Source organism: Polyangiaceae bacterium (genome assembly GCA_015075635.1).
Lineage (GTDB): Bacteria > Myxococcota_A > Polyangia > Polyangiales > Polyangiaceae > JADJKB01.
The window spans coordinates 1-56,144 of the sequence record JABTUA010000004.1 but is presented as its reverse complement, the minus strand read 5'-3'; the positions used below and the strand labels follow the sequence as shown (position 1 = coordinate 56,144).

At 70.1% G+C, this 56,144-nt stretch carries 52 protein-coding genes; 25 read left to right on the top strand and 27 right to left on the bottom strand.

Annotated features, from left to right (window positions below; all coding sequences use genetic code 11):
- Positions 1 to 1,330: 1,330 nt before the first annotated feature.
- Positions 1,331 to 1,711 carry a hypothetical protein gene (locus HS104_42245; GenBank protein ID MBE7486583.1) on the bottom strand — a complete coding sequence of 127 codons (381 nt, stop codon included), beginning with the start codon at positions 1,709 to 1,711 and terminating at the stop codon, positions 1,331 to 1,333.
- A gap of 2 nt (positions 1,712 to 1,713) precedes the next feature.
- A complete protein-coding gene (locus HS104_42240; GenBank protein ID MBE7486582.1) occupies positions 1,714 to 4,320 on the bottom strand; it encodes an AAA family ATPase in 2,607 nt (868 codons plus the stop codon).
- Between the two features lie 63 nt (positions 4,321 to 4,383).
- On the opposite strand from HS104_42240, the gene grxC reads away from it, so the two are divergent.
- The 5 genes from grxC to prmC are packed head-to-tail and all read left to right on the top strand — an operon-like array spanning position 4,384 to position 8,396.
- Positions 4,384 to 4,644: a glutaredoxin 3 gene (grxC, locus tag HS104_42235; GenBank protein MBE7486581.1), complete on the top strand. Its 261-nt coding sequence runs from the start codon at positions 4,384 to 4,386 to the stop codon at positions 4,642 to 4,644.
- Positions 4,645 to 4,673: 29 nt separating this feature from the next.
- A complete protein-coding gene (locus HS104_42230; protein ID MBE7486580.1) occupies positions 4,674 to 5,627 on the top strand; it encodes a prepilin peptidase in 954 nt (317 codons plus the stop codon).
- The gene (locus HS104_42225) at positions 5,627 to 6,070 is read left to right on the top strand and encodes a YXWGXW repeat-containing protein (protein ID MBE7486579.1); all 444 of its coding nucleotides are present in this window, start codon (positions 5,627 to 5,629) and stop codon (positions 6,068 to 6,070) included. Before HS104_42230 ends, HS104_42225 begins: the two co-directional genes overlap by 1 nt.
- Before the next feature lie 56 nt (positions 6,071 to 6,126).
- Complete coding sequence (locus tag HS104_42220) at positions 6,127 to 7,509, top strand: phosphomannomutase/phosphoglucomutase (GenBank protein MBE7486578.1); 1,383 nt, start codon at positions 6,127 to 6,129, stop codon at positions 7,507 to 7,509.
- Positions 7,506 to 8,396, top strand: a complete 891-nt coding sequence (gene prmC, locus HS104_42215) for a peptide chain release factor N(5)-glutamine methyltransferase (GenBank protein MBE7486577.1) — start codon at positions 7,506 to 7,508, stop codon at positions 8,394 to 8,396. The genes HS104_42220 and prmC overlap by 4 nt, the downstream gene beginning before the upstream one ends.
- A 24-nt stretch (positions 8,397 to 8,420) precedes the next feature.
- On the opposite strand, the gene HS104_42210 is transcribed toward prmC, so the two are convergent.
- From HS104_42210 to HS104_42175, 8 genes are all read right to left on the bottom strand, one after another.
- The gene (locus HS104_42210) at positions 8,421 to 9,449 is read right to left on the bottom strand and encodes a collagen-like protein (protein MBE7486576.1); all 1,029 of its coding nucleotides are present in this window, start codon (positions 9,447 to 9,449) and stop codon (positions 8,421 to 8,423) included.
- A gap of 133 nt (positions 9,450 to 9,582) precedes the next feature.
- Entirely contained in the window at positions 9,583 to 10,347 is a 765-nt protein-coding gene (locus tag HS104_42205) for a 4Fe-4S binding protein (protein ID MBE7486575.1), read from the bottom strand.
- A 19-nt stretch (positions 10,348 to 10,366) separates the two neighbouring features.
- Positions 10,367 to 11,869, bottom strand: coding sequence for an NADH-quinone oxidoreductase subunit C (locus HS104_42200; protein MBE7486574.1), 1,503 nt, complete (start codon positions 11,867 to 11,869; stop codon positions 10,367 to 10,369).
- Positions 11,866 to 13,296 (bottom strand): hydrogenase, encoded by a 1,431-nt coding sequence (locus HS104_42195; GenBank protein ID MBE7486573.1) that lies wholly within the window; start codon positions 13,294 to 13,296, stop codon positions 11,866 to 11,868. Before HS104_42195 ends, HS104_42200 begins: the two co-directional genes overlap by 4 nt.
- Before the next feature lie 3 nt (positions 13,297 to 13,299).
- Positions 13,300 to 13,941: a hydrogenase gene (locus HS104_42190; protein ID MBE7486572.1), complete on the bottom strand. Its 642-nt coding sequence runs from the start codon at positions 13,939 to 13,941 to the stop codon at positions 13,300 to 13,302.
- A 1-nt stretch (position 13,942) separates the two neighbouring features.
- On the bottom strand, positions 13,943 to 14,863 hold the full coding sequence (locus HS104_42185; GenBank protein MBE7486571.1) for an NADH-quinone oxidoreductase subunit H: 921 nt from the start codon (positions 14,861 to 14,863) through the stop codon (positions 13,943 to 13,945).
- 3 nt (positions 14,864 to 14,866) lie between these two features.
- On the bottom strand, positions 14,867 to 16,858 hold the full coding sequence (locus tag HS104_42180) for a hydrogenase (protein ID MBE7486570.1): 1,992 nt from the start codon (positions 16,856 to 16,858) through the stop codon (positions 14,867 to 14,869).
- 1 nt (position 16,859) lies between these two features.
- Positions 16,860 to 17,510: a PTS sugar transporter subunit IIA gene (locus tag HS104_42175; protein MBE7486569.1), complete on the bottom strand. Its 651-nt coding sequence runs from the start codon at positions 17,508 to 17,510 to the stop codon at positions 16,860 to 16,862.
- 250 nt (positions 17,511 to 17,760) lie between these two features.
- On the opposite strand from HS104_42175, the gene HS104_42170 reads away from it, so the two are divergent.
- From HS104_42170 to HS104_42155, 4 genes are all read left to right on the top strand, one after another.
- Positions 17,761 to 18,177, top strand: a complete 417-nt coding sequence (locus tag HS104_42170) for a hypothetical protein (protein ID MBE7486568.1) — start codon at positions 17,761 to 17,763, stop codon at positions 18,175 to 18,177.
- Positions 18,174 to 18,341 carry a hypothetical protein gene (locus HS104_42165; GenBank protein ID MBE7486567.1) on the top strand — a complete coding sequence of 56 codons (168 nt, stop codon included), beginning with the start codon at positions 18,174 to 18,176 and terminating at the stop codon, positions 18,339 to 18,341. The genes HS104_42170 and HS104_42165 overlap by 4 nt, the downstream gene beginning before the upstream one ends.
- On the top strand, positions 18,338 to 18,838 hold the full coding sequence (locus HS104_42160; GenBank protein ID MBE7486566.1) for a universal stress protein: 501 nt from the start codon (positions 18,338 to 18,340) through the stop codon (positions 18,836 to 18,838). Before HS104_42165 ends, HS104_42160 begins: the two co-directional genes overlap by 4 nt.
- 269 nt (positions 18,839 to 19,107) lie before the next feature.
- Entirely contained in the window at positions 19,108 to 20,091 is a 984-nt protein-coding gene (locus HS104_42155; protein MBE7486565.1) for a sigma-54-dependent Fis family transcriptional regulator, read from the top strand.
- Positions 20,092 to 20,095: 4 nt separating this feature from the next.
- On the opposite strand, the gene HS104_42150 is transcribed toward HS104_42155, so the two are convergent.
- The gene (locus HS104_42150; GenBank protein ID MBE7486564.1) at positions 20,096 to 20,731 is read right to left on the bottom strand and encodes a hypothetical protein; all 636 of its coding nucleotides are present in this window, start codon (positions 20,729 to 20,731) and stop codon (positions 20,096 to 20,098) included.
- 85 nt (positions 20,732 to 20,816) lie between these two features.
- On the opposite strand from HS104_42150, the gene HS104_42145 reads away from it, so the two are divergent.
- On the top strand, positions 20,817 to 23,093 hold the full coding sequence (locus tag HS104_42145; protein ID MBE7486563.1) for a radical SAM protein: 2,277 nt from the start codon (positions 20,817 to 20,819) through the stop codon (positions 23,091 to 23,093).
- Between the two features lie 394 nt (positions 23,094 to 23,487).
- Here the strand turns inward: HS104_42145 and HS104_42140 are convergent, their stop codons facing one another.
- Positions 23,488 to 24,594, bottom strand: a complete 1,107-nt coding sequence (locus tag HS104_42140; protein MBE7486562.1) for a COX15/CtaA family protein — start codon at positions 24,592 to 24,594, stop codon at positions 23,488 to 23,490.
- Between the two features lie 82 nt (positions 24,595 to 24,676).
- Between HS104_42140 and HS104_42135 the strand changes: the two genes are divergently transcribed.
- The gene (locus tag HS104_42135; protein MBE7486561.1) at positions 24,677 to 25,783 is read left to right on the top strand and encodes an FAD-binding oxidoreductase; all 1,107 of its coding nucleotides are present in this window, start codon (positions 24,677 to 24,679) and stop codon (positions 25,781 to 25,783) included.
- On the opposite strand, the gene HS104_42130 is transcribed toward HS104_42135, so the two are convergent.
- Positions 25,777 to 26,229, bottom strand: coding sequence for a hypothetical protein (locus tag HS104_42130; protein ID MBE7486560.1), 453 nt, complete (start codon positions 26,227 to 26,229; stop codon positions 25,777 to 25,779). The genes HS104_42135 and HS104_42130 overlap by 7 nt on opposite strands.
- 85 nt (positions 26,230 to 26,314) lie before the next feature.
- Here HS104_42130 and HS104_42125 point away from each other — a divergent pair, with 85 nt between their 5' ends.
- Together HS104_42125 and HS104_42120 are read left to right on the top strand one after the other, a co-directional pair.
- The gene (locus tag HS104_42125) at positions 26,315 to 26,506 is read left to right on the top strand and encodes a hypothetical protein (protein ID MBE7486559.1); all 192 of its coding nucleotides are present in this window, start codon (positions 26,315 to 26,317) and stop codon (positions 26,504 to 26,506) included.
- Between the two features lie 12 nt (positions 26,507 to 26,518).
- Positions 26,519 to 28,111 carry a protein kinase gene (locus HS104_42120; protein MBE7486558.1) on the top strand — a complete coding sequence of 531 codons (1,593 nt, stop codon included), beginning with the start codon at positions 26,519 to 26,521 and terminating at the stop codon, positions 28,109 to 28,111.
- 80 nt (positions 28,112 to 28,191) lie between these two features.
- Here the strand turns inward: HS104_42120 and HS104_42115 are convergent, their stop codons facing one another.
- Complete coding sequence (locus HS104_42115) at positions 28,192 to 29,082, bottom strand: hypothetical protein (protein ID MBE7486557.1); 891 nt, start codon at positions 29,080 to 29,082, stop codon at positions 28,192 to 28,194.
- Between the two features lie 87 nt (positions 29,083 to 29,169).
- Between HS104_42115 and HS104_42110 the strand changes: the two genes are divergently transcribed.
- The 4 genes from HS104_42110 (at position 29,170) to HS104_42095 (ending at position 34,478) form a co-directional block, all read left to right on the top strand.
- Positions 29,170 to 30,573 carry a formylglycine-generating enzyme family protein gene (locus tag HS104_42110; protein ID MBE7486556.1) on the top strand — a complete coding sequence of 468 codons (1,404 nt, stop codon included), beginning with the start codon at positions 29,170 to 29,172 and terminating at the stop codon, positions 30,571 to 30,573.
- A gap of 80 nt (positions 30,574 to 30,653) precedes the next feature.
- On the top strand, positions 30,654 to 31,913 hold the full coding sequence (locus HS104_42105; GenBank protein MBE7486555.1) for an SUMF1/EgtB/PvdO family nonheme iron enzyme: 1,260 nt from the start codon (positions 30,654 to 30,656) through the stop codon (positions 31,911 to 31,913).
- Positions 31,914 to 31,947: 34 nt separating this feature from the next.
- Complete coding sequence (locus tag HS104_42100; protein MBE7486554.1) at positions 31,948 to 32,985, top strand: PEGA domain-containing protein; 1,038 nt, start codon at positions 31,948 to 31,950, stop codon at positions 32,983 to 32,985.
- A gap of 35 nt (positions 32,986 to 33,020) precedes the next feature.
- Positions 33,021 to 34,478, top strand: coding sequence for a serine/threonine protein kinase (locus tag HS104_42095; GenBank protein ID MBE7486553.1), 1,458 nt, complete (start codon positions 33,021 to 33,023; stop codon positions 34,476 to 34,478).
- Between the two features lie 96 nt (positions 34,479 to 34,574).
- Here the strand turns inward: HS104_42095 and HS104_42090 are convergent, their stop codons facing one another.
- The 5 genes from HS104_42090 to HS104_42070 all read right to left on the bottom strand — a co-directional run bounded on the left by HS104_42090 (position 34,575) and on the right by HS104_42070 (position 39,645).
- On the bottom strand, positions 34,575 to 35,243 hold the full coding sequence (locus tag HS104_42090) for a hypothetical protein (GenBank protein ID MBE7486552.1): 669 nt from the start codon (positions 35,241 to 35,243) through the stop codon (positions 34,575 to 34,577).
- 468 nt (positions 35,244 to 35,711) lie between these two features.
- Complete coding sequence (locus HS104_42085) at positions 35,712 to 36,356, bottom strand: hypothetical protein (protein ID MBE7486551.1); 645 nt, start codon at positions 36,354 to 36,356, stop codon at positions 35,712 to 35,714.
- A gap of 71 nt (positions 36,357 to 36,427) precedes the next feature.
- Complete coding sequence (locus HS104_42080; GenBank protein ID MBE7486550.1) at positions 36,428 to 38,416, bottom strand: GMC family oxidoreductase; 1,989 nt, start codon at positions 38,414 to 38,416, stop codon at positions 36,428 to 36,430.
- Positions 38,413 to 38,892 carry a hypothetical protein gene (locus HS104_42075; protein MBE7486549.1) on the bottom strand — a complete coding sequence of 160 codons (480 nt, stop codon included), beginning with the start codon at positions 38,890 to 38,892 and terminating at the stop codon, positions 38,413 to 38,415. The genes HS104_42080 and HS104_42075 overlap by 4 nt, the downstream gene beginning before the upstream one ends.
- Before the next feature lie 15 nt (positions 38,893 to 38,907).
- Positions 38,908 to 39,645 (bottom strand): FadR family transcriptional regulator, encoded by a 738-nt coding sequence (locus tag HS104_42070; GenBank protein MBE7486548.1) that lies wholly within the window; start codon positions 39,643 to 39,645, stop codon positions 38,908 to 38,910.
- 81 nt (positions 39,646 to 39,726) lie between these two features.
- Here HS104_42070 and HS104_42065 point away from each other — a divergent pair, with 81 nt between their 5' ends.
- The 3 genes from HS104_42065 to HS104_42055 all read left to right on the top strand — a co-directional run bounded on the left by HS104_42065 (position 39,727) and on the right by HS104_42055 (position 42,541).
- A complete protein-coding gene (locus HS104_42065) occupies positions 39,727 to 41,784 on the top strand; it encodes a hypothetical protein (GenBank protein ID MBE7486547.1) in 2,058 nt (685 codons plus the stop codon).
- A 146-nt stretch (positions 41,785 to 41,930) separates the two neighbouring features.
- The gene (locus HS104_42060; protein ID MBE7486546.1) at positions 41,931 to 42,071 is read left to right on the top strand and encodes a hypothetical protein; all 141 of its coding nucleotides are present in this window, start codon (positions 41,931 to 41,933) and stop codon (positions 42,069 to 42,071) included.
- Positions 42,068 to 42,541 (top strand): hypothetical protein, encoded by a 474-nt coding sequence (locus tag HS104_42055; protein ID MBE7486545.1) that lies wholly within the window; start codon positions 42,068 to 42,070, stop codon positions 42,539 to 42,541. The genes HS104_42060 and HS104_42055 overlap by 4 nt, the downstream gene beginning before the upstream one ends.
- Positions 42,542 to 42,578: 37 nt before the next feature.
- Here the strand turns inward: HS104_42055 and HS104_42050 are convergent, their stop codons facing one another.
- Positions 42,579 to 43,616 carry a serine protease gene (locus tag HS104_42050; protein MBE7486544.1) on the bottom strand — a complete coding sequence of 346 codons (1,038 nt, stop codon included), beginning with the start codon at positions 43,614 to 43,616 and terminating at the stop codon, positions 42,579 to 42,581.
- A gap of 93 nt (positions 43,617 to 43,709) precedes the next feature.
- Positions 43,710 to 44,918: a VCBS repeat-containing protein gene (locus HS104_42045; protein ID MBE7486543.1), complete on the bottom strand. Its 1,209-nt coding sequence runs from the start codon at positions 44,916 to 44,918 to the stop codon at positions 43,710 to 43,712.
- A 170-nt stretch (positions 44,919 to 45,088) separates the two neighbouring features.
- On the opposite strand from HS104_42045, the gene HS104_42040 reads away from it, so the two are divergent.
- Positions 45,089 to 46,954 carry a hypothetical protein gene (locus HS104_42040; protein ID MBE7486542.1) on the top strand — a complete coding sequence of 622 codons (1,866 nt, stop codon included), beginning with the start codon at positions 45,089 to 45,091 and terminating at the stop codon, positions 46,952 to 46,954.
- Position 46,955: 1 nt separating this feature from the next.
- Here HS104_42040 and HS104_42035 read toward each other — a convergent pair whose 3' ends face one another.
- Positions 46,956 to 47,612, bottom strand: coding sequence for an IgGFc-binding protein (locus HS104_42035; protein MBE7486541.1), 657 nt, complete (start codon positions 47,610 to 47,612; stop codon positions 46,956 to 46,958).
- A 48-nt stretch (positions 47,613 to 47,660) separates the two neighbouring features.
- On the opposite strand from HS104_42035, the gene HS104_42030 reads away from it, so the two are divergent.
- The gene (locus tag HS104_42030; protein MBE7486540.1) at positions 47,661 to 48,776 is read left to right on the top strand and encodes a trypsin-like serine protease; all 1,116 of its coding nucleotides are present in this window, start codon (positions 47,661 to 47,663) and stop codon (positions 48,774 to 48,776) included.
- Here the strand turns inward: HS104_42030 and HS104_42025 are convergent.
- Positions 48,694 to 49,674 (bottom strand): 2-isopropylmalate synthase, encoded by a 981-nt coding sequence (locus HS104_42025; protein ID MBE7486539.1) that lies wholly within the window; start codon positions 49,672 to 49,674, stop codon positions 48,694 to 48,696. The genes HS104_42030 and HS104_42025 overlap by 83 nt on opposite strands.
- An 81-nt stretch (positions 49,675 to 49,755) precedes the next feature.
- Here HS104_42025 and HS104_42020 point away from each other — a divergent pair, with 81 nt between their 5' ends.
- Positions 49,756 to 50,244, top strand: coding sequence for a hypothetical protein (locus HS104_42020; GenBank protein MBE7486538.1), 489 nt, complete (start codon positions 49,756 to 49,758; stop codon positions 50,242 to 50,244).
- 102 nt (positions 50,245 to 50,346) lie between these two features.
- On the opposite strand, the gene HS104_42015 is transcribed toward HS104_42020, so the two are convergent.
- Together HS104_42015 and HS104_42010 are read right to left on the bottom strand one after the other, a co-directional pair.
- Positions 50,347 to 51,021: a hypothetical protein gene (locus HS104_42015; protein ID MBE7486537.1), complete on the bottom strand. Its 675-nt coding sequence runs from the start codon at positions 51,019 to 51,021 to the stop codon at positions 50,347 to 50,349.
- A gap of 15 nt (positions 51,022 to 51,036) precedes the next feature.
- On the bottom strand, positions 51,037 to 52,383 hold the full coding sequence (locus HS104_42010) for a sigma 54-interacting transcriptional regulator (protein MBE7486536.1): 1,347 nt from the start codon (positions 52,381 to 52,383) through the stop codon (positions 51,037 to 51,039).
- A 153-nt stretch (positions 52,384 to 52,536) separates the two neighbouring features.
- Here HS104_42010 and HS104_42005 point away from each other — a divergent pair, with 153 nt between their 5' ends.
- Positions 52,537 to 53,373, top strand: coding sequence for a hypothetical protein (locus HS104_42005; GenBank protein MBE7486535.1), 837 nt, complete (start codon positions 52,537 to 52,539; stop codon positions 53,371 to 53,373).
- 19 nt (positions 53,374 to 53,392) lie between these two features.
- Entirely contained in the window at positions 53,393 to 55,057 is a 1,665-nt protein-coding gene (locus tag HS104_42000; protein MBE7486534.1) for a serine/threonine protein kinase, read from the top strand.
- Between the two features lie 6 nt (positions 55,058 to 55,063).
- On the opposite strand, the gene HS104_41995 is transcribed toward HS104_42000, so the two are convergent.
- Both HS104_41995 and HS104_41990 read right to left on the bottom strand, forming a co-directional pair.
- On the bottom strand, positions 55,064 to 55,630 hold the full coding sequence (locus HS104_41995) for a Uma2 family endonuclease (GenBank protein MBE7486533.1): 567 nt from the start codon (positions 55,628 to 55,630) through the stop codon (positions 55,064 to 55,066).
- Between the two features lie 252 nt (positions 55,631 to 55,882).
- Positions 55,883 to 56,144 (bottom strand): hypothetical protein (locus tag HS104_41990; GenBank protein MBE7486532.1); only part of this gene is annotated, 262 nt, incomplete at its 5' end.

The following is a 56,144-nucleotide window of genomic DNA, read 5'->3' as shown; positions in this document are numbered from 1 at the left end:
GTTGCCCCGCCCTCGTCGCCGCTTCGCGGCGCCGGTCCCCCCCTTATGCGGCAGCGCGCGCCGGTTGAAGTTGTGCCAAGACCATGGCGCCCTGCCGGTGGCGCGCGCTGCGCGCATGGAGGGGACGCGTCGCTTCTCGACTGTATCGCCCCCGCAGATGACAGCGCTGGTGATCTGGCGCGGCGAGCGTGCCGCCCGCCGTGGTGCAACCCCTGTGCCCTTGAGGTTTCTGCAGTCCTTCGGGTGCGTTCGCGCTATGCTCAGCCAAGAGGGAACTGCCGTGCGTGATTCCGGCATCTTTGTGGTCAGCGACGCTGCGGCCGCGGTGATGCTGAGTGGACTCCTATCAGCCGTGTCTTGCGGGGGTGACGACAGCGGGCGTGGCATTGGGGGCGCGAACGATAGCGGCGCAAGCACTGGCGGTGTTGCCGCTGGCGGCGGGGGGGGCAACGGCGGCGCAAACACTGGCGGCGCAAGTGCCGGCGGTACCGGTGGCACTAGTCGTGGCACAGGGGGCGACGCCACGGGGGGAAGCGGCAACGCTGGCGACGCGAGCGTCGGCGGCGCTGGCGCCGGGGGGCGGGACCTGCAACCCTGAGTCATGCCCGTTGCCCATCCCCACTCCACCAACCGTCAAGTGTTGCTTCAGTCCCAGCGGTCCATGCGGCTACGACTTCGGCCAGGGCGCTGGCTGCCAGGTTCCCTTTGTCGGAGACATGTAGCTACTTCGTCACCAGAACAACCTTTCTCCAGAAGCTCTGGTGCGTAGCCTGCGCATGCGGCCACGTGATCAGCCCGCGCACACGCGCGGAAGACTGCGGCGGCCCGGCTCTCACGGGGAGACGGCATCCGCCGGCAGTCCAGCAGCCGCGCTTTGAAGCGCGTGCGCGTTCTCGACCGGTACCCCCCGTCCGCCAAAGCCCGCGACCAAGACGTCTCTGGGCAGCTGGTCTCGCTTGCCGACCACGAGCACGCCTAAGTCTATGCAGTCCGGCCAGCGCGTCGGCAAGAGCGGGTCGTTTGCCAGGTGGAGCTTTCGAGACAAGCCGAGAGCCGAGCAACGGCTGTCCAGAGACGGTGAGTGCGGCCCAGCCGCTCCGGGTGAACGGCGTCCGCTGGCCTCGACCCCGCCTGCGCGATTGCACCCCGTCAACCGACCTCCACCTTTGCGCCATCACGAGCGCGGACAGTCGGGCCTTGCAGCCTGCGCAACCTCAAGAACGTCAGGGGCCACGAACACGTGTGCCTTTGACTGAACCGCCCCCTCATAGTCGCATGGGGGTATGCGTCGCTTCTCGCCCGCACCAGCGCGTGGACTTCTCGCGCAGCGCTAATCGCCCTCCCAGACTTGTATGCATCTGCCGTCCACCTCGAGTCCGTCGATGGGGCAGAAGTCCGCGCAGAACGTCACGTCATACCCGGAGTAGAAGAACTGGCCGCAGGGGGTCCAGCCGCCGTACCAGCGATCGATGCACTTCCTCCCTGGACCACAGCTCGCGTGCGCCCCGCAGTGCTTGGGCGTGACACAGCCGGGGCCGACATCGCTCTGCTGACCGAGCCAAACGCATTCGATGCGCGCGCAGCACGGCGCCTTCTCCTCGAAGACGGCGCAGGGGTCTTCCTCGACGGCGGGGTCGCGCTCGGTTTCTCCCCAGCAGCCTGCGAAGACGGCGGAGAGAATGACCGCCAGCGTCAGGGTCCGCGAGCCCACCCTCACCCCGTGAACGTGAACTTCTCCCCGTCGAGCCCCACCTTGATGCTCGTGCCCTCCGCGTACTTGTTGCCGAGCAAGGACTCCGCCAGGGGATCCTGCACCTGCTTCAAGATCGCTCTCCGCAAGGGACGCGCTCCGAGCGCCGGCTCGTAGCCGAGATCGACCAGGCGGAGCTTCGCCTCTTCGCTGAGCTCGAGCTTCACCTGGCGGTCGGAGAGGAGCTTGTCCAGGCGGCGCAGTTGGATGTCCACGATCTTGCGCAGATCGACCTTGGTCAGGGAGCGGAACACGACCACGTCGTCGATGCGGTTCAGGAACTCGGGGCGGAAGAACTCGCCGAGCTGGCCGACCAGCACGTCGCGCAGGGCCTCGCGGCCGTCTTCGGACTCGAACAGCTTGGGATCGGTCTCCAGGATGCGCTGCGAGCCGATGTTGCTGGTCATGATCACGACCGTGTTCGAGAAGTCGGCGCTGCGGCCGCGGCCGTCGGTGAGGCGGCCGTCGTCGAGCACTTGCAGGAGCAGGTTGAACACGTCCTGGTGGGCTTTTTCGACCTCGTCGAAGAGCAGGACGGAGTAGGGGCGGCGGCGCACTGCCTCGGTGAGGAAGCCGCCTTGCTCGCTGTCCGCGTAGCCGGGGGGCGCGCCGATCAGGCGCTGGGCCATGTGGCGCTCCATGAACTCGCTCATGTCCAGGCGGGTGAGGGCGGCCTCGTCGTCGAAGAGGAACTCGGCCAGGGCCTTGCCGAGCTCCGTCTTGCCGACGCCGCTCGGGCCGAGGAAAAGGAAGCTGCCGATGGGCTTGCCCGGATCTCGCAGGCCGACGCGGCCGCGGCGCACCGCGCGGGCGATGGCCTTCACGGCTTCGTCCTGGCCGACGACGCGCTGCTCGAGGCGGGTCTCCATCTTCAAGAGCTTGTCGGCCTCGCCCTCCAGCATCTTCGCCACCGGGATGCCGGTCCAGATGGCGAGCGTCGCGGCCACGTCGCCTTCGGTGACCAGACGCGAGCCCTCTTCGAGCACGCCGGCGCTGCGCGCGGCGTCCTCGGCGGCGCGGTGGCGCTTCTCCAGCTCAGGGAGCGTGACGTGCTCCAGCTCGCCCAGCTTGGCGAACTCCTTCTTGGCGCGGGCTTCTTCCAGCGCGGCGCGCGCCGAGTCGAGCTCGTTCTTCAGCGCGCGCACCGCGGCCACGGCGCCCCGTCGCGACTCGAGCTTGCTCTTCATCTCCGTGACCTTCGGCTCGAGCTGGGCGAGCTCTGCCGCGAGCTTGTCGCGGGTGGCGCGGGTCGCCGCGTCCTCCGTGCGCTCCAGCGAGTGCAGCTGGGCCTTCAGCGACTCCGCGCGGCGCATCGCCGCGTCCACGGGGGCGGGGATGCCGTCGGTCTCGACGCGCTTGGCGGCGGCGGTCTCGTCGAGCAGGTCGATGGCGCTGTCGGGCAGGAAGCGATCCTGGAGGTAACGCTTGGCCAGGCGCACCGCGGAGCCGATGGCGCCTTCGCTGATCTCCACCTGGTGGCGGTCCTCGTAGCGACTGGTGACGCCGCGCAGGATCTCGATGGCGCCGTCCACGCTGGGCTCGTCGATTGGCAGCGTGGTGAACGCTCGGAGGACGGTGGGGTCCTTGTCGGCGATCTTGCGCAGGCCCTCCGGCGTGGTGGTGGCGAGCATGCGGATTTCCCCGCGCGCGAGCGGGGATTTCAGGAAGTCGCCGACGGCGGTGCCGGCGGGCCCTTGGCCGAAGAGCTGGTCCATCCCGCGGGCGACCAGCACCGGCTGTCCGCGTTTGTCGTCGGCCAGCGAGGCGAGCAGGCCGCGCATGCGCTCGTCCACGTCGCTGCGCAGCCGCGTGCCCGCGACCAGGGCGGCCGCGTCGATCTCCAAGAGGCGCACGCCCGCCAGCGTGGTCGGCACGTCGCCGTCCGCGATGCGCTGTGCGAGACCCGAGATCACCGCGCCCTTGCCCACACCGGGCTCGCCGACGAGCAGCGTGTTGTTCTTCTGCCGCCGCTCCAGGATCGTGGTCAGTCGGCGGACCTCGCCGTCGCGGCCGATCACCGGATCCAGACGTCCCGCCCGGGCGTCCTCGACCCAGTCGTGGGTGAACTGCTCGGCGGACGCGGCTCCGGTCGCCGGCTTGCGCGGGCTCGACCTCGGCACCGAGCGCAACGCGGAGAGGTGACCTCGAAGCGAGCCCGGCGCGATGCCCATCGCTCCCAGGATCTCGCCGGCGGGTCCGCGGATCTCCTGCGACAAAGCGTTCAGCAGGTGCTCGAGCGCCACGCTGCCGCTGCGCTCGCGCTCCGCCTCGCGCCCCGCGCGCTCCAAGAGGTCGAGCATCGACGCCGACAGGTAGGCCGGCTCTTTGCTGCTCGGCAGCTGCCCGAGCGCGCGCTCGCACGCGGACTGTAGCTCGACCACGTCCACGTTCGCGGAGCGGAAGACCGCCACCACGCCCGGCTCGCGCTCGAGCATCCGCACGAGCAGGTGCAGGGGCAGCACCTCGGGGTGCTTGCGCTCGTCGGCGATGGCTTGGGCTCCCGCGACGAGCCCCTTGGCGTCGGGCGCGTAGCGTTCCAGGGAGAGAGTGGTCGTTTCCGAGCTCGGCATGGCCGGCCGAACTTATCGCGACCTGGGCAGGACGGGGAGAGCGCCGTAGGCTTGGGGAAGAGAATGGCCGCCCGGGTCGTCATGTACCGCACGAAGTTCTGCGGGTACTGCATGCTGGCCAAGCGCCTCCTGGTGAAGAAGGGTGTCCCGTTCGAGGAGATCGACGTCTCCGGGGACGCCGAACGGCGCGCCTGGCTGTTGCAGGTTACCGGTCTCCAGACGGTGCCCCAGATCTTCATCGGTGAGCGCCCCATCGGCGGGTACCTGGAGCTTCACCTGCTGGAGCGCGCCGGGAAGCTCGACGCCTTGCTCGCGGGGGAGTAACCGGAGAGGACGTGCCCACGCTCGGGGAGCTGCCGTATTGGTTCCAGGCCGCGACGGTCGTCGCGCTGGGGCTCGCCTTCGGCAGCTTCTTGAACGTCGTCATCTACCGGCTGCCGCGCGGAGAGAACCTGGCGTACCCGCCGTCGCGCTGCCCCCACTGCGGCAAGGCGATCCGAGCCTTCGACAACCTGCCCGTCTTCGGCTGGCTGCTGCTCCTGGGGAAGGCGCGCTGCTGCGGCGCGCGCATCTCGCCGCGCTACCCGCTGGTCGAGGCGCTGGGCGGGCTCGCGGCCTGGGCGGTCTTCGAGGTGCGCGTCGCCACGCTGCCGCCGGAGACGCTCTGGTGGAAGGCGCTCGTCTTGTTCCTGCCTTACTTTGCGCTGGCGCTCGGGCTCCTGGCCGCGGCGTTCATCGACCTCGAGTACATGATTCTGCCGGACGAAATCACGCTGGGCGGCACGCTGCTCGGCGTGCTCACCGTCCCGCTCCGGCAGGAGGTCACCTGGACCGAATCGCTGCTCGGCGCTGCCATTGGCTTCGTGATGATCTGGCTGCCGTTCGACGTGCTCTACAAGAAGCTCCGCGGCAGGGCCGGCATGGGCATCGGTGACGCGAAGCTCACCATGCTCGCGGGAGCGTGGTTCGGCTGGCCCGGGGCCGTGTTCGCCCTCCTGGCCGGTGCGGTGCAGGGCACCATCGCAGCCGTCGTCGTGTTCGTCACGCAGGGCAAGATCGAGGAGCCGGCGGCGGTGAAGCTCGAGCGCGAGGAGCTCCTGCGCGCCATCGAGGAGGCCGAGACGGACGAGGAGCGCCGGGAGCTGGAGGAGGAGCTCGCCGCGGATCCGATCGGCGAAGAGGCAGAGGAAGGCCTGGGCCAGTCGCGGCTGCCTTTCGGCCCGTTCTTGGTGCTGGCGACGCTGGAGTTCATGTTGTTCGGCAAGGTCATCGTCGAGACCTACCTGGGGTATTTCTGGGTGATGTGATGGCGCGCCGCTCGCTGACGTTGCTCGGGCTCTTGGGGCTCGCCTGCAGCTCGGGCATTCCGGGACCGCCCACCGGTCCGCACCCTGGCAACGCGGCCCTCATCGTGAGCGTCGAGTACCCACCGCCGCCCGCGGTCGCGGAGGTGGTGCCGGAGCGGCCGGACAACGAGGACTGCGTCTGGCTCGACGGTCACTGGGACTGGGTCGCGGGGCGCTGGGAGTGGCAGAGCGGCGCCTGGGTCGTACCGCCGAAGGGCTGCTACTACCGTCCGGTCAGCATGTCGTGGCCCCAAGCCGGCGCGCTGCAAGTGTTGCGCGCGTACTGGTACCCGAACAACGTGGACGAGCTCACGCCGGAGAAGGCGCAGCGCGCGTGCGCCGAGCCGGTGAGCTGCGGGCGGCCGGCGCAGAAGTACAAGCCGGGCGGCGCCGCGGCTCAGTGAAGCTCGGCGCACGTCGCCTGACTGGCAAGGCTTTTGAGTGTATGGTCCCGCGTCCCATGAGCGCCCACGTGTTTCGCGAGTACGACATTCGCGGGGTCGCCGACCGTGACCTGACCGACGACCTGGTCCGGAAGATCGGCCGCGGTCTCGCCAAGATGCTCCGCCCTGCGACGAAGGCCCACCCGCGTGTCGTGGTGTGCCGCGACTGCCGGCGCTCCGGACCGCGGCTGTTCGAGGCGCTGGTGCACGGCCTCATCGAGGCCGGCGCGGAGGTGGTGGACGTGGGCGTCGGGCCGACGCCGCTGATGTACTTCGGGGTTCACCACCTCGACGCCGACGGCGGCGTGATGATCACGGGGAGCCACAACCCCGGCGACGAGAACGGCTTCAAGATCATGAAGGGCAAGGCGTCGTTCTTCGGCGCCGACCTCCAGAAGCTCGCCGAATACGTCGAGAGCTCGAGCGAGCCGCTCGGGCCTCGGGGCTCGCTCGAGAGCTGCCCCATCGAGGAGGCCTACCTGGACGAGCTGCGCAAGCGCGTCCGCCTGGCGCGGAAAGAGATGACCGTGGTGATCGACGCCGGCAACGGCGCCGCCGGACCGCTCGGGGTTCGGGCGCTGCGCGACACCGGGCTCTCGCCGGTGGCGCTCTACTGCGACATGAACGGCTCGTTCCCCAACCACCACCCGGACCCCACGGTGCCGAAGAACCTGGAGGTTCTGATCGCCACGGTGAAGGAGAAGGGGGCGCGCGTCGGCATCGCCTGGGACGGCGACGGCGACCGCATGGGCGTCGTGGACGCGAGCGGCGAGATCGTCTGGGGCGATCGCCTGCTGGCGCTGTTCGCCCGGGACATCCTGCGCGAGCGCAAGGGCGCGACGGTCATCGGCGAGGTGAAGTGCTCGCAGTCCACCTACGACGACATCGCCAAGCACGGCGGCAAGCCCATCATGTGGAAGACGGGGCACTCGCTGATCAAGACCAAGATGAAGGAGGAGTCGGCCGTGCTGGCCGGCGAGATGAGCGGGCACTTCTTCTTCGCCGATCGCTACTTCGGCTACGACGACGGCATCTACGCCGCGCTCCGGCTGCTCGAGATCCTGTCGCGCGGCGACAAGACCGTGGTCGAGCTGCTCGCCGACTTGCCCCAGGGCGTCAGCACCCCGGAGATCCGTGTGGACTGCCCCGACGCCTTGAAGTTCGACGTCGTCGCCGGCGTCAAGGAGCGCCTGCGCGGCAAGGGTGAGCTCACCGAGATCGACGGCGCGCGCATCACCTACGCGGACGGCTCTTGGGGTCTGGTGCGGGCCTCGAACACGGGTCCCGTCATCGTGGTGCGCTTCGAAGCGCCGAGCGAGGCTCGGCTCGGCGAGGTGCGCGGCGAGGTCGAGGCCGCGCTGGACGAGTCGCGCCGGGAAGCGGAGAGCCGCCGCGCATGAGCGCAGCCACCGAGAGCCCGGCGACCGAAACCTGGACCATCGCCAAGGTGCTGGCCTGGGCCACCGAGGACTTCCGCGGCCGCAACATCGAGAGCGCGCGCCTGGACGCGGAGCTCCTGCTCTCGGAGGCGCTGCGGCTCGACCGCATCCGGCTCATCGTCGAGAGCCAGCGCCCGCTCTCGCCGGGCGAGCTCGGCAGCTTTCGCGAGCTGATCAAGCGGCGCCGGCTGGGCGAGCCCATCGCCTACATCCTCGGGCGTCGGGAGTTCTTCGGGCTGTCGTTCAAGGTGGACCAGCGTGTGCTCATCCCCCGGCCCGACACCGAAGCGCTGGTCGAGGTCGCGCTCGAGCGCACGCGCGCTCGCTACATGTTCGGCAACGCGCTCGACCTGTGTACCGGCTCGGGCTGCGTCGCGGTGAGCTTCGCCAAGCAGCGACCCACCTGGCGCGTCACGGCCACGGACGTGTCGGAGCCGGCGCTCGGGCTGGCGCTCGAAAACGCGCAGCGCCTGGGCGCCGTGTTCGGCATGCGCTTCCTCGCCGGCGATCTGTTCGCGCCGATCCCGGCGAGCGAGCGCTTCGATCTGATCACGGCCAACCCGCCCTACATCCCCGAGGCGGACGTCGCCAAGCTCGACGCCGGCATCCGCGACTTCGAGCCGAAGGTCGCGCTCTCCGCCGGGGCCGATGGCCTGGACGTCATCCGGCGCATCGTCGCGGAGGGAGTCTCGCGCCTGGTCCCCGGCGGCGTGCTCGCGCTGGAGGTCCAGTACGATCAGGCACCCCGCGTCCGGGAGCTGTTCGCGCGAGCCGGGCTCGTCGAGCTCGCGACGCGCCGGGATCTGGGCGGTCACGAGCGCGTGGTCAGCGGGGAGGTAGAGGGCTGACCACGCACTCGGCTCCGCCGGTCTTCACTTGTCGGGGAAGTCCGTCGTGTTGGCCAGGGCCTTGTACAAGTTCTTGAGGTCAGACGTCGCCTTGACGTCGCCGGGAGCCATGGCGGTGCCCTGGCCGAACTTGATCTTGAACCACGCCTCGTGAGGCTTGGCGCGCACGAACTGTCCCAACGTCATCGTGCCGCTCTCCAGCGTCACGGTCGCGCCGGTGGCGCCGTGGCAGTTCTGGCACTTCGTGCCGTACAGGGTCTTGCCGGCGACCGCGTCGCCGTCCTTGCCGATGTTGCTGAAGGTGAGGGTCGGCTTCATCAGGGTCCACACGCCAGCCACCATTTCGTAGTGCATCGGCGGGCCAGAGACCTGCAAGTCGTAGAGCGCGTTCGGCTCCACCCACTCTTCACGCATGAATTTCACGATGTTCCAGATCTGCCCCGCGTCGAGGAACGTGGAGAAGTCCGGGTGACGATTGTCGCTGCCCAGGTTCATGGGGCGACCCCAGCTGGCCTCGATCAGGTCGTACAGCTCTTGATAGGTGTTCGTGGCCACGGTGACGCGCAGGTTCACGTCGGAGACGTCGGGGCGGGTCGCCGTGCCGGTGCTGAGACCGGTTCGGTTCGCGTACGAGCCTGCGTTCCCGAGGCCGTCCCAACCGTGACAGGACTTGCAGCGCACGAACTCGGAACCGACGGTGAGGCTGTACTGGGCGAGGGTGCCCTTGCCGGCGCCGTTCGTGCCGAACCACTCGGAGAAGGCCGCTCCGCCCTTGATCCCGTCTGCGGCTGTGTAGGCCGCGGGCGCGGGTCCCGGCCAATCCTGGCCGGCATCGCCCGTGGCGCCTGGATCCCCGGGATCGCCCTTGGCGCCCGGATCGCCCTGGGCACCCGGATCGCCCGGATCCCCGGGGTCGCCTTTCGCTCCAGGGTTGCCCTGCGCGCCCGGATCTCCCTGTGCTCCTTTTGCCCCGGCGGCGCCGTCTTCACCGCTGCAACCCAGGAAGGCCGCGCCGACGAGGCAAAGCGCAAGCGTGCTCGAATATGTCTTCATGTCATCCACTCCTTCTCCCACCCGGGTCGATGGCCATGCAATGGCCGTTCCCTGCTCGAGGCCTCAACTCGCGCATAGAAAGCGCACATCCGGCGCTGAGGTCGCTTCAGGACGCGACAGTTGCGCGAAATGCTCAGCTCTGGACGCGACCGAGCAGGCGCAGGAGCCCGTCCAAGATGGTGAGCGGGTGCGGCGGGCAGCCCGGCACGTAAAGGTCCACGGGCACCGTGCCGTCCGCGCCGCCGTGCTGCGCGTCGCTCTCCAGGAACGGGCCGCCGCTGATGGCGCAGGCGCCCACGGCGATGACCAGCTTCGGATCCGGGAGCGCGGCGTAGGTCTTCTGGAGCGCCAGGCGCATGTTCTCGGTGACCGGACCGGTGATGAGCAGGCCGTCGGCGTGGCGCGGCGAGGCGACGAACTGGATGCCGAAGCGGCCCATGTCCCAGACGACGGTGCCGAGCACGTTGCAGTCGGCCTCACAGGCATTGCAGCCGCCCGCGCTGACCTGGCGGAGCTTGAGCGAGCGGCCGAAGAGCTGCATGAGCTCCCCCTCGAGCGCGTGCGCTCGCTCGAGCTCGGCGCCCGAGCGGAGCCGGAGGTGCTCGCGCCGTCGCACCGCAAGGCGCGCGTCCTTGGTCAGCTCGATGGCCCCGGTCGGGCACGCCCGCGTACACTCCGTGCAGAGCAGGCAGCGACCGAGATCCAGCGTGAGCTCTTCGCCTCGCGCGATGGCGACCGTCGGGCAAGAGTCGATGCACGCCTCGCAGCCTTCGGGGCACTTCGTCTGGTCGAGCACCGGCAGGCCGCGGAAGCGCGCCGGCTGCTCCACGGGCGGACCAGCCGGGTACTTCAGGGTCCGGTGCCCCTGACGAGCACGGGCGAGCAGCGCCTTGAGCACGACTAGCGTTCCTCCTGGCTCATAGATCATGCCCCGCGTAGGAGAGGTTGAAGCTCTTGTTGCACAGGGGGAAGTCCGAGATCTCCTGATCGCGCAGCGCCAGCGCGAGCGCGAACCAGTTGTGGAACGAGGGGTCGGTGATCTTGTAGCGAGCGAGGCGACCGCGCTCGTCGGTGAGCGCGACGTGGCAGAGCTCGCCGCGCCAGCCTTCGACCAGCGACACCACCAGCGAGCTCGGGGTGAGCTCCGTCACCGGGGCCGACGGTCGGGCCCGCGGCAGATCGTCGAGGCGGTCGCGGACGAAGTCGATGGAGTCCTCCATCTCGAGCCAGCGCACGAACGCCCGCGAGTAGACGTCGCCGCGCTCGGCGGTCGCGACGGGCAGCTGGAAGAAGCGATACGCGCCGCTCGGGTGGTCGTGGCGCACGTCCCGCGGCAGGCCCGAGGCCCGCGCTGCGACGCCCACCGCGCCGATCGACCGCATGGTGGCCTTGCCGACGACGCCGGTCTCCTCGAAGCGGGCCTGCGTGCCGGCGGACGCGAACAGGAGCTCGGCGGCGCCGCGCACGTCCCGCTCCGCGGCGTCGAGGCGGCGGCGGAGCTCGCTCACCAGCTCGTCGTCCAGATCGAACCCCACTCCACCGGGGCGGATCAGACCGCGGCCGAAGCGGCTGCCCGCGATGAGCGCGGTCATGTTCAGGAAGTCGCCGCGGAGCCGCCCGCAGAACGCCGCCGTGGGCTGGTAGGCCACGTCCCCGGCCAGCGCTCCCAGATCGCCGGTGTGATTGGCCAAGCGCTCGAGCTCGAGCCCGATGGCACGCACGACCTGGGCGCGCGGTGGTACGGCGACGCGCGCCAGCGCCTCCAGCGCCTGGCAGTAGGCCGTCGTGTGACCGACGGTCGTGTCGCCGGCGATTGTCTCCATCTGGGCCAGCGTCAGGCGGTGGGGGCCGCCCAGGGCGGCGCGCTCCACGCCGCGGTGCTGGTAGCCGAGGGAGATCTCGAGGTGCAGCACCTGCTCTCCGTGGCACTGGAGGCGGAAGTGCCCTGGCTCGATCACGCCCGCGTGCACGGGCCCGACCGCGACCTCATGCACCTCGTCGCCCGCCACTCGGTAGAAGTCGGCGTCGCCGGGCACGATGGGTTCGGCGGGATCGCGTCCCCAAGCGTCGTGACCCGGACGGAACGAGCGATGGAAGCGGATCGGCTTGAGGAACGGGTGCCCGACCGGCACGACGCCCCACTGCTCTGCGAGCTCGCGCTCGAACCAGTGCGCCTCGGGGCAGGCCAACGTGAGCGCGGGGTACCTGTCCGGGAGCGGCGCGCGGACCAGCCCGAGCTCGGCGTCGTCGTCGTGAGCGATCACGGCGTAGAGCTCCAGTCCTTCGCCCGTCTGCGCTCCGAAGAGGCTCGCGAGCCTGGCCCCGGAGGCCGTCAGCTCGGCCGCCAGCTCCTGGAACGGCACTCGAGGGATCTCCGCGAGCGCCACCGAGGCGGCATTCCTGGCTCGCTTCGCGCTCATCCCGCACCCGTGAGCGCGCGCGACGCGGCTCCGATCAGCTCCGAGAACGGCCGCGGCAGCGCCACCCCGAGCACGACGAGCAGCCCCAGCGCCAGCGCAGGGGCCAAGGTGGTCCCGGCTCGATCGCGGAAGCGCGGCGTGCGCTCCGAGCTCGCGCGGTAGGCGACGTCGAGCACGGTGGCCGCCATGCCCGCGAACACGGCCGCGAGCAGGAGCAGGAACGCGCTGCCCACGAACCAGCGGCCGCCACCGAGGCTGGCACGGGCCACGCCGAACAGGCTCACGAACGGACCGAAGGGCGGTGCGCCGGTGGCGGCCAGGAAACCCAAGACGAACAGCACGGCGCTCACCGGCAGGTGCCGGATGGCCCCGGGCAGATCTTCGACGCGCTTGGAGCCGAACGCGCGGTGGATGTTCGCCGCCGCCAGGAACATCACCACCTTCGCCAGCCCGTTGTTCGCGCTGTGGAGCAACGCCGCGCTGGTGCCGGCGCCGCCGATGCCGACGCCCAGGACCAGGATGCCCATGTGCTCGACGCTGGAGTAGCCGAGCATGCGCTTGAAGTCCGGCTGACGAACCAGGAACACCGCGGCCCATCCCATGGACACGAGGCCCATGGTGACCAGGAGCTGTCGGGCGAACTCGCCCTCTCCGCCGGCGTCCACGATGCGATACACGCGCAGGAGCGCCAGGAACGCGGCGTTCGTCATCGCACCGGCCAACAACGCCCCCACCGCCCCCGGCGCCTCGCCGTAGGCGTCGGGCTTCCAGGTGTGCATCGGGGCGAGCCCCATCTTCGTGCCGTAGCCCACCAGCAACACCACGAACGCGGCGCGCAGCCAGGGGCGCGAGAAGCGCGGCGCCTCATCGGCCAAACGCCCTAGGTCCAGCGAGGTCTGGCCGGTGCCGGCGAGCGCGGCGTATCCCAGGAAGAGCGAGCCGAGCAGCGCCAGGGCGATGCCCACCGAGCCGACCATCAGGTACTTCCAGGTCGCCTCGATCGAGGCGGGGTTCTTGTTGAAATAAACCAGCGGCGCCGCCGCGAGGGTGGACGCCTCGATGGCGACCCAGAGCAGCCCCAGGTGCGCGGCCATCGCCACGGCCGACAGCGCCGCCAGCATGATCAGCGTCGTCACGCAGAACACGCGGTTGTCGCGCTCGGGATGGAGCCCCAGATAGGTCACCGAATACGCGGTGCCGAGCACGAAGATCACGCTGGTGACGAGCAGGAAGAAGCGACCCGGCGCGTCCAGCGCCAGCCAGCCGGAGATCGCGACCTGGTCCGGTCTGAAGATGGCCAGCAGTGTGAGCACCAGGTGCGTGAGGGCCGTGGTTGGAAGGAGCAGCGCCCGAACGCGGCTCTGCTTCCTGAGCAGCAAGGCCGAGAGCGCGCCGAGCAAGGGGACTGCGAGGATCGCCAGGGCCATCCGTCACTCCTTCAGCCGAGACAGGCTCGCGATGTCGACGGAGGAGAACTCGCGTTGGATGTGGTTGACGACGATGCCCATGACGAAGACCGCCGCCAACAGATCGAGCAGCGCTCCGGCCTCCACCAGGAACGGCATCGCGCCGATCAAGAGCTGACCGAAGACGAAGATGCCGTTCTCGAGCACCAGGTAACCGACCACCTGGGTCACGGCTTTCCTCCGCGTCGAGACGCCGAGGAACCCGGCCCAGAGCGTGGCGAGCGCCGTCGGCACGATCAGCGTGCCCTGGTGCTCCGGGGCCAGGGGCAGCCGGCCGGCGAACAAGAGCGCGGCCGCGGTTCCGACCGCGCACAAGACCAGCGACGTGACGAAGCTCACATAAGGCTCGACCTCGCGCCGGATCGCGACGTCGCGCAGCGCCTTGAGCAGGAGCCACGGAATCAAGACGCCCTTCAGGGCCGCGGCGCCGAGCGCCAGGCTGACCATGCGCCAGCCCTCGCCGTGCCCGGAGAGCACGGGCAACAGGCTGAGCACCAGGCCCTGCGCCGCCGACGCCCGGATGGCGATGTGGATGCGCGTGGTGCCGAGCACCACGAAGTTGAGCAGCACGACCGCCGTCAGGATGACATCGACGCTGGGGTTCATCTCACCTCGCCACCAAGATCAAGCCGAAGGCCGAGAGCAGGCAGGCCGAGACCAGGAGCTGCGGGACGCGCACCAGCCGCAGCCGAGCCGCGACGGACTCGATGGTCCCCACCACCACGCCGAACGCCAGCACGACGACGGCGAACAGCGCCCAGTCGCCGAGCGCGTGGTGCACGGTGACGGGCGCCACCAGCCGCGTGAGCAGCGCCGACAGCACGAACAGCTTCAGCGCCGCGCCGTACTGAACCAGGCAGAAGAGCGGGCCGCTGTGGTCGAGCACCATGACCTCGTGGATCATCGTGAGCTCGAGGTGGGTGTTCGGGTCGTCGAAGGGCACCCGGCACGTCTCGGCCAGGAGCACGACCAGCCAGCTGGCCGCGATCAGCACCAGGGCCGCGCTCGTGCCCCTCACGTCGATGCCCGCCCAGGGGTCGGAGAGGAGCGCCTGGAGCGAGCGCCCGCCGCTGGTCTTGGCCAGGACCAGCAGGCCGAAGAACAGCGCCGGCTCGGCCAGGCTCGCCAGCGTGACCTCCCGCGCCGCGCCCATGCCCTCGAAGGCCGAGCCGGTGTCGAGCGCCGCCGCGGCCACGAAGAAGCGCGCGAGCGCGAGCAGGTAGCAGAACAAGATCAGATCGCCGGAGAACGACACGACCGGCGCGTGCTGTCCGAAGGGGAGGAGCAGCGCCGCCAGGACCACGGTCGCCACGCTCAGGATGGGGCCGAGCCAGAACACCGGCGTGGTCACCGAGCCCAGCACCAGACCCTTCCGGCTGAGCTTCGCCAGGTCGTAGTAGAGCTGGAGCAGGGGTTGTCCGCGACGCCCCGACCACAGGGCCTTGGTTCGATTCACGACGCCCAAGAGCAGCGGAGGCAGCACGAGCAGCAGGCTCAGATGCAGGATGATGTCGAGCGCTCGCTGCATCGGTCACACCCGAGAGAGCAGGACGACGAGCGCGACGAAGATGTAGAGCAGATAGCTCTGGACTCGGCCTTGCTGAAGCCAGCGCGCTCGGCTGGCCGTGCGTACCAGCCAAGCCAGGCCGGGTGCGATCCCGCGTTCCAGGACCAGGTCGGCGACGTGGCTCGAGAAGCGAGCCTCCCCGGGGAACAGCTGCTCCAACCGCGGGGCTCGTTGGGGGTCCAGCGCCAAGCCCGGGGAGTGACGCGCGGGCCGGAGTCCCCACCCGAGCAGGCGCATCAACCACTCCGCGAACGACGACGAGGTGTACTGCATGCTGGCCGCCGGCTTGGCGTAGCCACAGTCCCAGGTCAGCTCGCGGCGCACGCTGCGAGCACGGCGGCGCACCAGCGCGACGAGGAGCAGAGAGAGCGCGACCAAACCGAGCCCGAAGACCGTGAGGCTGCCGAACGCCGCGCGATCACCGAGGTTCGGGGCGACCCCGCGGCTCGCGACCGCAACGGCTCGATCGAGGAGCGGCACGACGGCCTGGGGCGCGATGCCGAGGCCGACGCAGGTCGCCGCTCCGATCAGCATCGGGACGAGCATCGCCCGCGGGGACTCGTGGGCCCGCGCGGCCGCCTCGGTCCTGGGCGTCCCCAGGAACACCCCGCCGAACGCCTTGACGAAGCAGGCCAGTGCGAGGGCGCCGACCAGCGCCAAGCCGGGCGCGGAGAGCGCTCCCCAAAGCCACGCCGCGCTCTCGCCCGGCGCGCCCAGCGTGTCGAACAGCGCCAGGTAGAGCAGCCACTCGCTGACGAAGCCGTTCAACGGCGGCAGCCCGGAGATGGCCACCGCGCCCACCAGGAAGGCCGCCCCGGTCCAGGGCATTGCGCGGAGGAGCCCGCCCATCTTCTCCAGCTCGCGGCTGTGCGTGGCGCGGATCACCGAGCCGGCCCCGAAGAACAGCAGGGACTTGAAGACCGCGTGGTTCAGCACGTGGAAGAGCGCCGCGGCCATCCCGAGCGCCACCCAGGCGGGCTGGGCCATGCTTCGCCCCACCAGCGCCACGCCCAGCCCCATCGCGATGATGCCGATGTTCTCCACGCTGTGGTAGGCGAGCAGCCGCTTGATGTCGTGCTGCCCCAGCGCGTAAGCGACGCCGCCGATCGCGGACAAGAGCCCGAGAGTGAGGATGCTGGCACCCCACCACAGCGGCGGATCGGGGAACAGGCTGGTGAGACGCACCAGGCCGTAGATCCCCGTCTTGATCAGCACGCCGCTCATCAGCGCCGAGACCGGCGTGGGCGCCGCTGCGTGCGCTGCGGGCAGCCAGACGTGACCCGGCATCAGGCCCGACTTGATCCCGAACCCCAAGAGCGAGAGCACGAAGACGGCAGTTCCGAGCGGCGTCGAGGCCGCGCCGGTCGGCGCGCCGGACAGCTCGCTCCCGCCGGTCAGCGCGCCGAGCAGGATGAAGGCACCGAACAGACACAGCGTGCCCGCGTGCGTCGCCATCAGGTAGATGAACCCGGCTTCGCGCGTGCCTTCCGCGCGGTGATCGGTCAGAACCAGGAACATCGCCGAGAGCGCCATCACCTCCCAGGCGATCAGGAAGCAGATGCCGTCGGTGGCCACGAAGACGCCGGCAATGGACGCGACGCACACGCCCAGGAGCGGGAACACGGTGACGCGCTGCTCGCGCTGCTCCGGCCCGTCGAAGTAGGCGTGGGAGTAGATCCAGACCAGCGCGGCCACGAAGAACAGCGGCAGGAGGAATGCCGCTGCCAGGGCGTCCACGCCGAGCCCGAGCCTGCCGAAGGGCAGGCTCCACTCCAGGACCAGTCGGCTCTCGCCGCTGGCAAGCGCCCAGACCGCTGCCGTGAGGCCGAAGACCGCGGCCGCGACCCCCAGCACCGGCGCCGCGCGGGTGCCCCGCTCGCGGTCGAGGAGCACGGGCAGCCCGCTCGTCGCGGACAGGACGATGGCGCCCGCGGCTAGATGAACCGGAGCCGGCATCTCAGCGCACCGAGACGGGCTCGTCGGCCTCCACGACGAGCTGAAGCAAGAGCTCGAGGCTCTCTCGCCGCTCGATGGCGCCGCACAGGCTCGGATCGTGGAGCACGCGCGCCAGTCGAGCGAGCAGGTGCAGGTGGGCGCGCACGGTCGGCGTCACCAGCAGGAAGACGGCTCCGACGCTGTCCGAGCCGATCCGCAGCGGTTCTCGCAGGTAGCCCAGGCCGAGCAGCGGCTCCTCGACGTCGAGCACGATGGGCATGCGCGCGTGTGGGATCAGAACCCCTGGGGCGACGACCGTCGGCGAGCACGGGTCGCGGACCTGGAGCACGTCGAGGAGCTCGGCTCGATCGACGTCGGGCGGGAGCGCCAAGCGCTGGACGAGCTCGGCGAGCGCGGTGTCGAGCGACGCTGCGACGAGCTCGTGGCTCCCGCCCCGCGAAAGCGCGGCGGACAGGTTCGACGCGCCGTGCGAGTACACGCGCCGCGAGAAGCGCACGCCGCGAGACGCCGCCCACTCCAAGAGCTCCGACCGGTTGACCCACAGCCGGTCGTGCATCTTGAACGCGGGCAACGCGCTGTTGACGACCAGGTCTTCGACCTGGGCTTCGCCGGTGCCGAGCAGCTCGGCCGCCTCGGGGAGGGTGAGTCGCACGTCACCTGCGCATCGCAAGAGTCGTGCCCGCGAATCCGGCTGTTTACCTGCCTTCGCCGCCGAGCGGTACCCGCAAGCAGTGAGCCGTTCTCGGCGGATTGGATACGCCGACCTGGCTGACTCGGCCAAGCTCCATAGAAGATTGCTATGCCAGAGTGGCACATTCGTCAGAAGCAGTCCCCAATCCAGCTCGCGTTCTCTCACTTCGGCGTCGGCGCCGCGTGGCATCCGCGTTGCAAAGCGCGCCGGCATGCGCGCACAGCGGCCCCGCGGTCCGGCCGCCACCTTCGTGAACGTCGTGTCCGGCAATGCCGAGACCGTGGATGGTCTCGAGGCGTACCTGCGCCGGGCTGGCGTGGAGACCGCCACGACCCGGGCGCTGGAGAAGCTCGCCGCGACCACGCCGCCCCGAGCCGCCGCGGTCGTGATCTTTCCGGACGACTTCGAGTTCGAGAGCGTGGTTCGACACGTCGGAGCTCTGGCCGCGGGACGAGCAGATTTGCTCGTGGTGTTCGTGACCAAGGACCCGAAGCGGTTCAACGCGCTCGAGCTGTCCGCAGGGGTCGCCCTGCTCGTGATTCCGCGACCCGCCTGGGGGTGGACCATCCTCGACGCCATTCGCGCACGCCTCGACCCACCCTCGACGGAGGGCGAAAGCACGGAATGACCCAGCCCAATCCTGAACGTGTCGTCGCATCCACCGCCGACGTCCTCGCGCAGCTCGAGCTGAAGCACCCCGGACTTCGCATCGCGCTCGACCTGGCGGCCGCGGTCGTCATCGCGAGCGAGGTCACGGCACTCGACACGAACCTCCGGGAGGAACCAACATGACGCACACTACCGGTCGAGCGACGCTCGTCTGCGCGACGGATCTGTCCGACGCTTCGCGCGTTGCACTGGACGTCGCGCTGGAGATCGCCAGTCTGCGAAGCGGTGCGCCGCTGCACCTGCTCTACGTGGTGGAGAGGGTGGAACGCATCGAGAGTACGCAGGCGATCCTCGACCGCTGGGACGAGCGCAAGGCGCGAATCAAGGCGCAGATCGAGGAGGAAATCGCGGTGGTCCACCAGACCACGAAACGCCAAGTGCGAGCGGACATACGGGTCGCGATCCGCCAAGGTAAGCCTCATCAGGAGATAGTTCGCTACGCGCTCGAGGTCGGGGCGGACACAATCGTAGTCGGCACGCACGGCCGTACGGGTCTCGGGCACGCGGTGCTGGGGTCCGTCGCGGAGCGGGTCGCGCGGTACGCAGCATGCGACGTCGTCGTGGCGAAGCCGCCCGAGGTGAGGGAGCACATGGCCGCACTGATCAAGGGGAGTCGCTGACCTACCCGGGACCACCCGACCCGCGTCACGCGAGGAGGCTGGAGAACGAACCGGCGTTGGGCCGAATCGGCCCCGAGCGGCACCACACCAGCAGGATCCGTTCCAACGCGTTCGCTCCGGGCGGCGGGCGGCGCGGAGCACGGGCGCCCCGGTTGCGCCGCCAACGGCACGGATACACGGCTTGGCCCGACCCTCAGGTCGGTTTGCTGGAATGACCAGTCTGGCGTAGTTGGTGGTGCTTGCCCCGGAAACTACGACAACCTGACGTAGTGTTCGAGCCGGTCATGCGCTCCGGCGCCATGCGGCGGCTCGATCGGGCCATCCGCACCGTGGCCGACAAGGACGTCACCGTGAGCCTGACCGGCGAGAGCGGGACGGGGAAGGAGGTGCTCGCTCGCCGCGTGCACGAGCTGTCCCATCGCCGCGCCGGCCCGTTCATCCCCATCAACTGTGCCGCCATCCCCGAGACCTTGTTCGAGAGCGAGCTGTTCGGTCACGAGAAGGGTGCGTTCACCGGGGCGACCGAGCGCACGCGCGGCAAGATCGAAGCCGCGTCCGGCGGCACGTTGTTCCTGGACGAGGTGGGGGAGACCCCGCTCGGGGTCCAGGCCAAGCTCCTGCGTTTCCTCGAGAGCCGCAAGTTCATGCGTGTGGGCAGCTCCACGAAGATCGCCGTGGACGTCCGCCTCGTCACCGCGACGCTGCGCCCGCTCGAAACAGAGGTCCGGGAGGGGCGCTTTCGCGCGGACCTCTTCTACCGCATCCAGGGCATCACGCTGGCGGTGCCGCCGCTGCGCGAACGTCAGGCGGACATCGATCCGCTGGTCCAACAGTTCGTCGCCGAGATGTCGGCGCGACATGGTACGCGCCCGCCCCGGCTCACGCGGGCCGCCTTGGCGGCGTTCCGGGAGCACGCCTGGCCGGGCAACGTCCGCGAGCTTCGCAACGCGGTGGAGCTCGTGTGTGTGATGCGAGAGGCCAAGCGCGTGCGCGTCCAGGACTTGCCCGAGGCGATGCGGCTCTCCCATGCGCTCCGCCTGAGCTCGCTGCCGACGTCGGCGACCGCCGCCGGGCGGCAGTCGGGCGCGCTGGAGGTGCGCCTGGACCGGCCGCTCCAGGAGTCCGTGGACGCCATCCTGGCTGCTGCCTTGAGCCTCGAAGGCGGGAACCGCTCACGCGCGGCGCAGCGCTTGTCGGTGAGCCTGCGTACGATGCAGCGCTTCGCCGCCCGCGCTGCGCGCTCAGCCGGCTGAGCGCTCAGGGGCGCGTGTACAGCACCAGCCGCGCGCCCAGCGTGGCGCCGCTCAGGTGCAGCGTGCGGCTGTAGGCGTGCGTGACCTCGAGGTTCGGGCCGAACGAGAAGATGCCGAAGCGCACGGGCTCCCAGAACGCACCCAGGCCGATGATGCTGAGGGCGCCTCCGTCGGCGCGCTCGTCGTCGCCTTGCTTCAGCGTCATGCCTCCGATGCCGAAGTCGGCGTAGAGGCCGGCGTCGCGCCAGGGCCCGCCCTGCGCCCAGAGCGGGAAGGTCTCGACGCGGAACAGGATGCCGAAGCCCTCGGCGTCCAGGTCGTTGGCGGAATAGGCCACGCCCCAGTAACCGATGGCGAAGGTGAACCAGTCGCGCAGCGCGCCACCGATCCACAACGTCTGGCTGGTGCCGAGCCCAACGCCGGTGTCGGCCACGTAGCGGTCGTCGTCGATCTTGCCCGCTTCGTTCGGGTAGCCGTAGGCGGTGGCCGCGAACGGCCCGAGCGACAGGCCTGCCGTGAAGTCGCTGCGGCGCTCCGACTTCTGGCCGTAGTCGCCCTCCCACTCGTTCTCGACCGCCGCCGCGACGCGGGTCGACGCGAGCACCACGAGCAAGCTCAGGGCGGCCGGCGCGCGTCTCATCGGCCCCCGGTATCTGCCGCCTTCCGGCTCGAGGTCAAGGGCTTCTCGCTCGGCCCCGGTCGAACCAAGCTACGCTTCGGGGGTCATGGCCAGGGTCGCCGTCGTTTTCCCGCCGCTCAGGATCTCGCGCGACTTCGTCGACTACCCGTACTTCGCCGATCTCGGGGCGCTCTCGGCGACGGCGGTCCTGGAACAGGCGGGGCACCAAGTGAGCCTGTGCGACGCGCTCGGGACCCCCGACGCCGGCGCAGGGGCGGCGGACGGTTCCTGGTTCGCCATCGGAAGCGCCCCGGAGACCCCCGCGGCAGACGTGTTCGTGGTGGCCTTCACGCCGTTCCATCGCCCGCCGGCGCGGGAGCCGTTCCTCGGGGCGACGCTCGAGCGCATCGTCGCGGCATGCCCAGCGAGCCCTGTCGTGCTCGCCGACCTCTACCAGAGCGGGCAGCACTACGTCGGCGCGGACCCCGCGCAGATCCTCGCAGCCTACCCAGAGGTCAGCGTGCTGCTTCGCTACGAGGCCGAAGCCGTGCTGGCAGAGCAAGTGGCGCGCCTCGCCCTTCGGCGACCCGAGGTGCCCGAGGTAGTGGACTGTCCGGAGCCCGCCGACCTCGACGCCCTGCCGCTGCCGGCCTGGCACGCCATCGACGTCGGCGCGCGCTTCCGCTTGCACGCGCGGGTGATGGCCGAGCTGGGCCGGCCGAGCTGGGCGTTTCCCATCGACGGGCTCTCGCTGCCGCTGGTGACCTCCCGCGGCTGTCCCTACCGCTGCATCCACTGCTCGTCGAACCCTGGCACGGCGCCGGGGGCTCCGAAGCGCCAGCGGCGTTTGTCGGCCGCGGCGCTCGCGCGCCACCTCGATCAGCTGGTCGCGCTCGGCGCTCGGCGAGTCCACGTGCTCGACGAGCTCTGCAACGCGAACGAGCGCCACTTCGACACGCTGCTCGAGCTGGTTCGGGAGCGAGACCTCGGCCTGGAGATCCCCAACGGCCTGCGCGCCGACCACCTGACGGAGCGGCAGATCGAGGCGCTGCGCGGCCGCGTCACCACGCTCAGCGTGAGCGCGGAGAGCGGCGCACAGCGCGTGGTCAGCGAGATCGTGGACAAAGATCTGGACCTCGGCCAGATCACTCGGGTCGCGGAGCAGGTGGGCGCGGCCGGCGTTCCGCTGCTCGTGCACTTCATGATCGGGCTCCCCGGCGAGACGCGGGAGGAGATCAACCAGACCCTGGATTTCGCCCTCGACCTGCACGAGCGCTTCGGCGCCTGGCCCAGCGTGCAGTTCGCGACGCCGCTGCCGGGGACGCGGCTCGCGCGCGCCGTCCGGCAGCTGCCGCTGGTCTCGGACTTCGGACCGTACTTCCAGAAGCGGGCCAGCGCGACCAACGACGCGGCCTCGCCGCTCGAGCTCGAGCAGTTCAAACAGACCTTCGACCTGCGCCTGTCTGCGATGTCGGGGCCCAAGAAGGTGATCCTGAACGTCACCTACAAGTGCAACAACCACTGCACGTTCTGCGCGCTGGGAACGGGCGCGCAGGTGGACGGAAACTTCGAACGCCAGCGACAGCAGCTCGACGACCACCGGCGCCGCGGCGCGACGCTGCTCGACCTCGACGGCGGTGAGCCCACCGTCTACGACCAGCTCTTCCCGCTGATCCACTACGCCCGCGGCATCGGCTACGAGAAGGTCCACGTCACCACCAACGGCCGCAGGGCGTACTACCCGGAGTACGCCGAGAAGCTCGCGCACAGCGGCGCGACGAGCATCCTGTTCAGCCTGCACGGCCCGAGCCGGCACGTGCACGCCGCCAACGTCGGCGTGCCGGAGGCCTTCGACCAGACGCTCCGCGGAGTGAAGAACGTGATGGCGGCAGCGCCCGCCGGGCTCGAGCTCGGCGCCGCCGTGACCCTCACGCTCTCGAACCACCGCCACCTGGGCGAGCTCGCCGCGCTGGTCCACGAGCTCGGCCTGCGCAGGCTCGACGTCCAGTTCTTGACTCCGTTCGGTCGGGCCACCGAGACGGTGGCGCCGGACACGCGACAAGCCGCGGAGATCGTGATGCGGGTCATCGACGCGTGGCACGACCGGATGAAGCTGCGAGTGCTCAACCTGCCGTGGTGCTTCTTGCCCGGTTACGAGCAGTACCTGACCGCCGACCTCGCCATGCTCCAACACCACACGGTGCTGGTGCGCGACGACGAGGTGAACCTGTTCGACTACCTCCGCACCCAACGCAGGTACGAACGGGGATGTGGGACATGCACCCGAAAGGTGTTCTGCGGCGGGTTCTACCGGCTCGCGGACGTGCCGGAGCCCCAGTGGCTGCTTCAGCCCCAGGACTTGGTCCGTCCCGTTGCCCCTTGAGGGTGTGGCAGCGGCGCCACGATCCGAACGCGAGTTGCCGTCACTCGGCTATCGGTCGCGGAGTCGGTTGTCGGCGCGCCAGCGCATTTGCGGCGGTGGCGTGGAATCGACGCTCGGGCACGCGCGTTGCAACCGCCAACCGGAGACGCGAAGGAGGCCCCCAGTGACTCGACCCAAGCGCCAGCGCTCGCATTCGGGAACCGCTTGGCAACCGGTCCAGCCCGGACCGAGCCGGGTGGAGCCTCGTCGCGGATACATCGCCCTGCGCGAACCGGACGAGCGCCAGCCAGCACGCCGAGTGCTCGTCGAAGAGCCGCTGGGCATGATCGCTCGCAAGCTCCGCCAGCGCTGAGGGGTTGGGGGCGCGAGCCGTTGTTCCTGGGGCCGCGAGCCCTCAGGTGGCGAGCGGCACCGCGCTTGGCGAGATCCGCACGTCCGCCGGGAGCTCGACGTGCTCCGGCCAGCGGCGGAGGGCGTAGTTGGCGTAGAGCGCAGCCCCGAGCACCAAGGCGGCGTTCCCCTGGTGCGCGGCCGCGACGGAGACCGGGACGAACATCAGCAGGGTGGCGATGCCGAGCGTCACCTGCACGAGCACGGCTGCCACGATCAGATCGAAGGCGACGCGGGCGTGGCGTGGCACCCCGCTCTTGCGCGCCGCGAGCGCCAGCCCGAGCGCGAACACGAGCACCGCGATCCCGAGCACTCGGTGCTGGAACATCACCGTGATCACGTTATCGAAGCCGTTCCGCCACACGGGCATCATCGCCAGGAGGCCGGCGGGGACCCAGGCGCCGGCCATGAGCGGGAAGGTGGGGAAGGCGTGCCCGGCCTTGAGCCCCGCCACCAGCCCACCGGAGAGCGCGGTGAGCGCGGCCAGGGCGGTGAACCCGAGGAGCGAGCGTCGCAGCCTGGGCCAGCCGTTCGTGACCACGAAGCCGCCGAGCGTCTGCTCGATGGCGAGCCAGGCGGCGTACCCGAAGAGCAGAAAGCCCATGCCGAGGTGCAGGGTGAGCCGGTAGTGGCTGACGTGCGGAGCGTCCACCAGCCCGCTCGCCACCATCAACCAACCGATGAGCCCCTGAAGCCCGCCGAGGGCGAAGAGCAGCACCAGCCGCCGCACCAGCTGGCGGCCCAGGTAGCCCTTGACCAGGAAGTAGACGCACGGCACGGCCACCAGCACGCCGATGCTCCGACCCAGGAGCCGGTGCAGGTACTCCGGCCAGAAGATGCGCTGGAACGCCGCGAGGTCCATGGTCGGGTTCACGTGGCGGAACTCCGGGCTCTGCCGGTAGAGCGCAAAGACGCGCTCCCAGTCCGCGTGACTGAGTGGCGGCAGGGTGCCGACGATGGGCTCCCAGACCGTGATCGAGAGCCCGGAGCCCGTGAGGCGCACGACTCCGCCGAGCACGATCATGACCAGCAGCGACAGCACGCACAGCCAGAGCCAGACGACGACGGCGCGTCGGGCTCGGGGCAGGGCTCGGGCGGGCTCGTTGCTCATGAGATGAGGTCGCCCAGCCGGCGGCGGGCGCGTATGCTTTGCCGCGGATTTCACGGGCGTCAAGCCGCCCTCGTTGCCTCTCATGTCGGTCGTCGTCATCGGTGGTGGAATTGCCGGCCTCGCAGCAGCGTGGGGTCTGGTTCGAGCAGGCGCGCGCGAGCTCTTGCTGCTCGAGCGCGAGGCGCAGCTCTTCGCGCACAGCTCGGGGAAGAACGCGGCCATCTATCGCGCGGTCGAGAGCCCGCGGGCGGTCGCCGAGCTCGGGGTCCGGAGCGCGGCGCTCTTCGACGAGCTGTGCGGTGCGCGGCGAGAGTGGCTGAGGCAAGACGGGCTCCTGCTCAGCTCGCGCGCACGTGAAGCGCTGGTGCCGCTGAGCGAGATCTCGACCAGCGTGGGCATCGAGCACGAGTGGCTCGATCGCGACGAGCTCGTCCGGCGCGCGCCGGCGGTCATGGGCGGTCACGCGACTGCGGCGCTGTGGGTGCCTGGCGGCGGCGTGCTCGACAATCATGGCATCGCCACTGCGCTCGCTCGAGAGATCCGCAGGCATGGCGGACGCATCGAGCTCGGGCACGACGCGACGCGCGTGTCGAGCAGCGCGGGCCGCGTCACCGGAGTCGAGAGCAACGGGCGCAAGTTCGGCGCCGACGTCGTGGTCATCGCCGGCGGCGCCTGGGCCAGCGGGGTCGGCGCGACCTGCGGCGCGCCGCTGCCGCTGACGCCGGTGCGCCGGCACCTGGTGCTGCTCGAGCCCGACGTGATGCCGCCGCCGAGCGCGCCCACGGTCTGGGACGCCGAGCTCGGCGCGTATTTCCGCCCCGAGTCGGGCACGCTGCTCGCGAGCCCCGGCGACGCGGTGCCTTGGCACGCGGAGGAGCCCGCCGCCGACCCCGCCGCGCTCGAGCTGCTCTGGGAGAAGCTCGGCAAGATGGCGCCGTCCCTCGCCGGCTCGCGAGTGCGCCGCCATTGGGCGTGCCTGCGCACCTTCGCCCCCGACAAGGCCAGCGTGGTCGGCGCGGATCCGCGCGTCGCCGGTCTGTTCTGGCTGGCGGGCCTGGGCGGCCACGGGCTCACCGCCGGCGTCGCGGCGGGCGCGCTCTTGGCGAAGTGCGTGCTCGGCGGCGACGACCCGCTGATCGCAGCGCTCGCTCCGGGCCGGATGTCGGCGAGCGCCGACGCCGCTCACTGATGGTTGTGACCGAAGTGCTCGTTGCCCGGTTCGCGACCGAACGAGTCTTTGCCGTCGGGGCCCGGTGCCGGTGCGGGTGCCGGTGCCGGTGCGGCGCCCGGCGCGCCCTCGCCCGGCGGGTGGTCGTGACCGAAATGCTCGTCGCCCGGCGGCCTGCCGAACTTGTCGGCGCCCGCGGCGGGAGGCGGCGCGGCCGCGGATGGCGCGGAAGGATCGACGCGCGGTCCCTCCACCGTCTCGGCCGGCGCCGCCGCGCTCTGCGCGGTCTTGCCGCTGCCGCGCGCGGTGTAGCCGCCGAAGCCGCCGACGGCGAGCCCGACGCACAAGACACCGAGCACCTGCGCCGATGACCAACCTCGGGCGCTCCCGGGCTGCAGGCGTGGGTCTGCCGCCAACGACGCCTCTGCCTCCGCGGTCGCGCGCCGCTTCTTCACGGGCTTTGCCATTCGGCGACCGTAGCACCGCTTCGGGGCGCGCGAGGCAGAATCGGCTTCCGTTGACTCGACCCGACTCTGGCTGTCACCTCGGCCCGTGACCCCGTCCGCCGACGCCGCCATCGCTGAGGTTCGCGCGCTCGCAGCGGAGCTCGGCGTGCCAGCCGAGCCCGTGGTCGTCGCGGACCGCGGCAACCTGGTGCTCCTCCTGGATGTTCCCGGAGAGCCGCTGATCGCGCGGGTCGCGATGGCCACCTCGCTCGTGCGCGTGGGCTTGCCCCTGCCCTGATATGCTGCGGTGGTGGATCCGCTGCTGAAGGAGCTCCCGCCCGGCACCATCGTCGGTGGCGACTTCCAGGTGGAGCGCCTGCTCAGCGCGGGCGGCATGGGGGCCGTCTACGTCGCGCGCCAGCTCAGCACCGGCAGCGAGCGCGCGCTCAAGATCATGCACCCCTCGTTCGTCGCGGATCCGGCCATGCGCGAGCGCTTCAGCCGCGAAGCCCGCGTGGGGGCGATGGTGCCGAGCGACCACGTCGTTCAAGTCGTGGGTGCCGGCGTCGATCCCGTGCTTGGCGTTCCCTGGCTCGCCATGGAGCTGCTCGCCGGCGAGAACCTCGCCCAATGGGTCGCGCGGCGCGGGGCGCTCCCGCCCCACGAGCTCGTCGAGATCTTGCGCCCGGTGTGCCACGCGCTCGCGGCAGCGCACGGTCGGGGCATCGTGCACCGCGACATCAAGCCCGAGAACGTGTTCCTGGCGACCACGCAGAGCACCTCCCACCCGATGATGGTCAAGGTGCTCGACTTCGGGATCGCGCGCGTCTCGGCGGGCGCGGAGACCTCGTCCACGGCTGCCATGGGCACGCCGATGTGGATGGCGCCGGAGCAGACGGAGCTCCGGAGCCAGGTGTCGCCGGCGAGCGACGTCTGGGCGCTGGGGCTCCTGGCGTTCTGGCTCGCCACCGGCAAGATCTACTGGCGCGCCGGCAACGCTGGCGGCGCCTCCGTTCCGCAGTTGATGCGCGAGGTCCTGTTCGAGCCGCTCGAGCCGGCCTCGACGCGCGCGCGGGAGCTGGGCGTGCCGGTGACGTTGCCGCCCGGCTTCGACGCCTGGTTCGCGCGGGCGGTCGCGCGGGACCCAGCAGCGCGCTTCCCGAGCGCCGCCGAGGCCGCGAGCGCGCTCCTCGGCGAGGTGCTCGGCGCGGCCGCCTTGCCGAGCTTCGCGCCGCCGCCCGCTCCCAGCGCTCCGAGCGTCGCGTCGTCGCCGGTCAGCGCCACCGCCGTGCCCACCACCGTGGCGGCGCTGCCGACCCGGCCCAAGAAGCCGGGCGCGCTGGGCCTCGTCTTGCTGTCGATGGCCGGCCTCCTCGCGGTGTTCGGCGCCATCGCCGCAGTCGCCGCTTACCTCTATTTCCGCGACGGCGACGAGCTGCCGCTGGCGTCGAACAGCACCTCGCCGCCCGCGGCGCCGCTCCCGCCGAGCGCGTCCGAGGTCGCGGCCGAGCCCGCGCCGAGCGCGACCGCGCCCGTCGCCAAGACCCCTCGTCCGCACAGCGCGACGACCGCGCCCGTTCCCGATGCCGGAGCCGCGAAGCCCGTGCCCTCGGCCTCGGCGGCGGAGCCCGAGCTTCCCCCGTACAACGCGGCCGCCGCGCAGAGCGCCGTGCAGACCAAGGCGACGTGGGCGGGCACGGCCTGCAAGAGCCACCCGGGCCCCGCGGCGATCGGGGGCACGGTGACCATTCAGCCGAACGGCTTCGCGAAGAGGGTGATCGTCGCGCCCAAGGACCTCGGCAACTCCCGCGCGACCTGCGCCATCGGCATCATGTACGGCGTGAAGACCAGCGCGTACGGCGGCAAGGACACGCACGACCTCCCGTTCACGGTCATCTTCTGAGGCGCGCGTGTGAAGCTGGGTGGGTCCAACGCTGCGCGCTGCGCGAAGTCGGGTGCCGTGGGCGGTTCACTGACCAGCGTTCACGGGCACTTGGCCTCCGAGCACAGCCCCCAGGCATCGTAGGCGTCCAGCGCTTCCTGACTGCGACCTTCCTCGCACTTGGTCAGGCACGTGGGCTGCTCCGCCAGCGGGAGCGCCACGCACCCCGCGCGGCAGTTGAACATCAGGTAGCAGTCGAGGATGACGAAGCAGGCGACGCGGAGCTCGCGGCAGTATTGGTTGTCGCAGATGAGCTCGGGCCCCGGATCCGCGAGGCAACTCTCGGGCGTCGCGCACAGCGCGAGCGGGCAGGCGTTCTGCTCGAGGAAGAGCTGCACTCCGTCCGGGTGCTGCGCGAAGCACGCCTCCAAGCAGGCGGTGTCCGGACAGTCCTTCCAGCACTGATAGGCGGCCTTGCACTCCGCACTCTGGTTGCACGCCGCTTCGGTCTTGCAGCACTGCTCATCGAGGCATTTGAGACACTTGTGCGTCTTGGTTGACGGACCGCACTCCTGGTCGAGGACCTTCGACGCGCCGGAGGCTCCTCCTCCGCCGTCTTGAACGGCACCGCAGGCCGCGCAGGGCGCCGCGGCTCGACACGTCGAGTACGCGTCGAAGGCCGCCTTCGCCGGTCCGTCCGCGGGCGAGCTGCAGCCGGTCTCGCACGACGCAATCGGTCCGCCCCCTGCCTCCGCGGGACAGGCCTCGATGCAGCCCAGAACGCTGGCACAAGCCGGTTCGGCGCCGCATGCACTGCGCTCCAAGGCGCAGCTCGAGGCGACGCACTGGCCGCAATCACTCGCGCCGAAGCTCTGGGCCGACCCACCGGTGCCGCCGCTGCCGCCAGAGCCAGGGTCATCGGAGCTCGAGCTCCCACACGCCACCCCCAGCACGGCTCCCAGAAGGCCGATCGCGGTCAATCTCTGCAGCATGCTTCCCCTGCGGCGATTGGACACGCCACTGGCGCGCTCGGCAAGGGGCTTGTGCCGGCGCGAGCACCGACGAACAATACCGCGCGGATGCGCAGGGGAAGGCGGAGTCTTGCGGCCCTGGCCACGGTCGTTCTGGCAGCCGGGTGTGGCGAAGAAGTCGAGCCTCGCCCGCAGTACGTGGTCGTGGTGGACACCACCGCGCCGTTGGTCGGACAGCTGGCTCTGGACCCGAGTCTATCCGCGGACGCCAGCGTGGACACGCTGAAGATCGACGTCCTCGACGCTCAGAACCAGACCATTGCCAGCGAGACGATCGTGCGCCCGGACGAGCGCGACTGGCCCGTGAGCTTCGGCATCGCGACGGATCAACCCGTGCGGCTCCGCATTCAGGTCTACCGAGGGCTGTTCAGCACGAACGTCGAGGGTGAGTCGGTCCCGCTCGCGGAGACGAGCATCGCCCGTGCCGTGGAGCTGCCTGCTCCCACCGGGCTCGAGCGAGCTCTCGTGGTGGTGGACGCGAGCTGCCGCGGTGCAGCCCCCAGCTTCCTGGGGCCGGCCACCACGTGCATCGACGCCGACCAGCCGATGGCACCCGCCGCCTCTGGAGTCATCCGAATCGACGCCACCCCAGCTACTCAAGCTGGGACATGGCCGGGAGCCCGGGCGGAGCAGTGCAAGCGTGCGCCCGCGCCTGACACTCTGTGCATCCCCGGCGGCTTCGCGGTGCTGGGCGACACCACCATCGTCGATCTGACCCCGGAGCCGGAGGCGCTGACGCCATTGCGACCGGTCCTGATCTCGCCCTTCTTCATGGACACTCACGAGCTCACCGTCGGGCGCTACCGGGCACTGGTCAAAGCGGGGAAGGTAACGGGTGCCGCGCCCATGCTGCAGAATCCCGACCCCGACTCCGCTTACTCATTCTGTACGTGGCGCGGGCCCGACGACGACGCGAACGATCAGCTGCCGCTCAACTGCATCGGATGGGAGAACGCGGCCAAGACCTGCGAGCTCCTGGGCGGTCGCTTGCCGAGCGAAGCCGAGTGGGAATACGCGGCCCGCGGCCGCGGTCAGCGACACCTGTACGCCTGGGGTGGCTCGGCTCCGTGCTGCGCCGCCAGCATGGCGCGCAGTAGCCTCGACATCACCTCCGAGCCCGAGTGCGACGGGGTGGGCATCGAGCCCGTCGGCTCGCACCTCGCGAGCGCCGCATGCAACGGTCTCGGCGACGTCACGCGGGACGGTGTGGTGGATCTGACCGGAGGCGTGAGGGAGTTCACTCTGGACGCCTTCGTTTCGTACTCCGAGGGCTGCTGGCAGGCGGAGCGCGTGCTGCGGAATCCGCGCTGCCCCGGGGCGACCAACCTCCAGAACACGGCCCGCGGCGGCAGCTGGAACGCCGCGCTCTCGGCCTCGCGACTGCCGCTCCGGTCCAAGAACGACGTCCTGGCTCCGACAGTGGGGTTCCGATGCGCCTACGACGACTCCTGACATCGTGCGCAGCCGGGGCGCTTGCCTGTTGGACTACGGCATGCGGGCCGTCGGAACCACAGCCGCGGGATCAATGGTTGGTGACCGTTGCGACTGACGCGCCGCTGCCGACCTTCGGAGATCGCCTGCTGGTCGAGGTGCTGGACGCGGCGGGTGCGCTGGCGTGCTCGGGATGCCAGCGCTCGTTCGACGCTTCGAGCGCGGACCGGTTCCCACTGTCGTTCGGGATCGAAGCCTCCGCGCGCGCCTCGCTCGTGCGCGCGCGTCTGTATCGGGCCGCCAACGTCGGGCCGGACGGGCTCCCCGCGGGGACTGCGCTGCTGGACGCAGTTGGCCGACTGCCGATGGCGGCGGGGATCCGCAAGGTGATGCTCGAGCTCCCTGCGCGTTGTTTCGACGTGCCCGCGGATCCGGCGACCCCTTCCACCTGCGATCCGGTCACGCGAGCGCCGGTGCCGGCGCCCGCGCTAGGCCCACCGCCGGCAAATCCCCCCCAGGCCGGCAGCTGGGCGCCGGCGGCCCCCGTGCCTTGTCCGGGGCCCATCCCCGAAGGCATGGTCTGCGTCCCCGGCGGGCTGTTCCTGCTGGGCTCGTTCATTCCGGTGCGCGTCGGAGCCTACGCGGACGCGCCGGAACGCGTGGTGCAGCTCGCTCCGTTCGCGATCGACGTCCGGGAACAGACCGTAGGCACGGTGGAGGCGCTGCTCCAGCAGGGGCTGGTGGCCACGGCGCCGGTGGCGAAGAACGCTTCGCTGACGTTCTGCACCTTCCTGGGGTTGGACGATCACGCCAACGACGCCTACCCGGTCAACTGCATCTCCTGGAAGGCGGCTTCGGAGATCTGCGCGGCGCAGGGAAAGCGCCTTCCGACCGAGGCCGAGTGGGAGTACGCCGCAAGCAACGCGCCGGCCGAGGACGCCTTCCCGTGGGGGAACGACGGTGATGTATGCGGCAAGGCTTACGTCGGCAGGTCGTCGGTCTTCGAAGGGGCCTCGGTCGCGTGCCACGACGCCAGTACGGTGAAGCAGGTGGGGCCGGTGGTCGGCGGCATGCCGGGCGACGTTTCGGCGCTCGGCATCGAGAACATGGCGGGGAACGTCGCGGAGTGGGTCCAGGACGATTTCGCCACCTTCGACTCCGAGTGCTGGCAGTACGACACGTTTCCGCTCGAGAACCCGAAGTGCGAAGTGAGCACTGATCCCCCGCCGGACAAAGCGCTCCGCGGCGGTTACTGGTCGGCGTCGCCGTTCTACGCGCGAGCGTCGGCGCGAAATCTGTTCGACCGCAAGATCCCTAGCGCGCCCGCTGGGGTTCGCTGCGTGAAGTCTTGGGGGCCGTGATGCTCACCGGCGGGCACAGACGATGGAGGTAAAGATGAGATCGCTCAAAGCGCTCCTGCATTGGACACTGGCAATTTCGCTCTCCGCGGGCCTCGCTCGTGCCCAAGCGGTGAGCGAGCCACCAGCCAGCGTCGAAGACGAGCGCAGCACGAAAGCGCGCGCGGAGTTCAACCGGGGCGTCGAGCTGGTGAAGAACGCCAAGTTCGGCGATGCGCTGGTCGCCTTCGAGGCCTCGGCTCGTCTTCGGCCGCACCCGGTCACGACTTTCAACGTCGGAGCCTGCCAGCGTGCGATGAGTCACTACACGCTGGCTCAGGCCACGCTGGAGCGGGCACTGGCCGAACAGACCCCCGGATCGGAGTTGCCGCCGAATCTGGCCGCGGACGCCAAAGGCTTCTTGGAGCAGATCGAGACGACTCTGGCACGAGTGCCCGTCTCGCTCCGGCAAGCGAACGTCTCGATCTCGGTGGACGGGCGGCCGCTGTCCCCGCGCGGCACGGGGGGCGCTCGTCCGGCGTTCGTGGCTGGTGTGCTGCCGCCGGGCAAGGGGCGGAGCATGAGCGCGCGCGAGTTCGACCTGATCCTCGATCCGGGGGCCCACGTGATCACCGTGACGCGCAAGGGTTACGCAGACGTCGTGCTCAACAAGACCTTCGGCACGGGCAAGCAGCCGCCTCTGGTGCTCGAGCTCTCCCGCTTGCCGGCCACGCTGCGGGTCTCCTCGAACGTGGCGGACGCGATCGTCTCGGTGAACGGGGCGGACATGGGGCCCGTTCCGGTGGACGTGCTTCGCCCCGCTGGCACGCATCGCGTGCTGGTGAAGAAGGACGGTTACGACGACTTCGAGAGCGTGATCACCGTGAGCGCCGGGGAGCAGTCGGACCTCAGGGCCAGCATGTCGCCGGAGCGCGTCCCGCTCACGAAGCGCTGGTGGTTCTGGGCGGGCGCCGGCGTGGTGCTCGCCGGCGGGGCTTTTCTCACCTACGCGCTCACGCGTGACGACCCGAGTCCTCCGCCTTACGAGGGAGGGAACACCGGCTGGGTGGTGCAGCCAAAGGGCGTGCGGTTCTAGGGGCGAGACCCGGAAAAAGCGGCTAACATGAGCCCATGGGTGGCGACTTCGCAGCCGGAGTGGTGATCGCCGATCGCTATCGGCTCGACCACCTCCTGGGCGAGGGCGGAATGGGGTCGGTGTGGGCTGCGAGCCATCTCTTGACTCGCAGCACCGTGGCTCTGAAGTTCCTGAAGCCGGAGGCCACGAAGAACGCAGCGGCCGTGCGTCGCTTCATGCGCGAAGCCCGAGCGGCCACCTCCGTCAACCATCCGAACGTCATCCGCATCCACGACATCTTCCTCCTGGCGGACGGCGCGCCCGTGATGGTGATGGATCTCCTGAGCGGAGAGTCCCTGGGACAGAAGCTGGAGCGCGAGAAGAAGATCGCGCTCCCCGCCCTCGCCGCCATCATGCTGCCCGTCGTGTCTGCAGTCGGTTCTGCGCACGCGGCGGGCATCGTCCACCGCGATCTCAAGCCGGACAACATCTTCCTGGCCCGAGCTCCGGACGGGCGCGTATCGCCCAAGGTGCTGGACTTCGGCATCGCCAAGCTGAATCGGAACACGCCCGACGCCGCAGAGTCCGCGAACCTGACGCGCACCGGGGCGTTGCTCGGCACTCCCTACTACATGTCCCCGGAGCAGGTCTTCGGCGAGAAGGAGATCGACGCCCGCGCAGACGTCTGGTCGGTGGGGGTGATTTTGTACGAGTCGCTCACGGGAGTGCGCCCCGTCGATGGCGACAACCTGGGCCAGCTGTTCAAGGTGATCGCCACCGGGACCATCCGGCCGATCGACGAGGTGGCGCCCGACCTGCCGCTGGCCGTGCGCAGCTTGATCCAGGAGATGCTGCGGACGGACCGCTCGCGCCGGTGTTCCAGCCTGGAGCCCGCCTTCGAGGTGTTGCGTCGCTTCACCAACGAGATGGCGCAGTCGTTTTCCGGCGTCCGGGTGCCAGGCTCGGAGCTGCCCCTGACCTCGGACACGGCCGCCTCGCCGGGCGTCTCCGCGCTCACCCCGAGCTTGCTCGATTCGAGTCCGGGAGACGTCGCGTTGGGGGCCCACCCCCCGACTTCTTCGGCCTTCTCCACTACGGGCCCGGGCCACACCATCGTCACTCCGACGCACCGCCCGCCAGTCCTGGCGATCGCAGTCGGAGCGGCCGTGCTGGTGGCCGTCGCCGGCGTCGCGCTGTACCCGAAAGAGCGCTCCACCTCGGCCGCCGCCGAGACGCAACCCGCTCCGAGCGCAGCCGAAGCTCCGGCGGCGATCAGCAGCGCCGCGAGTCCCGAGGTGCCGAGCACGAGCTCCGCCGACCCTCCTCCATCGGACGCAGGCGCTGCCAGCGTGGCTCCCGAACGTGCACGTACCGCGGTCGCGGCTGGGCGGACTGCTGCGCCTCCGCCCGCGAAGCCTGCGCCTTCGGCGCAGCCCGCCGCCCCCCCGCCGTCCGCCAAGCCAGCAGCTCCGGCGACTGCGCTCGGGGGGGTTGCAGTCGAAGCTCCGTTCTGAGCAGAGGAGGCTCGAACGTCAGCGTCAGGTCCCGCCGCCGTCCGGACCGTCGGTTGATGAGCCGCCGCTTCGGCGGTCAGACGAACCCCATGGCTGCTAGCCGCGGGGCTTCCCTCGCACGTCGAGGTCCTCGTACTGAGCGATCAACCAGTCGTCGATCGTCTTGGGGATGTTCTTCACTCGATCAGGTGGATCGTCGTTCCACACGGTCCAGCACTTAGGCGGCGACTCATCGAGATCGAAGCCGAGAACCCCCGGACCATGACCTTCGAGCGTGACGAGAAAATTCGCCGACGGTCCCGAGCTCCCGAGCGGCCGCCACCCGTCGAACGGCAGCCAGCCCATCGCGTCGTGCAGATCGAGCCAGCCGTCGTGGACCGCGTACAGTGCAAGAAAATCCGCGTGGACGCCGCGGCTCGCCTGCTTCGGAATCGTACGCGCAGGGTAGCCACGCCGACCGTACGTGTCGCCGTCGCCGGTGGCGATGTAGACGAGTGATGGCGGCTGCTCGTTCGCTGTCGCCAGCGCGATGCCCAGTGTAGTCTTGCGGAACAGCTTCACGGTCTTCGGAAGCAGCTTCACGGCGGGCTTCCAGACCTCGTCGAACACGGCCTCGATTGGGTCGCTCGCCGCGAGCGCGCGTCTCCAGGTCTCCGGTAGAGCGCCCGCCGGCTTGGCGATCGGCGCCAGCTCGAGCTTCACCGTCGCGCCAAGGTCGCGGCGGATCTCCTTCAGATTCTGCTTCGTGACCATGGACGGTGGCACAACCGGACCCTGATTATCGACGAGATCCGCACGCCGGCGCAACGTGGCCCCAAGAACCTCGGAGTCGAGGTTCGTCGTCAGGTGGAGGCTGGGCTGCCGAGTGGTGCGCATCGACGCGGGCCTGGTGATGCGGGCGCTGCGGTCGGCGCTGGCGCGAGTCCGCGCTGCGCTGCGTGGCTGACTGATCAGCCCAGCCGCTTGCCGATGATCTCGCCGGCACGCGTCGCCAAGGCCATTGCTCCTGCCTCCCCTCGGCTCGCTTCGCTCGCCGGTCCCCGAATTCGGGCTGCGCCCGAATGGAGGGGACGCGTCGTTCGGAGCTTGGTTACGTCGAGCGGAGTCGAGGCGAGTGGCTTGGCGGCCGCGCTGTGGCAGGAGCTGTGGGCCAAATCCCGCGCCGCCGACGACGGCCGTCGGAGCGTTGCTTCCGGTCGTGCTGCCGTCGCTTGCCTGGCCGTCGGCGTTCTGCTAACGGGTCCGCGCCGTCGAGGTTACGACCACGCCGCCCACGATTTCGCCTCCGCCTTCGGTTTCGAGCTCGATGCGGAGTCCGTCGTAGTCGACGACCTCGAGTCGGCCAAACTCCGGATCATCGACGGGAGTTCGGCTGTCGAGGCGGAATCCGGCGCGCGCGACGCTCTCCGCGGTCGCTCCTGGCGACAGCTCGAAATACGGGGCTGTGAGGCCAAAAGGCGTGAGCGTCCCGAACGGGATGCGCCCGGGACGGTGCGCTCGAATCTTGGTCAAGACACGATCGGTGAAGGTCAGGTCGGTGCCATGGGAGAGGAGCCGGCACATCGCCGTCCCGCGAGCGGGCGGAGAACAATGACTGGCGAACAGCAGCGTGTCTGCGTGGAGCTGAATCGAGTCGCCGAGACAGAACCAGCCTGCGCCGACACCTGCGATAATCCTCCCGGATGGCGGACCATCTTTGTACTGGAAACGCTCACGAGCGTGGATGAACAACCTCGTGCGGCAGTGAGGAGTCTCGCTCCAGTCCCCGGCATCGATGGCGGCGGCCGCTCTCGCGCCTGCGGTGGTCTCGGCCTCCGAGCGACAGGCGCCAATGACGCACAGTAGAATCCAGAGAAACCCCCGGCGCACGCTCGTCATCGTAGCCGCGAACCGACGCGACGGCGATGCGCTGCTTCTTCGGGCAAGGACCGGTGCTGCGCAAATCGTCGTCAGCCCATCCGCTTGCCGATGATCTCACCCGCCCGAGTCGCCAAAGCCATGATCGTCAGCTGCGGGTTCACCGCGATGCTGGTGGGGACCACGCTGCCGTCCACGATGTAGAGGCCGGGGACGTCGTGGCTCTCGTAGCTCGTGTCCACCACGCTGGAAGCGGGGCTCTTGCCCATGCGGCAGCTGCCGAGGGGGTGGAAGCCGACCATGGTCATGTCGTGACCGGCGGGCGTCGCGCGCTCCAGGCGCTCGATGTCGGCCTCGCTCGTGAGCTCGTCGTGGCCGTGGATCTCCGTGAACACGCTCTTCGCGCCCGCGGCGCGGAAGATGCGGGCGATGGCCGCGCTGCCCTTGGCCAGGAGGCGCCGCTCGTGTTTGCCCAGATGGTAGAGCGTGAGGGGCTTGCCGCCGGGGCCGAGGGTGACGCGGCCGTTGGGGCCGTCCTCGACCATCACGCCGAAGGAGGCGACGTTCTCGTACTGCTCCATCGCCTCGACGTACCGCTTGCCCACGAACGGGAAGAGCGTGGCGCCCATGTCGAGCGGCGCGCTGGCGCCCAGCATCAAGATGCCGTCGCGGTGGAATTGATCGACGCCGTGGCCCTGCGGCACGTGGTTGAAGCCGCGGATCGGCTTGTCGAAGATCGCGCTCACGCTGGTGGCCGGGTGCACCGAGAGGTTCCGGCCGACCTGTCCGCTCTGGTTGCCGATGCCGTTCTTCAGCAGCATGACCGGCGTCAGAAGCGCGCCGCAGGCGAGGATCACGGCGCGCGCGCGCACCGTGACCTTGCGCCCGTCGGGCAGGGCGCGACCGCGCACGCCGACCGCGCGACCGCGCTCCATCAGCACCTCAGTGACCTTCAGCCCGGTGACGAGCTGCGCGCCGCGCTGAAGCGCCAGCGGCACGTAGGAGACGTTCATGCTCTTCTTGGCGTCGGTCGGGCAGCCCCACTGGCACACGCCCTGACCGTCGCAGCCGGGCGCGTTGCGGCGCACCGGGAAGTGGCTCCAGCCGAGCTTCTCGCAGCCCTGGCCGATGACGTCGCTGACGGGGCCGCGGGCCTCCTTCGTGGAGGGGGCGATCTCCAGCGTGCCCTCGACCTTCTCGAAGTAGGGCGCGAGGTGATCGGCGGTGAGCTCGAGCAGGCCGAGCTCCGTGCGCCAGCTCTCCAGGATCCACTCCGGAACCCGGAAGCAGGTGCCCGAGTTGATGGTGGTCGAGCCGCCCACGCCCTTGCCGAGCGGGATCGGGATCACGCAGTTGCCGATCACGCCGGTCATGCCCGAGTCGCGGTAGAGTTGCTGGGTGGCGGGGATGGAGCGGCGGGTGAAGTCCTGGCGCTGGTGGTATTCGCCTTCTTCGAGCAGGAGCACGGCGATGCCCTGCTCGGCGAGCTCCTTGGCGACGACCGCGCCACCCGCGCCCGTGCCAACCACGACCACGTCGCACTCCAGCGTCTCGCCCGGCGAAAGATCCCGAGCTGCGGTGACCTGGCGCATCCACGCCTGAGGCTTCTCGGCGGCGACGGGCTTCTCCCAGACGCAGCCCAGGCTCTGGTGGATGCCCAGGTCGTCGAAGAACGCGATCTTCACCGGGTAGGTGAGCGCCAAAAACAGCGCGCGGCGCACCGGGTCGTTGCCGGAGTGCAGCGACCAGATCAGTGCGGAGCGGCGCTCGGTGTCCAGCGCGGCGAAGCGCTGGCCGTGGCGCGCGAGGCAGAGCCCGTCGAGCAGGCCGAGGAGCTTCTGGTAGTGGCCGAGCGAGCGCGAGTCGAAGGAGCCGAGCAGGCGGGCCAGGCGATCGGCGGCGGCCGCGTCACCGCGCGGCAAGATGCGGCCGCCGGGGATCACCGCCTCCATGAGCGCGCGGGCGGTTTCGGCGTGGCGCTCGCCGAACGCGTCGCGGGCGATGGCACCCGGCGGCACCGCTGGTCTGGTGGGGGCGGAGCGGCGGAGCGGCGCCTCGTGGACGACCGGCAGGCTGGTCATGTCTCGGCCTCCGCTGCCTCGAGCAGGGGAGTCGCGCGGCCGCGGCGGAAGGTGCCGAGGAACGGCAAGAGGTCGTTCTTCAGATCGAAGTACAGCATCGCGGAGCCGACGACCTTGGCGTCTTCGTCCAACACCTCGCCGGGCAGCGTGGTCATGGACTTGAGGAGCCGGGTGACGCTCGGAGACTTGTGCCCGACGAAGCGGTAGCGCTTGCCGTCGTCTCCTCGGAACGTGAGGTCGTAGCCGATGAAGCCGGAGAGCGGGCGAACCTCCAGCGTGCCGTTGGCGGGCACCTCCTCGGCCAGCCCCTCGGCGTGCAGCTTACCGCTGAGCGAGAGCTTGCCCCGCCGGAGGTAGGCCACGGCGTCGGTCGCGTCGGCCTCCGCCCGGAACCACATGGTCTTCCGGCCGCTGCCGTCGTTCGGCGTCCAGGTGCCGCGCATCGTCTCGGTGAATCCATAAAGCGGAACAGCCATCCCACACCTCTCTCCTCAGGCTTCTCGTTTGGCGGCCTCGAGCAGCGCCTTGCCGTTTCTCTTCAGGTAGTCGTGCGCCGCCTTCTCGGCGGCCTCCGCGTCCTTGGCCTCCACGGCCTCGAGCACGCGTCCGAGCGCGCGGCGGACCCCGGCGCGATCGGTGAATGCGTCCCGGAACACGTGGGCGCGCCCCAGGTAGACCGCGAACATGGAGCCCGCCAGGGTGACGAAGATCTGGTTCTTCGTGGCGCGCATGATGTTGCGGAAGAACGTGAGCTCGATGCGCTGCACCTCGTCCGGGTCGTCGCCGACGGTTTCGAGATCTGCGAGCACCTGCTTCAGCCGCCGCACGTCCTCTTCGGCGCGCCGTTCGGCGGCCAGGCGCGTCAGGAAGGCCCCGAGCAGCGTGCGCGCCTCGATCAGATCGGAGAGCACCGCGGTGTCGATGCCCGAGGTGCGGAACACCAGGTAAGAGAGCAGGCGTGCGCCGGCCGTCTCCGTGGGGTCGAGCACCACCGAGCCGATGCCGTGCCGGGTGGAGATGAAGCCGAGCTGCTCCAGCCGCTGAAGCGCGTGCTTGAGCGAGGTGCGGTTGACCTGAAGCGAGCGGGCGAGGTCCCGCTCCGGCGGCAGGGTCGCGCCTCGGTCGTAGCGCCCGGCCAGGATGGCCTCCCCCAGCCGGGCCGTCAGGCGGTCCACCAGGCTCTGCCGCTCCAGCGGCTCGACGCTGTTTTCTGGGGTTTCTTGGGCCATGGGTACTGGGCCGGTGAGTGAGTGGCTGAGCCACTGTGCCTCACGAGGGGCCGGCTGTCAACCCGACTATCCTCCCGAGGGATGTCCTCTGGCGCCGCCCCCTCGCTCGCCGCGGAGCGTTGGGCTCGGGCTCGCCGGCACGCCGTGCTCGGCGTCGCCCTGGCGGGCGTGGTCGCGACGGCGGCGCAGTCCTGGCGCTGGTTCGTCGCCTACCACCGGAACGTCGTGGACGACGCGCTCATCTCGATGGTCTACGCGCGCCGCCTCGCCACCGGCGATGGCCTGGTCTTCAACCCGGGCGAGCGGGTCGAGGGCTACACGAACTTCCTCTGGACGCTGACGATGGCGCCCGTCTACTGGCTGTCGCGGCTGTTCTCCGGCGACTTCGTCGAGTGGTGCGTGGCGACCAGCATCCTCGTCTCGGCGCTGGACGTGGCGCTGGTGGTGGTGATCGGCCGGCGGCTCTGGGGCGATCGGGTGTTGCCGATCATCGCTGCCGTGGGCCTGTGCGTGCTCGACAACTCCTACACCGTCTGGGCGATGATGGCCTTGGAGAGTCACTACGTCGCGCTCTGGGCCCTGGCCACGCTGGCGGTCTGGACCTCCGAGCTCCGCCACCGCGCGCTCCTCACGGGGCTCTGCCTGGCGGCCGTGCCGATGGCGCGACCGGACGGCGCGCTGTTCGTGGGCGCGTTCGCGCTCAGCGAAGGCTTGCACGCGCTGGCTCCGCTGCTCCGCCGCGATCGGGCGCTCGCGCGGCGGCGCCTCGGCGCCTTGCTCCTCGCCGGCTCCGTCGCAGCGCTGCTCTTCGGCGCGTATTTCGCCTGGAAGTGGCGCTACTACGGCTGGCCCTTCCCGAACACGTATTACCTGAAGCTCGGCAGCTCGAGGTTCGACGGGCTCGTGCGCGGCATCGGCTACGTGAAGACCTTCGTGGAGGAGCGAGGCGAGCTGCCGCTGGTCGCCGTGCTCGCGTTGCCGTTCGTCCGGAACCCGACCGTCCGCACGCTGGCGCTGTGGGTGCCGGCCCACGTGGCCTACGTCGCCAAGATCGGCGGCGACTTCTACCCCGGGCACCGCTTCCTGGTGCAGCTCATCCCCGCGCTGGCCCTGCTCACCGGCCACGCGCTGTTCGGCTTCGGTGACTTCCTGCGCCGCCCGCGCGTCGCGCTCTGGGTCGCCCGCGCCCACGCGCGCGCCGCCCTCGCGTCGCTCTCCGCGCTCTACGTCGCCGGCGGCCTGGGCCAGCTCTGGCAGCTCGGGCTGTCGAAGGGGCCCTACGCGCTCGAGATCCGCGCCTGGCGTCACAAGGTGGACGAGCAGCGGCGGTACATGTCGTGGCTCGCCGAGCGCAGCAACCCGGACGACTACATGTGCACGGGTGACATCGGCTCCGCTGGCCTCTACGCCAAGCTGCGGGTCATCGACTACTACGGGGTCATCGACGCCTTCGTCGCCCACCAGGACAACCCGAGCTTGGGCCGCGGCAAGGCCGGTCACGAGAAGATGGCGGACGTGGGCTACGTGCTGAGCCGCCGCCCGAAGTACATCAAGTGGGGCTACCTACCGGGCATCTTCTGGAACGACGGCTACTACTTCGACACCTCGATCCCTCTGGACGTCGGCATGCCAGGGCTCTGGGTCCGGGACGACCTGCGCGGGCGCGGCAAGGTCGACGAGGCCGCATCGTTCCGCTTCTCCGCCCAGCCCTACGCGGGCTGGACCGCGACCGGCAACGCCTTCGAGGTCTGGCCCACCAACAGGCCGGCGCCGGGGCAGATGCCCATCAGCTACGCCGAGGGCTTCTTCGTCTCGTCGTTCCACCCCGTGCTCGGCGATCGCGCCACGGGCACGCTGAAGAGCGCGCCGTTTCCCCTCACCGGCGATCGCTTGTTGCTGATGATCGCCGGTGGCCACGACCCAGACAACCTGCGCGTGAGCTTGCTCGTGGATGGTGACCGCCGCTTCTCGGAGACCGGCGCGCGGAGCGAGACCTTCGGCCGCCGTGAGTGGGACGTGAGCGCGCTCCGGGGCAGACAGGCGGAGCTCGAGATCGTCGATCACGTGGACGGCAACTGGGGTCACATCCTGGTGGACGAGGTCGTGCAGTGGGTCGCGGATGCGGGGAAGGGAGGGTGACGCTGGTTCGGCGCCTGGCTCTCGGGGCGCCCTCTTGGTATGCTGCGACGGTGACCTCGAGTGAATCCGAGCGACGTGCCCGTTCAGCAGCGCGTGCTCGTTCGATGGTGCTTCAGAAGGGGCGTCTGGGTGAGCCAGAGGCCGACTTGACCCCAATCTCCGGGTGCGATGCGGTGAGCCTGGTCACCCGGCTCTCGCGCGAGAGCTGGCTCGAGACGGGACTCGAGTTGCCGGGCTATTCGCGCAAGCAGACCCCGTACCGGTTCGTGCGCGAGTCCCGCGGATGATCGAGCTGCCCGACGACTTTCGTGACTTGCTCGTCGAGTTAGCCGACGTCGGCGCCGAGTTCGTGGTCATTGGGGGACACGCAGTCGCTTTCCATGGGCATCCGCGTGCGACCAAAGACCTGGACGTGCTCGTGCGTGCGGTGCCCGAGAATGCTGCTCGAGTGTACGCTGCGCTCGCGGCGTTCGGCGCTCCACTAAGCGCGTTCGAGGTGACTCGAGAGGACTTCGCGAGCTACGACGGAGTTCTGCAAATCGGCTTGCCACCCCGCCGCATCGACGTTCTCAATCGCGCTGCGGGAATCACGTTCGACGAGGCTGTCGAGGACGGCGCACACTTCGAGCTCGAGGGACGCCGGATCCCGGTGATCGGTCTCGAGCCGCTTCTGCGAAACAAGCGCGCCGCGGGTCGTGCACAAGACGTCGCGGACGTGGTTGCCCTGGAGAGCATCCGGCGACCCAGGCACCGTTGACTCCCAGGGCTCGCCCCCCTTGATCGGGCGGTCGAGCTCACTGGCAGTTGTAGTACCCCTTCGCGCCGTCGTACCCGCAGCTGGTGCAGGCGAGCTGCTTCACCTGCTCGTTCTCGCACCAGATCACGGTGTTGCCGTCGCAGCGCCCCTCGTAGGTCTCGCCGTGACAAGGGTCGGCGACGACGCAGGCGTAGTAGCCCTTCGCGGTGTCGAAGCCGCAGGCCTTGCTCTGGGTCGCGCAGCTCTGCTGGTGCACGCTTTGCTGCTCGCACCAGATCACGGTGTCGCCGTCGCAGCGCCCCTCGTAGGTCTCGCCCTGACACGGATCGCCCGCCCCGCCCCCACTGCTCGGCGTTTCCGCGAGGAAGCTCGCATAGGCGTCGGCCCGCGTGTCCACGCCGTACTGCGTGCAGCCCACGTCGCCGTAGGAGGTCACGCCGGCCACGACCCAGTCGTTCCCCAGCTTCGCGAACGCCGGGCCCCCGCTGTCGCCGTTGCAGGTATTCTTGCCCACCGTCTGGTAGGAAAAGGTCGTCGCCGAGACCGACGCGATGGGCATCACGACCGAGCGCTTCACGCCGGCGCCCGCGCCGTTCTTGTTGGTGATGCCGTAGCCGACGAAGGTCAGCTCCTTGCCCTTCCAGCTGGAGTCCATGCCGGAGGCGACGTTCATGGGCGCCACTGGCGCGTCCTGGGCCAGCGTCACGTAGCCGATGTCGTGGCTGATGCTCGCCGCGTCGTAGCTCGGATGAGCCGTGACCGAAGCGACGGGGATCACCGCCTCGGGCGCAGCGATGCTGGGACCGATCACGAACTTCAGCGACGCCGCCGAGACACCCTCCAGACAGTGCGCCGCGGTCAGGACCTTGCGCGGGCCGATCAGCGTGCCGGTGCAGTGCGCCGAGCCATAACGGGTCAGCGCGCCCGCCGCCGGAAATGCGCTCGTAGCTGCTCCGCCGACGATGTCGTGGCGGGAGCCGCTCGTCTCCTCCTCGGGCCCGCCGGCGAAGTCCACCGCGGGGCCGCAGCCCCAGAGCAACACTGACCAGAACCCGAGGGCGACGCGCGCGAGCATGCCCCGAAGACACGACGGCGCTCGCAGCGTGCGAAAATGACTGGGTGTTTGTAGGTGCGGCTGCGACGGACGCGCACCCTTGACGCCCTCGACCTAGAAGTTGGCGAGGTGGACCGAGACGCTGTCGCTGCCGGCGTCAGCCGTCACCAGATCCAGCTTCCCGTCGGCGTTCAGCAGCCCGGTCGCCACTTCGTACGGGTAGTCGCCCGTCGGCAAACACGCAGTGTGCTCGAAGCTGCCCAGCCCATCCCCGCTGGCGATGCACACGCTGAAGCCGCTCCCGGCGATCGCCGCGACCACCGCCGCCAGGCTGGGATCGTGATCGGCCTCGACGATGTCGAGGGTGCCGTCGCCGTCGAAGTCCACGAGCTCCATGAACGCGGGTGCCAGCACCGTCACCCCGGGCAGCGCCGCCGGTGGGTTCAAGGTCCCCGTGCCGTCGCCGGCCAACAGCCAGACCTCGCCGTCCAGGATGTCGAGCCCGCGATTTCCGACGACCACGTCCTGCTTCCCGTCACCGTTCACGTCGCCCGCGGTGATCGCCTGGGGCGCGATCGGGAACACCAACCCGGGTCGATTGCTCGCCTTGTACTTGGTGGGTGCGCCGAACGCCCCCTTTCCGTCTCCCATCAGCACCGAGACGGTGGGCGGAACCACCCGCGTGGCGGTGACGACGTCGAGCGCGCCGTCCGAATCGAGATCGACCAGCGCCGCCCGCACGGGGTTCGTCCCCGCGTCGAAGTCGACTCGGGGCTCGAACCCGCCCGGCGCTGCGGCGAGGAACACCGAGAGCGAGTCGTCGTCCGCGTTGGTGACCAGGAGATCCGGGCGCCCATCCTGGTTCAGGTCGCGCGCGATCACGAAGGTCGGGCTCTTTCCCGTGACGACCGTGGTAGCCGGAGAGAACGTGCCGTCCTTCTGGTTCGAGTACACGCCGAGCGTGCTGTCGGCCTGATTGACCACTGCGACGTCCACGAACCCGTCGCCGTCGAAGTCCGCGGCGGCCACCGAACGCGGCTCCTGCCCAGCGTCGAGCTTCCCACCCGCGGCGAAGCCGCCCTTTCCGTTGCCACGAAACGTGCTCAGCGTGGCGCCCTGGTTGTTGGCCACGACCAGGTCGAGGTTCGCGTCCTGGTCGAAGTCGGCGAGCCCGAGCGACGCGGGCGCCTCGCCGGTCGAGACGGAGGCCACGCGTCGATAGGGCCCTGACGGTTCGGGCTCGTCGCCCTGGCTGGTCGTGCACCCGGCACTCGCCCAGAGCAGTAGGAACGCGCCCACCGCTCGACCCCACGCGCGCCTCATGACCCAAGGGTCGCAATCCTTGGCCGAACGTGCAAGGCAGAGCGCGCCGGGTGGACGCGGTGCCGGCGTGAGGCCTTGCCGCCGCCGCCGAGCCCGCGGCGCGGGTTGCGCAGCACCCTGGACGCGCAAAATGTGTCCAGGTCCGCGGGGCGCTGTAGGCTGTGGGTGCGGTGCCGAACGACGGACAGGTGAAGAAGCTCGAGGCGCTGCTGGCCCGCGTCCGCACACGGGCGGCGGAGGCGCGCCCGGCTCGGGTTGCCGCCGGGCCCGCTGCGGCCACCCCCAGCCCGGCTCCCCCGTCGCTCGAGTCCGCGGAGGAAGCCCGCCGAGCGGAGCACGAGCGCCTCCGCGCCGAAGCGATTCAGGAGCTGAACGCGCGTCGCGCCGCCAGGGCGCGGATGCGCGAAGAGGCTGAGCAGCGCGCGGAAGCGGAGCAGCGCGAAGAAGAGGCGGGGTGGGAAGAAGCAGCGCGGCGTGCCGACGCAGAGCGGGCGGGGCGGGAGGCCGGGGAACGGCTGCGCGCCCAAGCAGCGCGGCTTGCAGAAGAGGCGCAGCGCGCGGAGGAGGCGCGGCGCGCGGAGGAAGCGCGGCTTGCAGAAGAGGCGCAGCGCGCGGAGGAAGCGCGTCGCGCGGCGGAAGCCGAGCGCGCGGAGCAGGCGCGGCGTGCGGCGGAGGCCGAGCGCGCGGAGGAAGCCGAGCGTGCGGAGGAAGCGCGGCGCGCGGAGGAAGCCGAGCGTGCGGAGGAAGCGCGGCGCGCGGAGGAAGCCGAGCGCGCGGGGGAAGCCGAGCGTGCGGGGGAAGCCGAGCGTGCGGGGGAAGCCGAGCGTGCGGGGGAAGCCGAGCGTGCGGAGGAAGCGCGGCGCGCGGAGCAGGCGCGGCGTGCGGAGGAAGCCGAGGGAGCCGAGCGCGCCGAGGCAGCGCAGCGCGCAAGGGAAGCGCAGCGCGAGGAGGAAGCCGAGGAAGCGCAGCGTGCCGAGGAAGCGCAGCGTGCCAAGGAAGCCGAGCGCGCGGAGGAAGCGCAGCGTGCCAAGGAAGCCGAGCGCGCGGAGGAAGCGCAGCGTGCCAAGGAAGCCGAGCGCGCGGAGGAAGCGCAGCGCGCCAAGGAAGCCGAGCGCGCGGAGATCGCGTCGAGGCGGGCACCTCCCCCGCAGAAGCGCTCATCCGTCGGCATCATCGCTGCGCTGTTGGTCGTGCTCGTGGTGCTGGGCGTAGTCGTGTATCGATTTGGCGCCGATGGTTCTTCGCCGCCTGCCAGCGCTCCCACGGGCGGAGCAGCGACCGCCGCCGCGTTCTCTGCTGCTGCATCGCAGCCGCCGGCTCCGAGCGCGGCTCCGAGCGCGGTTCCGGACTCGGCGGCTCGCTCCATCGAGCTCGGCCTCGAGATCCGCGCCGAAGGGCCTGCCCAGCGCCCGACCGTCTTCGTGGTCTCGAAGGCTCTGGGCATCGAGGAGCGGGTCACCGAGGTGCCCAACCCGTTCGTGTGTCGCCTGGCGCCGAGCGAGGGCGGGGGCAGTGTCACGTGTACCCCCGACACGCGCAAGGTGGAGCTCGCCATCGTCAAGCAGGCCGGCGCTCTCGAGCTCTCGCGCCCCGGCGGACCCGCGAAGCGGGCCGAGATCCCGCCCGGAGTCGAGGTCGTCATCGGGCGCTCCGAGAGGAGCTCTCGCGACCTGCCAGGCGGCCAATGCCCGCCAGGCGGGCAGAGTCGAACCCTCGAAGCGCCGTTCCTGAACCAATTCGACGCGGCGGCGGGCAGCAAGCTCAGCATTCTGATCCCGAACGCCGAACGGACTCGGGTTCAGCAGGTCCAGCTGTTCCGCAACCCGAGCGCCGCGCGCTGCCGCTCCGAAGGCACCGACCGCCAGAGGCACCTGCGCTGCGAGGGCGTCAACACGGAGTGCGACGTTCGCGTCGACGGCGCCAGCGTCGCGTTCGAGTGCACCGGCGCCATCGTAGCCGCGGGACGCGTGCTCCTGCCTTGCGGTGCGGAGGGTCGATTGCCGACCAGCGGCCTGATCGCCCACGTTCCGTACTAGATCACTTCGGGATCGGCGGGACGAAGACCTCGTTGATGGGGGCGACGCTGGCGCCACCCGGGTAGGCGTAGCTCACGTACTGCGTGTAGAAGCCCTGGAACTGCTGCCCCGTGTCTGCGGAGCCCCAGCCCCACACAGTGAGACCGAAGGGCAGCTTGCTCGACATCTCGCGGCGCCCGTTGTTGCAACCGCCCTGGGACTCGAAGTTGTGGCGGACCAGATCGAAGTAGGTGTATTCGAAACTGCCGGAGGTTCCCACGGGCTTCCACCCGGTCAGGACGCCCGCGCAGTCGAGTGTGACGTCCTCGAACCCGTTCTGATCCTTCACCCGGACGATCACCAGGTTCGTCTCCGGGTAGGTCGGGTCGGTGAAGAACACGTAGCGATCGAGGTACTCGCCCGGGGGGATCACGTTGACGAACTCCGCGTCGCCCCGGCCGTCCGCCTTGGCGCTCGGGTTCTGTTGCTGCGGGTCGTACAGGCCTGCGCCGGTCATGTGCGCCGACATGTAGAATGGATGGTGGTCGTCCTGGCTCCTGACCACGAACGGTCCCGGCGCACTGAACTGTGCGACCTGTCCCTGCGCCAGGCTGCTCGGAGCGCCAGCGGGCGGGGCCGGCTCCCAGGTCAGCGTGGTGCCGTCCACCGCGCCGACCATTGATCGGTTTTCGTCGCCGCGGCCCCAATGGGTTCAGCGGTGTCTGCCATGCTCTCGACCACGTCCCGGCTCTTCGTCGGTCTTTCGTTGGTGTTCGCCCTCCTGGGCTGCTCGAGCTCGCCCGCCGGGCCCGAACTTCGCGAGAGTCCGGCGGCCATCTACTACGGCGGCGTCGAGACCGGGGAGCCGTGGGTGGTCGCGGTCCACTATCCTCGACCGGGCACGGGGAAGATCCGTCTGTGCACCGGCTCGGTCATCGCGCCCCGTGCGGTGCTCACCGCCAAGCACTGCGCCCACGACGAGGTGTCGAACGGCGTCTGGCAGTCGCTCGAGCCGTCCGTCTTCACCGTCGCCGTCGCGACCGACGTCACGTCGCCTTCCGGCGTGCAGCATGAGGTGGGCGTCACCGAGATCCGCACCACGCCGGGGGTCTACACCAAGGCCGACGCGCTGGGCGGAAGCGACATCGCGGTCTTGATCCTGGACGCGGACGTCGGAGCACCCGTGAAGCCGGTGTCATCGCTCCCCGCGGCGGTGGGCGATCCGCTGCGGATCATCGGCTTCGGCTTCACCCAGGACGACCAGCTCGGCGTGAAGCACTCGGGCGATGCCCTCGTGTCCAGCGTGGCGACGGTGATCAAGTCCGAGGGCCAGTCCTGGACGTGCAGCGGCGACAGCGGCGGACCAGCCCTCCACGCCACGCGCGGGGAGATCTTGGGTGTGACCAGCTTCGGTCCGAGCGCCTGCAAGGTGGACGATAGCTACTACACGCGGCTGGACGTGCACGCGGACTTGATCTCGCAAGGGATCGAGGCCGGCGGCGGTGGAGCCAGCGGCGCGGCGGGAGCGGCCGGCGCGGGCGGAGGCAGCGCCTGCGCATCGAGCAGCGATTGCCCGTCGGACTTCGAGTGTCTGGCCGGCGCCTGCGTGGAGTCCGGCGCGCCGCCGCCCGCTCCTCCGACGGCGAGCGGCGCGAGCTCGGGTTCGAGCGGCGGCTGCAGCATCGGCGCGCGGCCGGACGGTTGGGCGCTGCCGGTCCTGATGCTCCTCGTGCTCGCCCGGCTGCGGCGTTCGCGCCGCGTCAAGGCAGGCCCAAGAGCCCCTTCCACTCCGTGGCCGCGCGGTCGGAAGACAGGCGCCTTCCGGCCCATTTGCAGGCGCTAGCGGCGACGTCGCAGTAGCGATCGAGGGCGCCGGGATCTGGCAGCTCGAGCTCGCCTTGCAGCCACAGGTTCAGGAGCAGGAGCTCCATCGGCGTGTTGCCGGTGCGCTCGCCGATGCCGAGGGCGCAGCCGTGGATGCGGTCGATGCCGTATTCCAGCGCCCAGAGCGCGTTGTCCAGGGCGAGGCCCCGGTCGTTGTGGCCGTGCCAGTCGAGCCCGACGCCGTCGATGCCGGTCTCGTCGATCAGCGCGCGGGTGAAAACGACCAGGTTGCGCACGCCGTCGCGGGTGGCGTGCCCCACGGTGTCCGCCAGGCACAGCCGCTTGGCCCCGGTCTCGAGCGCGCTCTTCCAGATTTCACGTAAGGTCTCCGGGCGGGCGCGGGTCGTGTCCTCGGTCACGTACGCGACCTCGACTCCCTCCTTCACCGCGAACGCGATGGCCTCCGTGCTGCGCTTGACGATCATCGCGAGATCCCAGCTCTCGGCGAGCTTGCGGATCTCGCTCGTGCCGATGAAGGCGTAGGCGACGACCGGTTTGCCGACCTTCTGCTGGATCTCGGCGATGGGCACGATGTCGTTCACGACCGTGCGCGCGGCCATCACTGGCCGAATGGCGAGCTTCTGCGTCACGATCTCGCGGCAGGCGGTCTCGGAGTCCTGGTAGTTCCGCGACGAGGCGGCCGGCAGGCCGACGTTCACCAGGTGGATGCCCAGGCGATCCATCAGCCCGATGAGCTCGAGCTTGTCCTCGATCTTCGGGTCGATGACGGACGGGTTCTGGATGCCGTCGCGCAGCGTCTCGTCCTGGAAGGTGACTCCGGCGTGCATCAGCTTGGCGACACCCCGGGCTCGGTTCCAGTCGTAGGGCTCGCCGGATTTCTGCTTCGACCCAACCACGCGAGGTTTGTAGCGCGAAAATTCTGCCCTTGCGAGAGCTTCTCCGGCTATCTTGGGCCGCCTTTTCTGAAGGAGTGGGACATGAAGAAAGCCTTCGCGTTGGTTGCGTTGATGTTGGTGGTGGGCTGCGACAAGAAGGAAGCGGCGCCGACCGCGTCCACCGCTGCCGCCACGCCTGCGCCGTCAGCAGCCCCCGCGGCGACCAGCGCCGCCGCCGCGCCCAGCGCAGCGCCCGCGCCCAGCGCCGAGAAGGCCGAGGCCGAGGAGGAGTACGAGCAGGAGGGCCTGGAGAAGGGCGAGGTGATCGTCGGCTGGCTCCAGGACGAGAAGGACCCGGGCCAGTGCGCCGCGCTTCCGGCCAAGGAAGCCGAGAAGGACAAGTTCGACGCCAAGAAGATCGAAGAGGTCGCCAAGATGATGAAGGCGAAGGTGGTGCCGAAGTGCCCCACCGAGCTCTTGCAGGGCACGTGCAAGATGATGGGCATGCTCGTGAACTACAAGGGCCCCGAGTACACCCCCGACACCGCGCAGGCGCACTGCAAGAAGAACCGCGGCAAGTGGTTCGACTGACGCCAGGCTCGACCCAAGTGGTCTTGGCAACTGCAGATCGCGATCGGCAGGAGTAGCGAAGACCCACGAGAACGACCGGCGAGGCCGGCGGAAGCCTCCTCGCTACTTCCCTCGGGCGCCGCGCCGGAGCGTGCCGGCGTTCCACAGCCACTCGCCCCGAGTCGCACACACCTTGCGAATGCGCTCGTCGAGCGCGCGCGTGAGGTCCTTGGCCGAGGCCCGGTTCTCGTCGTTGTCCTTCAGCGCCTTGTCGCAGTCGAAGCCCGAGGCCACGCGCGCTTCGAGCTTCTTCGCCTCGCTCGGGACGAGCTCGACTCGGATCACCTGCCGGTCTCTCTCGTCCTTCGGCGCCTCGGGGTTGTCCACGACCCCAGCGGCGACGGGCAGCTCCACCAGCTTGACCAGCTTCTTGTTCCGCGCCGCGTAGAGCGCGCGGGTGTAGAGCACCGCGCCCTCCTTGCTCTCCGCGTGGTGAGCGCACCACACCGTCTCGTCGGGCTTGTCGCCGAGCTTTGCCGCCTCGCAGCCGTCCGAGACGAGCTCGACCTTGATCTCGCGCGCGTAAGCCCAGGCGTGGAAGTCCCAACCCACGTCCGTCGCCGGCGGCGCTCCCGGCAACTCCGGCGGCGCTTCGGTCGAGCCCGTCTTCTCGGCTGCGCTCGCCACGGGCTTGGCTTCCTCGCGCTCGGGCGCGGGCTCCGGCGCGCTCGGCTCGGGGGTCTGGGCGCTCGACGCCCCACAAGCGGTGAGCAGTCCGGCGAGCAGAAGCTTCCTCATCGTTTCACCCTCGGGTCAGCGGAGCCCGCTCCGGCGTAGCAGGCGGTGGAAGTGGACGCGCCCCATGCCGGAGGCGCGCGCCGCCGCCGACACGTTGTCGCCGTGCGCAGCGAGCTGCGCGGTCAGATAGCGACGCTCGAAGTCACCGAGGGCGCGATGGCGCGCCTCTTCGTAAGGCATGCCGATGTCCACGGCGCCCGACACCGGGAGGCTCGGCTCCGGAGGGAGCCCTGGCTGATCCAGCACCACGCTGCGCTCGACGGCGTTCTTCAGCTCGCGCACGTTGCCGGGCCAAGCCGAGCGGGCGAGGGCGGACAAGTGCTCGGCGCGGGTCAGGCGCTCAATCGCCGCCGCGCTCGCGCCGAAGGTCTGCAAGAAGCGCCGCACCAGCCCGGGAATGTCCTCCGGGCGCTCGCGCAGCGCGGGCAGCCGTACGCGAACGACCGCCAGCCGGTAGTACAGGTCCTCGCGGAACTGCCCGCTGTTCACCATGGCGCGCAGGTCGCGGTTCGTGGCCGCGACGATGCGCATGTCCACCGGTCGAGGTTGGTTCGAGCCCAGACGCGTGATCTGCTTCTTCTCGAGCACGCGCAGGAGCTTGGGCTGGAGCTCCAGCGGCAGCTCGCCGATCTCGTCCAGGAACACCGTGCCGCCCGACGCCTCCTCGAACGCGCCGACCCGGCGCTGGTCCGCGCCGGTGAAGGCGCCGCGCTCGTGACCGAAGAGCTGGCTCTCCAGCAGGTTGGCCGGCACCGCGCCACAGTCCACCACCACCAGGTTCGCGTCGCGCCGCGGGCTCGCCTGGTGGATGCCCTCGGCGGCGACGTCCTTGCCGGTGCCGGTCTCGCCCTCGATGAGCACGGTGGCGTCGCTCACGGCGACCTTCTCCAGGATGGCGAAGGCGGCGCGCATCGCCACGCTGCCGCCGATCAGCGCGCCGAAGCCGTCCTTGGCGGACTGCGCGATGGTGCTCTCCTTTTCGCCCAGGTTGAAGCTCAGGACGGAACGTCCCAGGCGAATGGCGCTGCCGGTCTTCAGGTGAGCTTCGACGACCTCGGTGCCGTCCACGAAGGTGCCGTTCAGGCTGCCCAGATCCCGCACGCGTGCGCCGCGACCGGCCACGGTGATCTCGCAGTGAAAGCGCGACACCGTGGGGTCCGACAGCACGAGGTCGTTCGAAGGGTGCGAGCCGATGGAACAGCGCTCGGAGGAGGACTTCCAGCTCAGCCCGCGCGCGTCCCCTTCCGCGACGCTCAGGCTGAACGCCCGCACCACAGGTGAAGCAGCCCGGAGCGGGTCGAGCTCGACCGTGCCCTCCGCCTCGGCGTCGGGTCTCAGCGTCCTCCGCTCGCCGGCGCTCATCGCGGCCGACGATACCAGGGCCGTATCCAGATCGGATACACCGCAGGCTCGGGAGCGTAGCGCGGCCGGATACACCTCGCGGCCTCTGCGCCCGAGATCCCGCACGAAGGGCGCTCGCGCGCCCGTGGCCTGGTCGTTGCAGCGTCACTGGACATGCAACGAACCACCTTCTCCGCCTCGCTCCTCATCGTGCTCACCAGCGTCGGGCTCGGCGCCTGCTCCGCCACCGCCGAGGACTCATCCTCTGCGGGAGCCGGCGCGCCCAGCGGCCCCACGGGTTCTGGCGGCAGCGGCGGTGGCGTGCTCTTGACCGGCGGCACGAGCTCGGGCTCGGGCGGGTCGACCGGCGAGGTCTGCACGTCGGGACAGACCCGAAGCTGCTTCCCCTGGGACGCGAGCAAAGAAGGTCAGGGCGCCTGCCAGGCCGGCACGCAGAGCTGTGAAGGCAGCGGCGAGCTCGGCACCTGGGGCGCGTGTCAGGGAGCGGTCGGACCCGAAGACGAGATTTGCGACGACGGCATCGATCAGGACTGCGACGGCGCCGACGCGAGCTGTGGCGCCGGCGGCGCGGCTGGTGCGGGTGGCTCCGGTGGCGGAGGCGGCGGTTGCGTCCCGACCCCGGAGAAGTGCGGCAACGGCATCGACGAGGACTGCGACGGCGTGGATCAACCGTGCAGCGACGAGGTGTGCCAGAGCATCAACCTGTTCGGCGACTGCCTGACGGTGTCGTGCCCGGCGAACGCCCCGTACCCGAAATCGTGCAACGTGTTCTTCTCTCCGGGCGACGAGCGCGGCTGCGTGGCCAGCACGCCGACCAGCTCGGTCGTCTACTTTCAGGCTGGCGATCAGTGCAACGTGGGACTGGTCACGGGGACGCTCTGTTGCAGCAAGACCCCGCAGGCGCCGCTGACGCAGCAGTCCTGTCCGATCAACAAGCCACAGCCGATCCACGCGACTTCGAAGTCGGAGTGCCCGGCGATCAAGAAGTAGGTAGTCTGGTCCCGGCGCCATGCCGGCGGAGGAACCGACCCCAGCGACCGATCTGACGGTCGACGAAGCCCCGACAGTCGCCGACGCCGACGCCGAGCGCACCATCGAGGAAGCCGCTCTCCAGAAGGAGAGCCACGCGCACGCCGCAGTGGGCATGCGCCTGACGCTGATCGGGGCCTTGGGCTGCGCGGCGCTGCTTCAGCTGGTGGTCCACAAGCGTCCCGTCCACTGGGTGATCACCGGGCTCCTGTTCGCCATCGCGGGTGTGTCCGTCTACCTGGATCGCACCGCGGCGGGCGTCCACCGCGGGCGGCCGCCGGCGCGGCTGCTGCTCGGTCTCTTGATGGCGCTGGCGGCCCTGCTCGCCACGGCGTACCTGGGCTTGCTCTCCAGCACTTCGCTCCTGCTCGCCATCATCGTCTGGGCGTTCGCCAGCAACGACTACGCGTTCGAGGCTTGGCTCGTGTACCTGACCTGCGCGCTCGGCTACCTCGTGCTCGTCGCGCTCTCGCTGACCCACGTCTTGCCGCTCACCGGCTCCGTGCTCGGGCTCCAGAAGGAGAACCTGCGCGCGCTATTCGGCCTCTCGATCCTGCTCGAGGGCCTCCTGGCGATGGTGTTCTGGTTGGCCTGGACCAGTCGCCGGGCCACGGTGGGCGCCATCAGCTACGTGGCCAAGGCGCGGCTCGAGGTGGAGCGCCGCCGCGCGTTGCTCGACGAGGCCCGGGCGGAGCTCCGCCAGGTGCGCGACGCCGCGCGCCTCGGGCGCTTCTCCGGCCGGACCATCGGGGACTTCCAGGTGGGCGAGGTGATGGGCCGGGGCGCCATGGGTGAGGTGTACGCGGCCGAGACCAAGGGCAGTAGTGCCCCGGTCGCGCTCAAGGTGCTGCACCCGCACCTGATCGACAGCCCGAGCGAAGTGGAGCGATTCGTGCGCGAAGTGAACATCACCTCGGCGCTGAAGTCCCCCCACGTCGTGCGCGTGCTCGGCGCCGGCACGGCGTCGGACGGCAGCCCGTTCTTGGCGATGGAGCGGCTACGGGGCCGCGATCTGGCGGAGATCCTGCGGAGCGACGGACGGCTGTCGCTCGGCGACACGGTCAAGCTGGTGCGCGAGGTCGCGAGCGCCCTCGGCGTGGCGGAACAGGCCGGCATCGTCCACCGCGACGTGAAGCCTCAGAACCTGTTCCTGGTCGAGGGTGACGCGCCGTCGTGGAAGGTGCTGGACTTCGGCGTATCGCGCTTGGTCGAAGCGACCAGCTCGTTGACCCAGGGCGCCATCGGCACGCCCGCCTACATGTCGCCGGAGCAGTGCCGGAGCGCGGCCGTCGATCATCGCGCGGACGTGTTCGCGCTCTCTTCGGTTGCCTACCGCGCGCTCACCGGTCGCCCCGCCTTCAGCGGCCCCGACCAGTACGTGATCCTCTACAGCATCGTGCACGAGCAGCCCGCGAGCCCGAGCGAGCTCACCATGCTCCCTGCCGACGTCGAGCTCGTGTTGGCGCTCGGCCTGGCGAAGGATCCCTCGGAGCGTTTCCAGTCGGCTACCGAGCTCGCCGCGGCGTTGGCCCAGGCGCAGCACAACGCGCTCGGTGAAGAGCTGCGCGGGCGGGCGCGCGCCATCCTGGAGAGGTCTCCGTGGGGCTCGGCGCCGGAGCGGTCGGAGGAGGGGGCAAACCCGTGAGCCGCCTCAGCGGCTCCAGAGCAGCGCGAGCTCCAGCTCGATCGCATCGAAGGGCGGGATGCGCGCGCAAGCGTCGCCACGCCACGCGCCTGTGCGCCGCCAGTCTCTGCCGTCGAGGACGTGCGCTTCCAGTAGCTGGAGAGTCGGATTGACCAGCCACAGGTGCTGGACCCGCGCGCCCGCGTAGACGGGCATCTTGTCCGTGCGATCGATCTGTTCGGTGCGGGGCGAGAGGATCTCGCACACCCAATCCGGGGGCAGCTCGATGGCGGCGGACTCTGGAAGCTCGGCCATGCGCTCGCGCTTCCAGCCCGCCAGGTCGGGGACGATGGGGCGCTCGCGAGCCTCCAGATGCAGCTCGGGCTCTTCGAGAAAGAGCCAGCCGCCAGGGCCACCGCGACCAAAGCGAAAGGGTCCGAAGAGCTGGTAGCTCAGGGCGCCGGCGGCGGCCTGGTGAAGCGGCCCGGGTCGCGGCGAGAGACGAAGCTCCCCTCCGATGATCTCAGCGACCAGGTGGGCCGGCGCGTCCAGCACGTCCTGGTACGTCGCCGCCTTCTTGGCCGGGGCAGCCATGGTCGCAGGATACCACCAACTCGGGCCCGCGCCTCTGCGCTCCAGGCCGAGAGCAGTCTCGATCGGTTCTCCGCGAGGCGAGCTGGGTCGCCACCACCGGCTGGGAAGTGGTGACCCGGGACCGGGCGGTAGAGAGGAGCATGGGCCGCACAGGAGCAAGCGCCATCGAGCCGCTACGGGGGCAGGAGCCCGAGGCAATGATCGAGGCGGAGTCTGTCAAGGAGCAGGTCGGCGCGAAGGCCTTGGCCGCGCTCACGCCGGCGCCGGCGGAAGCCGGCGGTCTCTGGAGCTCGAGCCGCATGGGATCTGTGCCGTGGCCTGGACGGCGCCGAGCCAAATGTCATGCATCAGCTCGCGCCAGGGGCGCGTCCGCTGCTGCTTGCTGCGTAGAGTCACTCCGCGCCAGAGCGCGAGCAACGTGTACGCGATGCGCCCCAGGACCATCACGACGACCGTGGCCCGCGGGTTCTGTTCGATCCAAGGATGATTGTCCTCGGCGAAGGCGCCGCCCTGG

Bases quoted from the DNA above. Each gene is read 5' to 3' on its own strand.
- HS104_42240 (MBE7486582.1), bottom strand. From the start codon at position 4,320: ATGCCGAGCTCGGAAACGACCACTCTCTCCCTGGAACGCTACGCGCCC.
- grxC (MBE7486581.1), top strand. From the start codon at position 4,384: ATGGCCGCCCGGGTCGTCATGTACCGCACGAAGTTCTGCGGGTACTGC.
- HS104_42225 (MBE7486579.1), top strand. From the start codon at position 5,627: ATGGCGCGCCGCTCGCTGACGTTGCTCGGGCTCTTGGGGCTCGCCTGC.
- HS104_42220 (MBE7486578.1), top strand. From the start codon at position 6,127: ATGAGCGCCCACGTGTTTCGCGAGTACGACATTCGCGGGGTCGCCGAC.
- prmC (MBE7486577.1), top strand. From the start codon at position 7,506: ATGAGCGCAGCCACCGAGAGCCCGGCGACCGAAACCTGGACCATCGCC.
- HS104_42210 (MBE7486576.1), bottom strand. From the start codon at position 9,449: ATGAAGACATATTCGAGCACGCTTGCGCTTTGCCTCGTCGGCGCGGCC.
- HS104_42200 (MBE7486574.1), bottom strand. From the start codon at position 11,869: ATGAGCGCGAAGCGAGCCAGGAATGCCGCCTCGGTGGCGCTCGCGGAG.
- HS104_42195 (MBE7486573.1), bottom strand. From the start codon at position 13,296: ATGGCCCTGGCGATCCTCGCAGTCCCCTTGCTCGGCGCGCTCTCGGCC.
- HS104_42190 (MBE7486572.1), bottom strand. From the start codon at position 13,941: ATGAACCCCAGCGTCGATGTCATCCTGACGGCGGTCGTGCTGCTCAAC.
- HS104_42185 (MBE7486571.1), bottom strand. From the start codon at position 14,863: ATGCAGCGAGCGCTCGACATCATCCTGCATCTGAGCCTGCTGCTCGTG.
- HS104_42180 (MBE7486570.1), bottom strand. From the start codon at position 16,858: ATGCCGGCTCCGGTTCATCTAGCCGCGGGCGCCATCGTCCTGTCCGCG.
- HS104_42170 (MBE7486568.1), top strand. From the start codon at position 17,761: ATGCGCGCACAGCGGCCCCGCGGTCCGGCCGCCACCTTCGTGAACGTC.
- HS104_42165 (MBE7486567.1), top strand. From the start codon at position 18,174: ATGACCCAGCCCAATCCTGAACGTGTCGTCGCATCCACCGCCGACGTC.
- HS104_42160 (MBE7486566.1), top strand. From the start codon at position 18,338: ATGACGCACACTACCGGTCGAGCGACGCTCGTCTGCGCGACGGATCTG.
- HS104_42150 (MBE7486564.1), bottom strand. From the start codon at position 20,731: ATGAGACGCGCGCCGGCCGCCCTGAGCTTGCTCGTGGTGCTCGCGTCG.
- HS104_42145 (MBE7486563.1), top strand. From the start codon at position 20,817: ATGGCCAGGGTCGCCGTCGTTTTCCCGCCGCTCAGGATCTCGCGCGAC.
- HS104_42140 (MBE7486562.1), bottom strand. From the start codon at position 24,594: ATGAGCAACGAGCCCGCCCGAGCCCTGCCCCGAGCCCGACGCGCCGTC.
- HS104_42135 (MBE7486561.1), top strand. From the start codon at position 24,677: ATGTCGGTCGTCGTCATCGGTGGTGGAATTGCCGGCCTCGCAGCAGCG.
- HS104_42130 (MBE7486560.1), bottom strand. From the start codon at position 26,229: ATGGCAAAGCCCGTGAAGAAGCGGCGCGCGACCGCGGAGGCAGAGGCG.
- HS104_42115 (MBE7486557.1), bottom strand. From the start codon at position 29,082: ATGCTGCAGAGATTGACCGCGATCGGCCTTCTGGGAGCCGTGCTGGGG.
- HS104_42110 (MBE7486556.1), top strand. From the start codon at position 29,170: ATGCGCAGGGGAAGGCGGAGTCTTGCGGCCCTGGCCACGGTCGTTCTG.
- HS104_42100 (MBE7486554.1), top strand. From the start codon at position 31,948: ATGAGATCGCTCAAAGCGCTCCTGCATTGGACACTGGCAATTTCGCTC.
- HS104_42095 (MBE7486553.1), top strand. From the start codon at position 33,021: ATGGGTGGCGACTTCGCAGCCGGAGTGGTGATCGCCGATCGCTATCGG.
- HS104_42085 (MBE7486551.1), bottom strand. From the start codon at position 36,356: ATGACGAGCGTGCGCCGGGGGTTTCTCTGGATTCTACTGTGCGTCATT.
- HS104_42080 (MBE7486550.1), bottom strand. From the start codon at position 38,416: ATGACCAGCCTGCCGGTCGTCCACGAGGCGCCGCTCCGCCGCTCCGCC.
- HS104_42075 (MBE7486549.1), bottom strand. From the start codon at position 38,892: ATGGCTGTTCCGCTTTATGGATTCACCGAGACGATGCGCGGCACCTGG.
- HS104_42070 (MBE7486548.1), bottom strand. From the start codon at position 39,645: ATGGCCCAAGAAACCCCAGAAAACAGCGTCGAGCCGCTGGAGCGGCAG.
- HS104_42065 (MBE7486547.1), top strand. From the start codon at position 39,727: ATGTCCTCTGGCGCCGCCCCCTCGCTCGCCGCGGAGCGTTGGGCTCGG.
- HS104_42055 (MBE7486545.1), top strand. From the start codon at position 42,068: ATGATCGAGCTGCCCGACGACTTTCGTGACTTGCTCGTCGAGTTAGCC.
- HS104_42050 (MBE7486544.1), bottom strand. From the start codon at position 43,616: ATGCTCGCGCGCGTCGCCCTCGGGTTCTGGTCAGTGTTGCTCTGGGGC.
- HS104_42045 (MBE7486543.1), bottom strand. From the start codon at position 44,918: ATGAGGCGCGCGTGGGGTCGAGCGGTGGGCGCGTTCCTACTGCTCTGG.
- HS104_42035 (MBE7486541.1), bottom strand. From the start codon at position 47,612: ATGGTCGGCGCGGTGGACGGCACCACGCTGACCTGGGAGCCGGCCCCG.
- HS104_42030 (MBE7486540.1), top strand. From the start codon at position 47,661: ATGCTCTCGACCACGTCCCGGCTCTTCGTCGGTCTTTCGTTGGTGTTC.
- HS104_42020 (MBE7486538.1), top strand. From the start codon at position 49,756: ATGAAGAAAGCCTTCGCGTTGGTTGCGTTGATGTTGGTGGTGGGCTGC.
- HS104_42015 (MBE7486537.1), bottom strand. From the start codon at position 51,021: ATGAGGAAGCTTCTGCTCGCCGGACTGCTCACCGCTTGTGGGGCGTCG.
- HS104_42010 (MBE7486536.1), bottom strand. From the start codon at position 52,383: ATGAGCGCCGGCGAGCGGAGGACGCTGAGACCCGACGCCGAGGCGGAG.
- HS104_42005 (MBE7486535.1), top strand. From the start codon at position 52,537: ATGCAACGAACCACCTTCTCCGCCTCGCTCCTCATCGTGCTCACCAGC.
- HS104_42000 (MBE7486534.1), top strand. From the start codon at position 53,393: ATGCCGGCGGAGGAACCGACCCCAGCGACCGATCTGACGGTCGACGAA.
- HS104_41995 (MBE7486533.1), bottom strand. From the start codon at position 55,630: ATGGCTGCCCCGGCCAAGAAGGCGGCGACGTACCAGGACGTGCTGGAC.